The following is a 57,044-nucleotide window of genomic DNA, read 5'->3' on the forward strand; positions in this document are numbered from 1 at the left end:
TCTGCTGCAACGCCAGGGCGTCCCCCTGGACGACGACATCGCCCAGGGGCTGCTGCTCATCGTCTCCGAGCTGGCGACCAACGCCGTCAAGCACGCCGCGCTGCTCTCCCCGGAGCTCGCCGTCGAGGTCGCCGTCGGCGCCGAATGGATCAGGGTGTCCGTCGAGGACAACCACCCCTACCGGCCCACCGCGCTGGAGACGGACTACGCGCAGACCGGCGGGCGCGGGCTGCTCCTGGTCCGTGAGATCACCCGGGAAGCGGGCGGGACCTGCGACGTGGAGCACACCGCGGGCGGCGGAAAGGTCATCTGGGCGGCGCTGCCGCTCAGCACCCGCCTGTGACCCCTCCGCGCCGAGGGGCCGCCGCTACCAGCCCGCAGCCGGTCCGGTCAGCTCACGGATCGCGGGACGGGCAGCGTCCAGCACGGTCATGAACCAGGCGGAGAAGGGCGCCCGGGCATGTCGCTCGGTGAGCTCGGCGGCCGTGACGAAAGCCGTCTCGCCCACTTCCTCGGGATCCGGCCGCAACCGCTCCTGGGCCATGCCCACGAAGAGGTGGTTGAACTCCTGCTCGACCAGCCCCGAAGCGGGATCCGGGTGGTTGTACCGCACCGTGCCCGCCTCGGCCAGCAGCGAGGGCGAGACCCCCAGCTCCTCGTACGTCCGGCGGGCGGCGGCGGCGAAGGGCGCCTCGCCCGGATACGGGTGACCGCAGCAGGTGTTGGACCAGACACCGGGGGAGTGATACTTGCCGAGTGCGCGGCGCTGGAGCAGCAGCCGGCCCTGCTCGTCGAAGAGGAACACGGAGAACGCCCGATGCAGTTGGCCCGGTGCCTGATGGGCGGCGAGCTTCTCCGCAGTGCCGATGGTGGTGCCGTTCTCGTCGACCAGTTCGAGCATGATCGCTTCTGCTGCGCCGTTCGACGAGCTGTTCGCCGCGGTGGCTGGTGTGGTCGGCATACCCATCCTTCACTATGGACGCGGCCCCGTGCGCCGGTCCCGTCGAGTCTGCTCAAGTCTGCCGTACAAAAGCGGCTTGTCGGCACTTCGGGTCCTGGCATGTCCGGCCGCACCGCACCACCGGGCGCCATGGATCCCGACGGCGCGTCAGACCCCGAAAGCCTGCGGATACTCGATCGTGCCCCGGGGAACGGGCACCGAATCATCGAGGACCAGGGCCATCATCGCCTCGTCCGGGACCTCGAAACCGGGCCGGATTCCATACCGCGACGCGGGCACGAATCCGAACTTCGGGTAGTACCCCGGATGACCGAGCACCAGGACCAGCGGCTCCCCGCGCCGGCGCGCGGCATCGAGGACGGCCCGTACGACGGCCTGCCCGGCGCCGCGGCGCTGGTGCACGGGAGCGGTGGCCACCGGGGCCAGTGCGAGTGCCGGGGCGTCCCCGACCAGGCAGCGGGTCAGCAGGGCGCAGGCGGCGAGGGACCCGTCGGGCGCCTCGGCGACGTACGAGAGGCCGGGCAGCCAGGCCGACGGGTCCTCGCGCAGGGCGTCGACCAGATCGGCTTCCGCCTCCGTGGGGAACGCGGCGGCGTTGACCGCGTGCACGGCGCGGGTGTCGGCAGCCGTCTCAGGACGGGTGGTCCAGCGGACGACGGAGTGCGAATGCCCCGGATCGCGTTCGTGCGGGGGAGGGGCGGGCGAGTCGTTCAGGGAGTGAGCGTCGTCGGTCAACGTGAGCAGCCCTTGAGTGTTTCGTACATCGCTTCGAAAACCCTTCGAAAACCCTACACCGCGGTCCGGTCCGGCCGAGCTTCAGTGGCAGAGCCTCGCCTCGTGCTCGGCGTGGCCGCTGGGTTCCAGCTGGAAGGTGCAGTGCTCGACGTCGAAGTGGTCCCCGAGACAGCCCTGCAGTTCATGGAGGAGTTTCTCGTGCCCGATCGAGTCGAGGAACTCCTGATGCACCACCACATGGGCGGAGAGTACCGGCATCCCCGAGGTGATCGTCCAGGCGTGCAGATCATGGACGTCCAGCACCCCGGGCAGGGCCGTGATGTGGTCGCGCACCTCGCCCATGTCGACCCCCGGCGGCGCCGACTCCAGCAGCACGTTCAACGTCTCGCGGAGCAGCTTCACCGTGCGCGGCACGATCATCAGCCCGATGACAAGCGAGGCGACCGGGTCCGCGGCCTGCCAGCCCGTCGCCAGGATGATGCCCGCCGAGACCAGCACGGTGACCGAGCCCAGAGCGTCCGCCAGCACCTCCAGATACGCGCCGCGCACGTTGAGGCTGTCCTTCTGCCCGCGCACCAGCAGCGACAGCGACACCATGTTCGCGACCAGACCGACCAGGGCGAAGGCGATCGTCAGCCCGCCCCGGGTCTCGGCCGGGGTGATGAAGCGCTCCACCGCCTCGAAGAGCAGATAACCGCCCACCCCGAGCAGCAGGACACAGTTGGCCAGTGCGGCGAGGATCTCCGCGCGCGCGTAGCCGAAGGTCCGGTTCGGCCCGGCCGGTCGGTTGGCGAAATGGATCGCCAGCAGTGCCATGCCCAGCCCCAGGGCGTCGGTCGCCATGTGGGCCGCATCGGCGATCAGCGCGAGGGAGCCCGACAGCACACCTCCGACGACCTCCATGACCGCCACGGCGAGCGTGATGCCCAGCGCGATCCTCAGCCGCCCCCTGTACGCGGCGGCTGCCGTGCCGGTGGGCGCGGGCCCTCCGTGCACATGTCCGTGATCGTGCCCTGCCCCCATGGGGACGCCTCCCGGTCGTCTGCGGTCCGGACGCGAACGGCCCGGACACTGCCAGTGAACTACGGGTGGGGGGTATCGAGCAACACGGCACTGAACACCGTTGTCAACTGCTCTGACCTGCGGAAATGCTTGCAGGTCAGAGCGGCAGGGCCGCCCGTCACGGCCCTTGGAGCCGTTCGTTCGGATCACGCCGGGCCTGCGGGGCCGGCGTGCTCCGGGAGAGCGCCCCTACGGCGCGGACGTGCCGGGGTGCTGCAGCTGCCAGCCCTGCCACGCCGACTCGACCATCTCGCGCACCCCGCGCCCGGCTGTCCACCCCAGCTCGCCCGCCATCCGCTCGCACGAGGCGACCGCCTTCGCGGCGTCCCCGGCCCGACGCGGTTCGATCTCAGGCTTCAGATCGTGTCCGGTGATCTCCGCCACCAGATCGGCGAGCTCGCGCACCGAGACGCCCTCACCGCGGCCGATGTTCACGGTCAGGTCCCCGGGGGCGTCCTGCGCGGCCAGCTCCCGGGCGACGGCCAGGTGCGCGTCGGCCAGATCGGCCACGTGGATGTAGTCGCGGACGCAGGTGCCATCGGGCGTGGCGTAGTCGTCCCCGAAGATCCGCGGCGCCTCACCGCGGGTCAGCCGGTCGAAGAACATCGGAATCACGTTGAAGACACCCGTGTCCGACAGATGCGGTTCGGCGGCTCCCGCCACGTTGAAATAGCGCAGACAACCGGTGGACAGCCCGTGGGCCCGCCCGGCCGCCCGCACCAGCCACTCCCCGGCGAGCTTGGTCTCGCCGTACGGATTGATCGGGAGGCAGGGCGCGGCCTCGGTGATCAGCTCCACCTCCGGTACGCCGTAGACCGCGGCCGACGAGGAGAAGAGGAAGCGCCGCACCCCGGCGGCCACGACGGCCTCCAGGAGGACGTTCAGCCCGCCGACGTTCTCCCGGTAGTACAGGAGCGGCTCCTCGACGGATTCGCCGACCTGCTTCTTCGCTGCGAGATGCACCACACCGCTCACCTCGTGCTCCGCGAGCACCCGGTCCAGCAGCGCGCGGTCGGCCGCCGAGCCCCGGACCAGCGGGACGTCGTCCGGCAGCCGGCCGGGCTTTCCCGTCGAGAGGTCGTCGAGCACGACCACCCGCTCCCCGGCTCCCCTCATCGCCCGCGCCACGTGTGCCCCGATGTATCCGGCTCCGCCTGTGATCAGCCATGTCATGCGGGTCAGGTTAGAGGGTCCGGCTGTGGGGACACCGCCTCGCGCCCGTGACGGCGGACCCGTGTTTTGTCAGGCGAGGTGGCCATCGACGATGATGATCGCGGACGGAGCCGGATGATGCCGGTCCGGCCGGAACGGAGCACAAACGGGCAGTGAACTCCCGCTTCCGTTCATCCGATAGCCTCTGCCGACATGCCGCCGGCCGCATCAAGGCCGCACTGTCGCGCGCCGACCCGTGTCAGCACCAAGGAGTGAGTTCGTCTGTCGACCGCCATTCTCACAGGTGCTCCGGTACCCGGATCCTCGCTCCACGACGATCTGAGGTCACTGGGCTTCGACGTACAGACCGCCGCCGATGTCACCGAGGCGGCCCGGTTGCTGTCCGCGGTGCCGTCCGAGAGCCGCGTCGCCCTCGTCGACCCCCGCTTCGTCGGTCATGTTCACGCCCTACGGCTCGGACTGACCGATCCCCGCTTTCCCGCCGCCGCCGTGCCCGGAGCGCTCACCGCGCAGCCCGAGGCGCGCTCCGCCCTGGTCCGTGCCCTGCGCACCACCACCGAGGCGGTCGGCGCCGGGGTCCCCGCGGGCCCGCCCGGCAGCACCGTCGCGGTCACCGACCGCACCGTGCCCGGCCGGCTCGCCGCCACGATGGACGCCGAGGGCACCGCGGTCCAGCGCCCGGACCTCGGCTCGCTCGTCGCCGCCGTGCCGACGGACGAGGCCGCACGCGCCACCGCGCAGTCCGGTGTCGCCGCCGTCGACGAGGAGGCGGTACGGCTGCGCAGCGCGGTGAAGGCCCGCGACGGCTTCTTCACCACGTACTGCATCAGCCCGTACTCGCGCTACATCGCCCGCTGGTGCGCGCGCCGCGGGTTCACCCCGAACCAGGTAACCACCGCGTCCCTGCTGACCGCGCTGGTCGCGGCGGGCTGTGCCGCCACCGGCACCCGCGGCGGATACGTCGCGGCCGGGCTGCTGCTCCTCTTCTCCTTCGTGCTGGACTGCACCGACGGGCAGCTGGCCCGCTACTCGCTGCAGTACTCGACGATGGGAGCCTGGCTCGACGCCACCTTCGACCGGGCCAAGGAGTACGCCTACTACGCGGGCCTCGCCCTCGGCGCCGCCCGTGGCGGTGACGACGTCTGGGCGCTGGCCCTGGGCGCGATGGTGCTCCAGTCCTGCCGCCACGTCATCGACTTCTCGTTCAACGAGGCCAACCACGACGCGGTCGCGAACTCCAGTCCCACCGCCGCCCTGTCCGACAAGCTCGACAGCGTCGGCTGGACGGTCTGGGTACGCCGCATGATCGTGCTCCCCATCGGTGAGCGGTGGGCGATGATCGCCGTACTGACCGCTCTGACCACCCCGCGGATCGTCTTCTACGCGCTGCTCGTCGGCTGCGCCTTCGCGGCCTGCTACACCACCGCCGGCCGGCTGCTCCGCTCCCTGACCCGCAAGGCCAGCCGCACCGACCGGGCCGCCCAGGCCCTCGCCGACCTCGCCGACTCCGGCCCGGTCGCCGAGCTCGTGGCGGCCCGCGGCCCCCGGATCCCCGGTGCCTGGGGCGCCCCGGTCACAGCGGTCGTCGGTGCCGGTGCGCTGATCGCCGCCGCGCTGCAGCAGCCCTTCGGCAGCCGGCAGATGATCGCTGCGGCGGCGTTCTACGCGATCTGCTCCGGCATAGCCGTGGCCCGCCCCCTCAAGGGCGCACTCGACTGGCTCGTACCCCCCGTCTTCCGGGCGGCGGAGTACTGCACGATCCTCGTCCTGGCCGCGCGCAGCGACGTCGACGGTGCGCTTCCCGCAGCCTTCGGCCTCGTTTCGGCGGTCGCCTACCATCACTACGACACGGTGTACCGCATCCGAGGCGGCACCGGCGCCCCGCCCCGGTGGCTGGTCCGCACGATCGGCGGGCACGAGGGCCGGACCCTGGTGGTGGCCGTACTCGCCGCCGTACTCACGGGGGCCTCCGACTTCACCGTGGCCCTCACCGTCCTCGCGGTGGCCGTCGCACTGGTCGTGCTCGTGGAATCCATCCGTTTCTGGGTGTCCTCCGGGGCGCCCGCCGTTCACGACGAAGGAGAACCCGCATGATCGGCCTCGTACTGGCAGCCGGCGCAGGACGGCGTCTGCGCCCCTACACCGACACGCTCCCCAAGGCCCTCGTGCCGGTGGACGGCGAGAAGACGGTCCTGGACCTCACGCTGGCCAACTTCGCCGAGATCGGACTCACCGAGGTCGCGATCGTGGTCGGGTACCGCAAGGAGGCGGTCTACGACCGCAAGGAGGAGCTGGAGGCGAAGTACGGCCTCGAGCTCACCCTCGTCGACAACGACAAGGCCGAGGAGTGGAACAACGCCTACTCCCTGTGGTGCGCGCGTGAGGTGCTCAAGCGCGGTGTGATCCTCGCCAACGGCGACACCGTCCACCCCGTCTCCGTCGAGCGGACCCTGCTGGACGCGCGCGGCAAGGGCCAGAAGATCATCCTGGCCCTCGACACGGTCAAGAGCCTCGCCGACGAGGAGATGAAGGTCATCACCGCCGGTGACAAGGGCGTGCAGCGCATCACGAAGCTGATGGACCCGGCCACCGCCACCGGCGAGTACATCGGCGTCACGCTCATCGAGGCCGAGGCCGCCGAGGAGCTCGCCGACGCGCTCAAGGCGACGTTCGAACGCGACCCGGACCTGTACTACGAGGACGGCTACCAGGAGCTCGTCAACCGCGGCTTCACGGTCGACGTGGCCCCCATCGGCGACGTCACGTGGGTCGAGATCGACAACCACGACGACCTCGCGAAGGGCAGGGAGATCGCGTGCCGGTACTGACCCGACTCATCCCCTCCCCGGTCTTCGTCGACATCAGCCGGGGCGCCATGGACGACCTGGCCGGTCTCCTCGTCGACCAGCGGATCTCCGCATCCGGCAAGCTCGCGATCGCCTGCAGCGGCGGCTCCGGACAGGCCCTGCGCGAGAAGCTCGCCCCGGCCCTGCCGGGCGCCGACTGGTACTGCGTCGCGGGCGGTGACATCGATGCCGCGGTGAAGCTGGCCGACGACATCAAGGGCAAGCGCTACGACGCCGTGGTCGGCCTCGGTGGCGGCAAGATCATCGACGTGGCGAAGTACGCCGCGGCCCGGGTCGGCCTGCCGCTGGTCTCGGTCGCCACGAACCTCGCCCACGACGGTCTCTGCTCGCCCGTCGCCACCCTGGACAACGACAACGGCCGCGGCTCCTACGGTGTCCCGATGCCGATCGCCATGGTCATCGACCTCTCGGTGATCCGTCAGGCCCCGGACCGCTTCGTACGGTCCGGCGTCGGCGACGCGATCTCCAACATCTCCGCGATCGCCGACTGGGAGCTCTCGCACCAGGTCAACAACGAGCAGATCGACGGACTGGCCGCCGCCATGGCCCGTACCGCCGGCGAGGCCGTCCTGCGGCACCCCGGCACCGTCGCCGACGACGAGTTCCTCACCGTCCTGGCGGAGTCGCTGGTGCTCTCGGGCATCGCCATCTCGATCAGCGGCGACACCCGCCCCTCGTCCGGCGCCTGCCACGAGATCAGCCACGCCTTCGACCTGCTCTTTCCCAAGCGAGCCGCGAGCCACGGCGAGCAGGTCGGCCTCGGCGCCGCCTTCGCCATGTACCTGCGCGGCGCCCGGGAGGAGTCCGGGCTCTTCGCCGACGTGCTCCGACGGCACGGGCTGCCGGTCCTGCCCGAGGAGATCGGCTTCACCGTCGACGAGTTCGTGCAGGCCGTCGACTACGCCCCGCAGACCCGCCCGGGACGCTTCACGGTCCTGGAGCACCTCAACCTGTCCACCGACCAGATCAGGGACGCGTACGCCGACTATGCCAAGACCATCAGTAGCTGAACTCCGCCCTGTCGTTCACCCCCCGGGCGTCAAGGACCGGCGCAGCGGTGAACACTGGGCGGGCCGGATATACATGCGCGAGGTCTCGCTGCGTGTGGACCGGTACCTGGTGAACACCAAGGTCACGCCCAACCAGCTGACCTACCTGATGACCGTCGCCGGTGTGCTCGCCGCTCCGGCCCTGCTCGTCCCGGGCATTCCCGGTGCCCTGCTCGGTGTCCTCATGGTCCAGCTCTACCTGCTGCTGGACTGTGTCGACGGCGAGCTCGCCCGCTGGAAGAAGCAGTTCTCGCTGGGCGGGGTCTATCTGGACCGGGTCGGCGCCTATCTCTGTGACGCCGCCGTGCTGGTCGGCTTCGGTCTGCGCGCCGCGGACCTGTGGGGCACCGGCCGGATCGACTGGCTGTGGGCCTTCCTGGGCACGCTCGCCGCGCTCGGCGCCATCCTGATCAAGGCCGAGACCGACCTGGTCGGGGTCGCACGCCACCAGGGCGGCCTGCCGCCGGTCAAGGAGTCCGCCTCCGAGCCGCGCTCCTCCGGCATGGCGTTCGCCCGCCGGGCCGCGGGCGCGCTCAAGTTCCACCGGCTGATCCTGTGCGTCGAGGCGTCGCTGGTCATTCTGGTCGCGGCGGTCCTGGACGCGGTCCGGGACGACCTCTTCTTCAGCCGGCTCGCGGTCGCGGTGCTGGCCGGCATCGCCCTGCTGCAGACCCTCCTCCACCTCGTGTCGGTCCTGGCATCGAGCAGGCTGAAGTGAGCTCCCCCATGAAACTCGGCGCGGTCATCATTACGATGGGCAACCGCCCGGCCGAACTGCGCGCCCTCCTCGATTCGGTCGCCGGGCAGGACGGCGACCGGATCGAGGTGGTCGTCGTCGGCAACGGTTCACCCGTCCCCGAGGTCCCCGCAGGCGTACGGACCGTCGAGCTGCCCGAGAACCTGGGCATCCCCGGCGGCCGCAACGTGGGCATCGAGGCCTTCGGCCCCTCCGGCGCCGACGTCGACGCGCTGCTCTTCCTCGACGACGACGGGCATCTGCCGCTCACCGACACCGCCGAACTGTGCCGGCAGGCGTTCGAGGCCGATCCGAGGCTCGGCATCATCAGCTTCCGGATCGCCGACCCGGACACCGGGGAGACCCAGCGCCGCCACGTACCGCGGCTGCGCGCCGCCGACCCGATGCGCTCCTCGCGGGTGACGACCTTCCTCGGCGGTGCCAACGCCGTACGCACGAGGGTCATCGCCGAGGTCGGCCCGCTGCCGGGCGACTTCTTCTACGCGCACGAGGAGACCGACCTCGCCTGGCGGGCCCTGGACGCCGGCTGGCAGATCGACTACCGCGCGGACATGGTGCTCAACCACCCCACGACCGCCCCGTCGCGGCACGCCGTCTACCACCGCATGGTGGCCCGCAACCGGGTCTGGCTGGCCCGGCGCAACCTCCCCGCGCCCCTGGTCCCCGTGTATCTCGGGGTGTGGCTGCTGCTGACCCTGCTCCGCAAGCCCTCGGGCCCGGCGCTGAAGGCTTGGTTCGGCGGCTTCCGGGAAGGCTGGTCGACACCCTGCGGCCCGCGGCGTCCGATGAAGTGGCGTACGGTGTGGCGGCTGACCAGACTCGGCCGGCCTCCAGTGATCTGAGACGTTTCGCCTCTGGGAGCATGAGGCGTAAATTTTCTAGTCGGGACCTGTCCGCCCTGAGCCGCGCCCGCGACTGGCTGCGCGTTTTGAATACGAGAGTTTCATCTGGTGAGTGACACAACCCATGACGGTGCTGTTGCGTTGAGCACCCCGCCATCGGCCGATGACGGCCTGAGCCCAGCCGATCTGGCCACGAAGTACGGTCTGACGGTCAGCGGTGCACGGCCCGGGCTCTTCGAGTACGTGCGCCAGCTCCGCGGACGACGCCACTTCATCATGGCGTTCTCCCGGGCCAAGCTGACCGCCCAGTACAGCCAGGCCAAGCTGGGACAGCTGTGGCAGGTGGCCACCCCGCTCCTGAACGCCGCGGTGTACTTCGTCATCTTCGGCCTGATCCTCGGTACGAAGAAGGGGATGGAACCGGAGGTCTTCATCCCCTTCCTGGTCACCGGGGTCTTCGTCTTCACCTTCACCCAGAGCTCGGTGATGGCGGGGGTCCGCGCGATCTCCGGCAACCTCGGTCTGGTGCGGGCGCTGCACTTCCCGCGCGCCTCGCTGCCCATCTCGTTCTCACTCCAGCAGCTCCAGCAGCTGCTGTACTCGATGATCGTGCTGGTCGCGGTGACGGTGGGATTCGGCAGTTACCCGCGACTGTCCTGGCTGCTGGTGATTCCCGCGCTGGTCCTGCAGTTCTTCTTCAACACGGGGCTGGCGCTGATCATGGCGAGGCTCGGGGCCAAGACGCCCGACCTGGCCCAGCTCATGCCGTTCGTCATGCGGACCTGGATGTACGCCTCCGGCGTGATGTTCTCCATCCCGGTGATGCTCGCCGACAAGCCGGCCTGGATCGCCGATGTGCTGCAGTACAACCCGGCGGCCATCTACATGGACCTGATCCGCTTCGCGATGATCGACGGTTACGGCTCCGAGAACCTGCCGGCGCACGTCTGGGCGGTGGGTCTCGCCTGGGCGATCCTGGTGGGCGTGGCGGGCTTTGTGTACTTCTGGAAGGCAGAGGAGCGGTACGGCCGTGGCTGAGGACAACACCGCGGGGCGCGTCCCCACCGTGATCGCCGACGATGTGCACATCGTGTACCGCGTCAACGGCGGTGGCGGTGGCAAGGGCGGCGCCACCGCGGCACTGAGCCGGATACTGCGCCGTGGCAAGGGGGAGGAGCGCGGGGTCCGCAAGGTGCACGCCGTACGCGGCGTCTCCTTCACCTCCTACCGTGGCGAGGCCATCGGCCTCATCGGTACGAACGGCTCCGGCAAGTCCACCCTGCTGCGGGCCATCGCCGGGCTCCTGCCGACCGAGCAGGGCAAGGTGTACACGGATGGTCAGCCCTCGCTGCTCGGGGTGAACGCCGCGCTGATGAGCGACCTGACGGGCGAGCGCAACGTCGTGCTCGGCGGGCTCGCCATGGGGATGAGCCGCGAGGAGATCCGCGAGCGGTACCAGGACATCGTCGACTTCTCCGGCATCAACGAGAAGGGCGACTTCATCACCCTGCCGATGCGGACGTACTCCTCCGGCATGGCCGCCCGGCTGCGCTTCTCCATCGCGGCCGCCAAGAACCACGACGTCCTCATGATCGACGAGGCGCTGGCGACGGGTGACCGCAAGTTCCAGATCCGCTCCGAGCAGCGCATCCGGGAGCTCCGCAAGGAGGCCGGCACCGTCTTCCTGGTCAGTCACAGCAACAAGTCGATCAGGGACACCTGCGACCGGGTGCTGTGGCTGGAAAAGGGCGAACTGCTGATGGACGGTCCGACCGACGAGGTCCTCAAGGCGTACGAGCGCGAGACGGGCAAGTAGGGCGTAGCCGACGTCGCGTACTGCAGCGGCCTTTGCCGGAGCGTTCCGGCAAAGGCCGCTGTGCTGCTTCCGGATTGTGGGCCGGGCTCCGGACGTCCACGGCTCGTCGTACGGTGCCCGGCGCGATCTCCTCCCGCCGGATGACGTCAATTTCCTTGCGCGAGGGGAAAGTTGACAGGGCGAAGCGCGCATGTGCTGTGGGCCCCGCACCCCGGCGCATGGATGAGCGTTGTGCAACGTAAGCTGTACCGGTGCTGATTCGTTGCAAGTGGGGCGATACCGCCTGTGGGGACGGCTCGTAGTCGTCCTCCGCACTCGGGAGAGCGGGCGGCGTGTCCGGAATGGGATGTTTTGGGTCAGCAGTGTAGAACGGGAGATGTGACGGCTATGACGGACGATCTCCAGCTCCGAGGTGCTCACGCCGTCCTCGCGCAGGGCGGTACGCAGTGACCCGTACCCCGCAGGCGCGGCTTGATTCCGCCGTACCCGGAACCCTTGACAAGGCTGCCGACGAGAACTTTCCGGTGGCCCCCTTCTTCCTGCCGCGTGCCTGGCGCGACGACCTGATGGCCGTCTACGGCTTCGCCCGGCTCGTCGACGACATCGGCGACGGCGACCTCGCCCCCGGCGGCGCCGACGCACGGCACCTCGGTCTGGACCCGGCGCAGGGCGAGGACCGGCTCGCGATGCTCGACGCGCTCGAGACGGATCTGCGCCGGATCTTCGCCACCACCGGCGAGACCCCGCACCATCCGCTCCTGCAGGCACTGCGCCCTACCGTGCGGCGCCGCGCGCTCACCCCCGAACCCTTCCTCGGTCTCGTCGAGGCCAACCGGCAGGACCAGAAGATCCGCCGCTACGGGACGTACGAGGAGCTCCTCGCCTACTGCGAGCTCTCCGCCAACCCCGTCGGCCGCCTGGTCCTCCAGCTCACCGGCACCGCCAGTCCCGAACGCGTCCGCCGCTCCGACGCCGTCTGCACCGCGCTGCAGATCGTCGAGCATCTTCAGGACGTCACCGAGGACCTCGGGCGTGACCGGATCTATCTGCCGGCCGACGACATGGCGCGGTTCCACGTCACCGAATCCGACCTGGCGGCACCCTCCGGGAGCGCATCGGTGCGGGCGCTGATCGCGTACGAAGCCGAACGCGCCGGGGATCTGCTGAATGAAGGCACCCCCCTGGTGGGTAGCGTCCACGGCAGGCTCAAGCTGCTTCTCGCCGGATTCGTGGGAGGGGGGCGCGCCGCCCTCACCGCGATCGCGGCCGCCGGGTTCGATGTACTGCCCGGACCCCCCAAACCCACCAAGCCCAGCCTGCTGCGCGAGGTGGGAGTTGTTTTGCGAAGAGCGCGTAGAGAGGGGTGAGCCGGACCGTGGAGGGACAGACGACGTACATGTCGGCACCGGTACAGGCCGCATACAGTTACTGCGAGGCGGTCACCGGACAGCAGGCGCGTAACTTCGCGTACGGCATCAGGCTGCTGCCCGTCGAGAAGCGGCAGGCCATGTCGGCCCTGTACGCCTTCTCCCGACGGGTCGACGACATCGGTGACGGCGAGCTGGAACCGGAGACCAAACGCGTCCGCCTGGAGAGCACCCGCGCGGTGCTGGACCGGATCCGCGGCGGAGCGGTCGACGAGGACGACACCGACCCGGTGGCCGTCGCGCTCGCCGACGCCGCCCGCCGGTTCCCGCTGCCGCTCGAAGGGCTCGACGAGCTCATCGACGGGGTGCTGATGGACGTGCGCGGCGCGACCTACGAGACGTGGGACGACCTGAAGGTCTACTGCAGGTGCGTCGCGGGCGCCATCGGCCGCCTCAGCCTGGGCGTCTTCGGTACGGAACCCGGCGCCCCGGGCAGTGAGCGCGCGGCCGAGTACGCGGACACGCTCGGCCTGGCACTCCAGCTGACGAACATCCTGCGCGACGTACGCGAGGACGCGGGCAACGGCCGGACCTATCTGCCTGCCGACGACCTCGCCAAATTCGGCTGCTCCGCCGGCTTCCACCGGGCCACCCCGCCGCCCGGCTCCGACTTCGCCGGGCTGGTCCACTTCGAGGTCCGGCGCGCCCGGGCACTGTTCGCCGAGGGCTACCGGCTGCTGCCGATGCTCGACCGGCGCAGCGGGGCCTGCGTGGCAGCCATGGCCGGCATCTACCGCCGGCTCCTCGACCGGATCGAGCGCGACCCCGAGGCGGTGCTGCGCGGCCGGGTCTCGCTCCCGGGCCACGAGAAGGCGTATGTGGCGGTGCGCGGCCTGTCGGGCCTCGACGCGCGCCACATCTCGCGCCGCACGACCAGGGGGCGTGTCTGAATGCATCACACGGGCATCTCGCGCACCATGTGCATCATGGACGATCACTCCGCACGGCAGGCAACCCCCTGCCGCGCGGTTGCGTCCCTGACTGAAAAGACCTGGCGAGAGGGGGACGCATGACGGACGACGCCCTGCGTTCCTCGCGCGCGGTCGTGATCGGCGGCGGTCTCGCCGGCATGTCGGCGGCCCTGCGCCTGGCCGATGCCGGGCTTGACGTGACCCTGCTCGAAGGACGGCCCCGGCTCGGCGGTCTCGCCTTCTCCTTCCGGCGAGGCGAACTGACGGTCGACAACGGCCAGCACGTCTACCTGCGCTGCTGCACCGCCTACCGCTGGTTCCTGGACCGGGTCGACGGCGCCCGGCTGGCACCGCTGCAAAACCGTTTGGACGTGCCCGTTCTCGACGTCGGGCGGCTCGCGGGGCCCCGGCTCGGACGGCTGCGCCGCAACGGCCTCCCGGTGCCGCTCCACCTGGCAGCCGGGCTCGCCGCCTATCCGCACCTCTCGCTCGCCGAGCGCGCCAGCGTCGGGCGCGCCGCGCTGGCGCTCGGCCGTCTGGACCCGGACGACCCCGCGCTCGACGACGTCGACTTCGGCAGCTGGCTCGCCCGGCACGGTCAGTCGCCCCGCACCGTCGAGGCCCTGTGGGACCTGGTGGGCGTGGCCACGCTCAACGCCACCGCGCCGAACTCCTCGCTCGCGCTCGCCGCCAAGGTCTTCAAGACCGGACTGCTCTCCGAGCCCGGCGCCGCCGACATCGGCTGGGCCTCCGTGCCGCTCGGGGACGTCCACGACACGCTCAGCCGCAAGGCCCTGGACTCCGCAGGCGTCCGTACCGAGCTGCGGACGAAGGCCGGAGCGCTCACCCGCACCGACGACGGACGCTGGGTCGTCGACACCGGGGCCGAACGGATCGAGGCGGACACCGTCGTGCTGGCCGTGCCGCAGCGCGAGGCCCATGACCTGCTGCCCGAGGGTGCGCTCGACGCACCGGAGCGGCTGCTGGAGATCGGCACCTCCCCGATCCTCAACGTGCACGTGGTCTACGACCGCAAGGTGCTCAGGCAGCCGTTCTTCGCCGCACTCGGCTCGCCGGTCCAGTGGGTCTTCGACCGGACCGAGGCCTCCGGCCTCACCGGTCCCGGCCAGTACCTCGCGGTCTCCCAGTCCGCCGCCGACGAGGAGATCGACCTGCCCGTCGCCGAGCTCCGCGCGCGCTACCTGCCCGAGCTGGAGCGGCTCCTGCCCGCCGCCCGCGGGGCCGGGATCCGGGACTTCTTCGTCACCCGGGAGCGGACGGCGACCTTCGCGCCCGCGCCCGGCGTCGGCCGGCTGCGGCCGGGCACGCGGACCCGCGCCCCCGGCCTCTTCCTGGCCGGTGCATGGACCGCGACCGGCTGGCCCGCCACGATGGAGGGCGCCGTCCGTAGCGGTGCCGGCGCCGCGGACGCCGCACTCCTGGCGCTCGGCCGCCCCCACGAACATCCGCTGCAGGAGGCGGCATGAGCAGTACCACCGGAACAAGAGGAGAGTCAGTGACCCCGGCGAATCCGGCTTCCGACACCGTGGCGGACACCACGGACGTCACCGCGCTTCTGGAGCGCGGACGGGCCCTTTCCGCGCCGGTGCTCCGGGCCGCCGTTGACCGGCTCGCACCGCCCATGGACACCGTGGCCGCCTATCACTTCGGCTGGATCGATGCCCAGGGCAGGCCCTCCGACGGCGACGGCGGCAAGGCCGTCCGCCCGGCGCTGGCCCTGCTGTCCGCCGAAGCGGCCGGCGCCGCGGCCGAGGCCGGCATCCCCGGCGCCGTGGCCGTCGAGCTCGTACACAACTTCTCGCTGCTGCACGACGACCTGATGGACGGCGACGAGCAGCGGCGCCACCGCGACACGGTGTGGAAGGTGCACGGCCCCGCCCAGGCGATCCTGGTCGGCGACGCGCTCTTCGCCCTCGCCAACGAGATCCTGCTGGAGCTCGGCACCGTCGAGGCGGGCCGCGCGGCCCGGCGGCTGACCACAGCCACCCGCAAGCTCATCGACGGGCAGGCCCAGGACATCTCCTACGAGCACCGCGAGCGGGTCACCGTCGAGGAGTGCCTGGAGATGGAGGGCAACAAGACGGGCGCCCTGCTCGCCTGCGCCTGCTCCATCGGCGCGGTGCTCGGCGGCGCCGACGACCGGACCGCCGACGTCCTGGAGGCGTACGGCTACCACCTCGGCCTCGCCTTCCAGGCGGTCGACGACCTGCTCGGGATCTGGGGCGACCCGGAGTCCACCGGCAAGCAGACCTGGAGCGATCTGCGTCAGCGCAAGAAGTCCCTGCCGGTCGTCGCCGCGCTCGCCGCCGGCGGACCGGCCTCGGAGCGCCTGGGCGAACTGCTCGCCGCCGACGCGAAGAGCAGCGACTTCGACAGCTTCTCCGAAGAGGAGTTCGCCGCCCGTGCGGCGCTCATCGAGGAGGCGGGCGGCCGCGAGTGGACCGCTCAGGAGGCCCGTCGTCAGCATGCGGTCGCCATCGAGGCGCTGCATGGTGTGGACATGCCCGAATCCGTGCGGGCGCAGCTCACGGCGCTCGCGGACTTCGTCGTCGTACGAAAGAGATGATGACCATCACCTCAATATGACTCGCAGTCGCCGGCCGGTGCCCGTCACGGGCGCCGGCCGACGGAGACCCCAGCACAGCAGAGGACCAACTGCACGAAGGGGAAGCCATGACAGCGACGACCGACGGAAGCACCGGGGCTGTGGATCCCCGCGCAGCCTCGGCCAGTAATCCGACCACCGAATCGACGATCGCCGCGGACGACGTACTGGCCGCCGCGCGGCGGGCCATGGAGCGCTCGGTCGAGCACCTCCTCGGCAGGCAGGACGAGCAGGGCTGGTGGAAGGGCGACCTCGCCACCAACGTCACCATGGACGCCGAGGACCTCCTGCTCCGGCAGTTCCTCGGCATTCAGGACGCCGCCACGGTCCAGGCGGCCGGCCGCTTCATCCGCGGCGAGCAGCTCGGCGACGGCACCTGGGCCACCTTCCACGGTGGCCCCGGGGACCTCTCCGCCACCATCGAGGCGTACGTGGCACTGCGTCTGGCCGGGGACCGGCCGGACGAACCGCACATGGCCCGGGCCGCGGGGTGGGTGAGGGAGCGGGGCGGGATCGCGGCGAGCCGGGTGTTCACCCGGATCTGGCTGGCCCTCTTCGGCTGGTGGAAATGGGACGACCTGCCGGAGCTCCCACCCGAGCTGATGTTCTTCCCCAAGTGGGTCCCGCTCAACATCTACGACTTCGGCTGCTGGGCCCGCCAGACCATCGTGCCGCTCACCGTCGTCTCCGCGAAGCGGCCGGTACGGCCGGCACCCTTCGCCCTGGACGAGCTGCACACCGATCCGGACGAACCGAACCCGCCGCGCCGCCCCGCTCCGGTCGCGAGCTGGGACGGCGTCTTCCAGCGCCTCGACAAGGCGCTGCACCTCTATCACCGGATCGCCCCGCGCAGACTGCGCCGGATCGCCATGAACGCGGCCGCCCGCTGGATCATCGAACGCCAGGAGAACGACGGCTGCTGGGGCGGTATCCAGCCGCCCGCCGTGTACTCCGTCATCGCCCTGCACCTGCTCGGCTACGACCTCGACCACCCGGTCATGCGGGCCGGACTCGAGTCCCTCGACCGCTTCGCGGTCTGGCGCGAGGACGGCGCGCGCATGATCGAGGCCTGCCAGTCCCCGGTCTGGGACACCTGCCTCGCCACCATCGCGCTCGCCGACGCCGGCGTGGGCGCCGACCACCCGGCGCTGGTGAAGGCGGCGGACTGGATGCTCGGCGAGGAGATCGCGCGACCCGGAGACTGGTCGGTACGAAGGCCCCAACTGGCACCAGGGGGTTGGGCGTTCGAGTTCCACAACGACAACTACCCCGATATCGACGACACCGCCGAGGTGGTCCTCGCGCTGCGCCGGGTCCGGCACCCGGACCAGGCGAAGGTCGAGGCCGCCATCGAGCGCGGCGTGCGCTGGAACGTCGGCATGCAGTCCCGCAACGGCGCCTGGGGGGCATTCGACGCCGACAACACCAGCGCGTTCCCCAACCGGCTGCCGTTCTGCGACTTCGGCGAGGTCATCGACCCACCGTCCGCCGACGTCACCGGGCACGTGGTGGAGATGCTCGCCATCGAGGGCCACTCCGGACATCCCGCGACCCGGCGGGGAATCGAGTGGCTGCTCGCCGAACAGGACGCGGCCGGCGGCTGGTTCGGCCGCTGGGGCGTCAACTACGTCTACGGGACCGGCTCGGTGGTGCCCGCCCTGGTCGCCGCCGGACTGCCCGCCTCGCACCCCTCCATCCGCCGCGCGGTCGGCTGGCTGGAATCCGTCCAGAACGACGACGGCGGCTGGGGCGAGGACCTGCGCTCGTACAACGAGGACAAGTGGATCGGCCACGGAGCCTCGACGGCATCCCAGACCGCGTGGGCCCTGCTGGCGCTCCTCGCAGCCGAACGGCGGGACACCGTGGCCGTCTCACGCGGCATCGCCTGGCTGGCACAGACCCAGCAGGCCGACGGCTCCTGGGACGAGCCGTACTTCACCGGGACCGGCTTCCCCTGGGACTTCTCCATCAACTACCACCTATACCGGCAGGTCTTCCCGCTGACCGCACTCGGACGGTACGTGCACGGCGACCCGTTCGCGGGCCGCACGGCGGTCCGCGAGGGGATCTGATGGGCGATGCCCCGGGGCCGGCCGGCCCCGCCCCGCTGCTCATCGCCTGCGCGCTGGGCATCGAGCAGCTGGCCCTGCGCACCGGCAGGGCCGGGGCAGGCCCCGCCCCGGGGCCCGTGACCGTACTCCGTACGGGGATGGGACCGAAGGCGGCCGAAACGGCCGTGGCGAGGGCGCTCGGCGAGGGCCGGGCGCTGGGCGCCGCGGTCATCGCCTCGGGGTTCTGCGCCGGGCTCGCCCCCGGCATGCACCCCGGCGACCTGGTGGTGGCCGACGAGACCCGGACAGCCGGGCAGTCGGACACCTGCACCGGCACGGAACTGCTCGCCGACGCACTCGCCAGGGCCGTACCCGGACGCACCGTCCACACCGGTCCGCTGACCGGCTCCGACCATGTCGTACGAGGGCATGAACGGGCCGGGCTGCGGGCCACCGGAGCAATCGCGGTGGACATGGAGTCCGCCGCGACCCTGCGCATCGCCCTGCGCTCCGGGCCACGCCCGGTTGCGGCCGTACGGGTGGTCGTGGACGCTCCGGAGCATGAGCTCGTCCGCATCGGCACGGTCCGCGGTGGAATATCGGCTTTCCGCGTTCTCCGTGCCGTCCTGCCGGCTTTCTATGAATGGCACCGATCTTTGCTGCTCCCCAGGAGGTGAGCTAGATGGCCATGCCGCTCCGTCAGTCCATCAAGGTTGCGACGTACCTCATTGAACAGAAGCTCCGAAAGCGGGAGAAGTTCCCGCTGATTGTCGAGCTGGAGCCGTTGTTCGCCTGCAACCTCGCCTGCGAGGGCTGCGGGAAGATCCAGCACCCGGCCGGAGTCCTCAAGCAGCGCATGCCGGTGGCCCAGGCCGTCGGCGCCGTGCTCGAGTCGGGCGCCCCGATGGTCTCCATCGCCGGCGGTGAGCCGCTGATGCATCCGCAGATCGACGAGATCGTCCGGCAGCTGGTGGCGAAGAAGAAGTACGTCTTCCTCTGCACCAACGCGATGCTGATGCGCAAGAAGCTCGAGAAGTTCACCCCCTCGCCCTACTTCGCGTTCGCCGTCCACATCGACGGCCTGCGCGAGCGCCACGACGAATCGGTCGCCAAGGAAGGGGTGTTCGACGAGGCGGTCGTGGCCATGAAGGAGGCCAAGCGGCGCGGCTTCCGCGTCACGACCAACTCCACGTTCTTCAACACCGACACACCCCAGACCATCATCGAGGTCCTCAACTTCCTCAACGACGACCTGAAGGTCGACGAGATGATGATCTCGCCCGCCTACGCCTACGAGAAGGCACCCGACCAGGAGCACTTCCTGGGCGTCGAACAGACCCGTGAGCTGTTCAAGAAGGCCTTCGCGGGCGGCAACCGGGGCAGGTGGCGCCTGAACCACTCGCCGCTCTTCCTGGACTTCCTGGAGGGCAAGGCGGACTTCCCGTGCACGGCCTGGGCCATTCCGAACTACTCCCTGTTCGGCTGGCAGCGGCCCTGCTACCTGATGAGCGACGGGTACGTGCCCACGTACAGGCAGCTCATCGAGGAGACGGACTGGGACAAGTACGGCCGCGGCAAGGACCCGCGCTGCGCCAACTGCATGGCGCACTGCGGGTACGAGCCCACCGCTGTCCTCGCCACCATGGGGTCGCTGAAGGAATCCCTGCGCGCGGCACGGGAGACCGTCGGCGGTAACCGGTGACGTGACGACCGGGGAGAGCCGGGCGCACCGGCTCTCCCCGCTCCGCCGCCCCGGCCGCTCCCGGTGAGCCGCCCTGACGGCGCATCCGGGCGGGCCGGCGGCCGTCGGCGGGAACGCGCACGGGGGTCCCAGCCGTCATCGTGAGCCGACAACAGGACCAGAGAGGGGGCCCGGACATGACGCTGCTGCAGTCCATCCGGGGGCCGCACGATCTCAAGGCACTGAACGAACCCCAGCTCGGCGAACTCGCCGAGGACATCAGGAAGTTCCTCGTCCAGGCGGTGGCCAGGACCGGTGGTCATCTCGGCCCCAACCTCGGGGTCGTGGAACTCTCCATCGCACTGCACCGGGTCTTCGACTCACCGGTGGACCGCATTCTGTGGGACACCGGCCATCAGAGCTACGTGCACAAGCTCCTCACCGGGCGGCAGGACTTCTCCAAGCTGCGCGGCAAGGGCGGTCTCTCCGGCTACCCCTCGCGTGCCGAGTCCGAGCACGACGTCATCGAGAACTCGCACGCCTCCACCGTGCTCGGCTGGGCCGACGGCCTGGCCAAGGCCAACGAGCTCCTCGGCCGCCCCCACCACGTCGTCGCGGTCATCGGCGACGGGGCGCTCACCGGCGGCATGGCCTGGGAGGCGCTGAACAACATCGCCGCTGCCGGGGACCGCCCGCTGATCATCGTCGTGAACGACAACGAGCGCTCCTACGCCCCGACGATCGGAGGCCTCGCCGACCACCTCGCCACCCTGCGCACCACCGACGGATACGAGCGCTTCCTCTCCTGGGGCAAGGGCGTCCTGCAGCAGACCCCCGTCATCGGGCAGCCGCTGTACGAGTCGCTGCACGGTGCCAAGAAGGGGTTCAAGGACACCTTCGCACCGCAGGGCATGTTCGAGGACCTCGGCCTGAAGTACGTCGGCCCGGTCGACGGCCACGACACGGCCGCGGTCGAGTCCGCCCTCCACCGCGCGAAGCGGTTCCACGGCCCGGTGCTCGTGCACTGCCTCACCGAGAAGGGCCGCGGCTACCCTCCCGCGCTCCAGGACGAGGCCGACCGCTTCCACGCCGTCGGCGCGATGGACCCGCTGACCTGCGCACCGCTCGCTCCCGCGGCCGGCCGGTCCTGGACCGCCGCGTTCGGGGACGAGATCGCGGCGATCGGCGCGGAGCGGCCGGACGTCGTCGCGATCACCGCGGCGATGCTCCACCCCGTCGGGCTGACGAAGTTCGCCGAGGCGTTCCCCGACCGGGTCTGGGACGTGGGGATCGCCGAGCAGCACGCGACGGTGTCGGCGGCCGGACTGGCGACCGGGGGACTGCACCCCGTCGTGGCCGTGTACGCGACCTTCCTCAACCGGGCCTTCGACCAGCTGCTGATGGACGTCGCCCTGCACAGGTGCGGTGTGACGTTCGTACTGGACCGGGCCGGGGTCACCGGGCCGGACGGGGCCTCCCACAACGGCATGTGGGACATGTCCGTCCTCCAGGTCGTGCCGGGTCTGCGGATCGCCGCGCCGCGCGACGCGGAGCGGCTGCGCGCCGAACTGCGCGAAGCGGTCGACGTCGACGACGCACCGACCGTGATCCGGTTCCCGAAGGAGTCGGTGGGGGAGGAGGTCCCCGCGATCGGCACCATCGGCGGCATGGACGTCCTGCACCGCGCGGAGGACGCGGATGTGCTCCTGGTCGCGGTCGGCGTCATGGCCCCCGTCTGCCTCCAGGCCGCCGATCTGCTCACGGGCCGACACATCCGCTGCACCGTGGTCGACCCCCGCTGGGTCAAGCCGGTCGACGAGCACCTCGCGCCGCTCGCCGCGGAGCACCGGCTCGTCGCCGTCGTCGAGGACAACAGCCGTGCCGCAGGCGTCGGCTGGGCCGTGGGGCAGGCGTTGCGGGACGCCGGTGTCGACGTACCGCTGCGGACGTTCGGCATTCCCGATCAGTTCCTCCCCCACGGGAAGCGGGCCGAGGTCCTGGCCGACATCGGACTCACACCGGTCGAGATCGCGGGCCGGATCAGCGCCGCGCTGGCCACCCGGGACGCGGCCACGGGCAAGGGGCCGGGCGCCCCGGGAGACGGGCACAAGGAGAGCGGGGCATGAACGACGACGGGCCCAAGGGCTTCGATCTGGCACGGCTCCTCGCGGAGCGCGGCGCCGAACGCTACGAGCTGCACACCAAGTACCTCAACCACCAGCTGCCGCGCATGCTGCACACCATCGGCTTCGACAAGGTCTACGAACGGGCCGAGGGCGCGCACTTCTGGGACGCGGAGGGCAACGACTACCTGGACATGCTCGCCGGTTTCGGGGTGATGGGACTCGGTCGGCACCACCCCGTCGTACGCAACGCGCTCCACGACGTCCTGGACGCCTCGCTCGCCGACCTGACCCGCTTCGACTGTCAGCCGCTGCCGGGCCTGCTGGCCGAGAAGCTGCTCACGCACAGCCCGCACCTGGACCGGGTCTTCTTCGGCAACAGCGGCACGGAGGCGGTGGAGACCGCCCTCAAGTTCGCCCGCTACGCCACCGGGAAGCCCAGGATCCTCTACTGCACGCACGCCTTCCACGGGCTGACCACCGGCTCGCTCTCGGTCAACGGCGAGGCGGGCTTCAGGGACGGCTTCGCGCCGTTGCTGCCGGACACCGCCATCGAACTCGGTGACATCGATGCCCTGCGGCGTGAGCTGAAGCGCGGCGATGTGGCGGGGCTCGTGGTCGAACCGATCCAGGGCAAAGGTGTGCACGCCTCGCCGCCCGGCTTCCTGCGGGAGGCCCAGGAACTGCTGCGCAGGCACAAGGCCCTGCTCATCGCGGACGAGGTGCAGACCGGCCTGGGCAGGACCGGGGACTTCTACGCGTACCAGCACGAGGAAGGGGTGGAACCCGATCTGGTCTGTGTCGCCAAGGCGCTCTCCGGCGGCTATGTGCCCGTGGGGGCGACCCTCGGCAAGGACTGGATCTTCAAGCGCGTCTACTCCTCGATGGACCGGGTCCTGGTCCACTCCGCGAGCTTCGGCTCCAACGCCCAGGCGATGGCGGCCGGGCTCGCGGTCCTCGCGGTGATGGAGGACGAGGAGACGGTGGCCAACGCGCGCCGCACCGGCGACCTGCTCAGGGAACGGCTGGCGGCGCTGGTCGGGCAGTACGAGCTGCTGCACGAGGTGCGGGGGCGCGGGCTGATGATCGGCATCGAGTTCGGCCGGCCGGCCTCGCTGAAGCTGCGCAGCCGCTGGACCATGCTGCAGGCGGCCCGCAAGGGACTCTTCGCGCAGATGGTGGTCGTGCCGCTGCTCCAGAAGCACCGGATCCTGACCCAGGTCTCCGGCGACCACCTCGAAGTGATCAAGCTGATTCCGCCCCTCGTGATCGACGAGGCGGACGTGGACCGCTTCGTAGCCGCCTTCACGGCCGTGATGGACGACGCGCACAGCGGAGGCGGACTGATGTGGGACTTCGGGCGGACGCTGGTGAAGCAGGCCGTCGCCAACCGCTGAGCACCGGCGCGGTCGGCTGCGCGGACACTTTTGCCTCGGAGGCAAGAAATTTGCCTCCGAGGAAAGATCCTGGCCCAATGAAGGTATGAATCCTCCAGAAGGAGGGGCGGCCGACGAGCTGCCCGGGGTCGCTCCACGCCTGCGCGATCTGCGCCGCAGCCGTGGTCTCACCCTGGAGACCGCCGCCCAGCGGGCCGGACTCTCGCCCGCCCACCTGTCACGGCTCGAAACGGGCCGGCGCCAGCCCTCCCTGCCGATGCTGCTCGGACTCGCCAGGATCTACGGTACGACGGTCTCCGAGCTGCTCGGTGAGATTCCCCCCGAACGTGACGCGATCGTCCGCGGCCGCAGGTTCGAGGGCGCCGAGGCCGACGGCTGGATGTACCAGCAGGCCGGTGGCCCCGGCCGGGCGATGCAGGCCCTGCGCGTCCGGGTCCCGCACGGCGCCCAGGGCGACCTGGTGCGCGTCCACCCCGGGGAGGAGTGGCTGTACGTCCTGGCCGGGAACCTCAGGGTGACCCTCGGGGAGACGGTCCACGACCTGGCTCCCGGTGACAGCGCGCACTTCGACTCACTCACTCCGCACCGGATCGCAGCCCTGGACCACGACGGTGCCGAGTTGCTCTTCGTTCACACCCTGCTGCAGAGCCCCGCCGCCGAGCTGTGTCTCGGCAGCGGGATCCACCGTCGCTGAGGCGCCGTCCCCGCCACCGGCCCGCCGGTCGCCAGAGAGGACCTGTCATGTCCGATTCCGAGAATTACGACCCGCTCAGCCCCGCGCGGCCCAAGAAGTACGACCCGCAGGAGAAGAAGATGCCCCGCGGGCTCGTCATCAGGCTCTTCGCCTACCTGGTGGCCGGGCACGTCGTCGCGGGCTTCCTCTACCTGCTCTTCGCCGTGGGGATGCACAACCAGTAGCCGTGGGCCCCGCCCGTCCGGTCAGACCTCGTCGAGCAGGCGCTCGCGCAGCCGCTCCCGCGTGGCAGGGGTGATCTTGAGGCCGTCGGCGAGGTAGCGGTCGGTGCTGCCCCATGTCTCGTCGATGGTGGTGAAGGCGGCGGCGATGTAGTCGGGGTGGGCGCCGAAGAGCGGATTGAGCAGCTCCATCACCTCGGGAGACATGCCGGCGGCGGAGGTGTCGCTGCGGCGGATCTTGTAGCGGCGGTGAGCGTCATTGGACTTGAGGTAGTCGGCCTCGATGGCTTCGCGCTCGACGCCGACAGCGAGCAGGGAAACCGCGATCGAGAGCCCCGCGCGGTCCTTGCCCGCGGCGCAGTGCATCAGTGCGGGCACGCTGTTCTCGGCCAGGGCGTGCAGCACCCGGCTGTGCTCGGCCGTCCGCTCCAGGATCATCCGGCGGTACGAAGCGATCATGCGGTGGGTCCCCTTGCCGCCGGCCAGGATCGACCGCAGCTCGTCCATGTCGCCGTCGCGCACCATCCGCCAGAACTCCGCGCCGTCCGCCGGGTCGCTGAGCGGGATGCTCACATTGCGTACGCCCGGCAGCTCCACGTCCAGGCCGTCCAGCTTGTGGTCGGCCACATTGCGGAAGTCGAAGACGGTGTGCAGGCCGAGACCGCTGAGGAACACGGCGTCCTCGGCCGTGGCGTGAGCCAGGTGACCACTGCGGTAAAGGCGTCCGTAGCGCACCCGGCGGCCGTCCGAGGTGGGCAGGCCGCCCACGTCGCGGAAGTTGCGGACCCCCGCCAGCACGGGCTCCGTCGACGGGGTCTGCGGCACCTGCTGCGTCACGGTCACTCCTGGAGGCTCTGCCGCCGGCGCGTGTCGCCCGCGGGTCCACTCTCGTGACGATACGACATTGATTCCTCAGGCAATCATCTTGGGCGGGCCGCCACTTCGAGGCCGCGCGTCGATCCGTGGCCGCCCGGGCGGGAGGGGCTGGATCCGCCCCGGCGCCCCGACGACGGACGGCGCGATGAGCATGACATGTCCGTATTGAGCTCTTTTATTCGAACATGCCCTGCTTGTGCGGGAGATGATCCCCCTCTCGTGAGCGGGATCATATCCGTGACGGTGTGTGGCGGCGGGGCGGCTGGGTATTCCGTGCGCCGCGCGGAAAGCCAAGATCCGTAATCCACGGAGTGTGACCGGAATTCCTCGCGGATTTTCCGGAGCGGAATCCCGTACGGAACCTGTGGCTTGTTTCCGCCGTCCCGGCTCGCTTACGTTCGCTGCAATCCGGACGGACCGCCTAATCCTGCCGCCGCCCGGAATTCGCACCCACTCACCGCGTGGCAGGAGCGGGGGAACCAGGTAAGCCGCCGACCGGGAAACCGGCCGGCTCGGGGTGAAGTCGCGCCAGTCGCGACCGGACATCTCCAGTCCGAACCCGACAGCTCACCTCGTAGGCGCCGGAGAGGAAAACCTTCATGCCCATATCGGGTAAGCACCGTCGTCCCAAGTCCAGCACCATTGCCCGTGGCGTCGTCGCCGCGAGCGCCGGCGGAGCCGTCATCGCGCTTCCGCTGCTCGGCGCCACCGGTGCCCACGCCGCGGAGCAGGCCGCTCCGGCCACCTCGAAGTCGGCCGCGGTGCACGCCGCCCCGGCCAAGCCGGTCGCGAAGAAGCAGGCCGGCACCACGACCTACTCCGTGGTCTCCGGCGACTACCTGTCGAAGATCGCTGCCGAGCACAAGCTCAAGGGTGGCTGGGAGAAGCTGTACCAGGACAACCGCAAGGTCGTCGGCGACAACCCGAGCCTGATCTTCCCGGGCATGAAGCTGACCCTCGGCGGCAAGGCCTGGGGCCACACCTCGACCACCTCCACGGGCTCCACCACCCCGTCGAAGGCTCCGTCGGCCCCGGTCAAGACCGAGACGAAGGCCTCCCCGGCCTCCGACTCCTCCTCCGACGCCTCGTCGTCCGAGGAGACCTCGGCGCCGGCCGCCCAGAGCAACGACTCCGGTTACGTCCACCCGGTCCCGGGCAACCACACCACCGCCTACCGCGCCTCCGGTGCCAACTGGTCCAGCGGCAGCCACACCGGCATCGACTTCCCCGTGTCCACCGGCACGAGCGTGAAGGCGATCACCTCCGGCACCGTCGTCACCGCCGGCTGGGGCGGCGCGTACGGCAACGAGGTCGTCATCAAGCACGCCGACGGCCACTACTCCCAGTACGGCCACATGTCCTCGCTCTCCGTCTCGGCCGGCCAGACCGTGACCGCGGGCCAGCAGGTCGGCCTGTCCGGCGCCACCGGCAACGCCACCGGCCCGCACCTCCACTTCGAGATCCGCACGGGTCCGGCGTACGGCTCGGACATCGACCCGATCGCCTACCTGGCGTCGCACGGCGTCAACGTCTGATCCGGGCAACACCGGTCCGGTGACCCGGGCCTGAGCAATGCATAGAGGGACGGTGCGCGGCGGCGCACCGTCCCTCTGCCGTTGCCCGCGCCGGGCTGCGGTGCTGAGCGGCGACCGCACTTATTCCCCCTTTACCAAAAACTGACCGGGTGGTCTATCTCACCACCCGTCAACCCCATATTACGGTCGCGTAGGTCACATTCGGCGGTGCAGGATAGGCCCTTGTGGCAGACGATTCGAACAACATCCAACAGGGCGTCATCAACCGACACGGCGTCATCGGGTCGTACGCGGCGATCGGCGACAGCTTCACCGAGGGAGTCGGTGACCCCGGCCCGGGCGGCACCTTTCTCGGCTGGGCGGACCGGTTCGCGGTACTTCTCGCGGACCAGCTCCCGGACTCCGGCGCACCGACGGGCGGCGCGGTATCCGCACACGGGAACTTCCGGTACGCCAATCTCGCCGTACGAGGTCGCCTCCTCGACCAGATCGTCGAGGAGCAGGTGCCGCGCGCCAAGCTGCTCGCCCCGGATCTGGTGAGCTTCTGTGCCGGCGGCAACGACATCATCCGGCCGGGCACCGACCCCGACGACGTGGCCGAGCGCTTCGAGCGAGCGGTCGCCGATCTGACCGGGTCGGTCGGCACCGTCATGGTCACCACCGGGTTCGACACCCGCAACGTTCCCGTGCTGCGCCACCTGCGCGGCAAGATCGCCACCTACACCGCTCATGTGCGGTCCATCGCCGACCGCTACGACTGCCCGGTCCTCGACCTGTGGTCCCTGCGCTCGGTCCAGGACCGGCGGGCCTGGGACAACGACCGGCTGCACCTCTCGGCCGAAGGACACACCAGGGTCGCGCTGCGCGCCGCCCAGGTCCTCGGCATCGACGTGCCCGCCGACCCGGACCAGGAGTGGCCGCCGCAGGCACAGCGGCGAACGCTCGAAGTACGGCGCGACGACATCCAATGGGCGCGCGAGTACCTCGTCCCGTGGATCGGCCGGCGGCTGCGCGGCGAGTCCTCGGGGGACCACGTGGCGGCCAAGCGGCCCGATCTGCTGCCGCTCTGAGGGGTCCGCTGTCCTCAGTCGCCCGGGGAACCCGGGGCGGCCGAGGACGGCGGCGACGCGGGTATGCGCTCCAGCACCCCGCCCGCGAAGACGTCGTACAGCGGCAGCGTCTCCAGATGCACATAGCCGATGTGGCAGTCGCAGACGGCGAGCGGGCAGGCCCGGGGCGTCAGTGCCGCGCGGTAACTGCCGTCGTAGAGATTGCCGAGCCCGGTGCGGACGAAGTGGCAGCGGCGCACCGTGCCCTCGCCGTCCACGGAGATCACCGACTCACCGGTCCGGCAGGGCACACCCGCCGAGCGGTGCGGATGGCGGCTGTACGGGAACAGCGGGTCGATCGCCGTCCACCGCTCCGCTTCCCCGTCCGTGTAGGTGTGACCCTCGGCGGCGTTGACCCAGAGGTAGACCTCGTCGGGAAGAGCAGCCCGCAGCCGCCGCGCCTCGCCGAGGTGTCCCTCCAGCCCGACCACGCCCACGCTGTGACGGATCCCCAGGGACACCAGCTCCCCGCACCGGCCGAGGAACCGCTCGTACGGTGTCTGACCCGGGTGGTACGTGCACCACAGCGCAATCTTGTCGCGGCCCGCGACGCCCGCCGCGGCCAGCCACTGCGTACGGCCGCTGAGGTTTGTCTGGACCGCCACCCGGCGGACGTGCGGCAGCCGGGCCAGCTCCACCACCGCCCGGCGGTACCAGGAGCGGACGAGAGCCTCGCCCCACGGGGTGAACAGCACCGAGATCCGGTCCCCGGTCTGCGCCGCCGCCCACGCCGTGAAGCGCTCCAGCGCGGCCCGGTCGGCCCGCAGCTGCTCCCGGCTGTCGCGCCGCTTGGCGAACGGACAGTACGGGCAGTCGTAATCGCACGAGGCGAGTGGACCGCGGTAGAGAATCGTCAGGTCCATGCGAGGCTCACTTCAGCTCGTACGCGGCCATCGCGGCCCGCACGGCAGGGGAGAAGAGGTCGGGTCCCAGCGCGTCGGAGTGGGCGAGCCCCTCGGCCGTCAGGCGGAGCAGGCCATCGGCCGCCGCGTCCTCGTCGAGCCAGCCCCGGGCCTCGAACCGGGCGAGCTCCTCGGGGAAGTCCTCGTCGGGGCTCGTACCGAAGCGGTCGCGGTACTCGGACAGGCGCAGCCCCTCGGCCTGCAGGACGGACTGCAGGAGATGGCGGCGGCGGGCCTCGTCGCCGTCGGTGAAACGGCCCACCTCCGCCTGCGAGAAGTCCTCGGTGGCCGTGTAGCCGTCGATGATCGTCCGCACCTCGCGCATCTCCACCGCGTAGTCGAAGGAGTAGTGCAGTCGCGAGGTGTACGAGCGGGCGCCGCAGCCGAGACCGATCATGCCGTCGGTCTGACAGGCGTGGTCGTCCGGGCCCCCGGGCCGCGGGGCATCGGCGCGGCGGAACATCCGCATCGACACCTGCTCGTAGCCGTGGGCGAGGAGATGATCGCGGCCGGCCCGGTAGAGCCGTAGCCGCTGTTCGTCCCAGGCGGCGTCCGCAGCGGCTTCGTCAGCGGCCCCGAGCCTGCCCAGGCCGGTCAGCGGACGGACATAGAGCGGGTACAGGTACAGCTCCTCCGGCCGCCACCCCAGTGCCGCGTCGAGCGAGGCGCGCCAGCTCCGTTCGGTCTGGCCGCCGATGCCGTAGATCAGGTCGATGTTGAGGACCGGGATGCGGCTGTCCCTGATCCGGCCCAGGGCCGCCTCCACAGCGGCGCGACGCTGCGGACGGACGGCCGCACGGGCCTCGGCCTCGACGAAGCTCTGCACACCGATGCTGATCCGGGTCGTCCCGCGGTCGGCGAGCACGGCCAGCCGGTCGGCGGTCGCGGTCGACGGCGAGGTCTCGACGGACAGCGGCACGGACCGGAGGTCGGCGCCCATCCGCTTCTCCGCGATGTCACACAGACGCTCCAGCTCCCCTGCGGTCAGGAACGTCGGCGTCCCCCCGCCGAACGCGGCGGCGGCGAAGCGCACCGGCTCCCCGTCGCCCAGCGCGTCCCGTACGGCGGTCGCCTGCCGGTCCATCGCGTCGAGGTAGCGGGTGGTGAGCTCGTCGGGCGCGCCGATCCGCGTGAAGAGGTTGCAGAAGCCGCAGCGGACCTCACAGAAGGGTATGTGGAGGTAGAGCGAGAGCGCGTCCTTGCTCTCACCCGCCCACAGGTCGCTCAGCCCGGGCCGCCCACCGGGGTGCTCGGAGAGCCTGGCGTACGCCGTCTTGTGCGGATAGGCGTAGACGTAGCTCTGGTACGGGCGAGTGGTGTGCCGACTGGTCATCGTGCGGTGGCCCCCGGTTCCAGGAAGAAGTGCGCGTAGGGAACGGTCCAGACGGACTCGTGACCGAGCCGGTGACCGGTGTAGCCGTCGTCGCCGTACGCCGTGCCGTGGTCGGAGCAGACGATGGCGAAGGCCCGGCGACGGCTGCTCGCGGCGGCGAAGAGACGGCCGATGTGGGCGTCCACGTACTCGAGCGCGGCCGCGTGGGTCGCGCGGGTGTCGCCCGCCTCGCGGGTCGCGCCCGGCCGGTGGAACCAGTTCGGCTGGTGCAGTGCCGACACGTTGACGAAGAGGAACAGGCGCCGGCCGGCAGGGAGCTCCCGGACCACCTGCTCGGCACGGTCCACCTGTGCCTCGAACGAGCGGGGCGAGGCCACGCCGAACTCCGGCTCCCAGTGGGCCTCCTGGAACAGCCCGGGCAGCACGGAGCCGAGCGGTGCCTGTCGGTTGAAGAACCCCACCCCGCCGATGCACACCGTGCGGTATCCCTCCCCGGCGAGCGCCGAGACCAGGTCGGGGGCATCGAACACGAAGGTGCGCTCCGCCGTGGTCTCGCTGCCGGCGAACCGGGCGGCGAACAGCCGGGGATGGGGCCCCGGGATGGCCGGTGTGGGCAGGAACCCCGCGAAGATCGCCTGGTGCGAGGCGTAGGTGAAGCTCCCCGGGGCATGCCGCTTCTCCCAGACGCCGCCCGGCAGATGCCGGGCCAGATTCGGGATGCGCCCGGCGGTGGTGAGCTCCACCGCGACGTCGTACCGCAGCGTGTCCAGGGTGACGAGCAGCAGATCGTGGCTGCCCACGACCTCGCTCATGTCGGGGCCGACGGCAGCGGAGGGGTACTCGGCGGCGCCTGCGATGGCGGAGGGTGATTCAGGGAGTCGCGCTGACACGGTGGTTCCTCGGTCGGTTCAGTACGGCGGCGACCTGCGCCGCATAGGTGTCCAGGCCCTCGGCGCCACTGCCGGGCATGCCGGTCAGCCGCGGCAGCAGATCACCGAAGGCGTTGACCTCGCCGACGGCGAAGCGCCGCCAGCCGGTGGCGGGCAGCAGATCCACGCCCACGCACAGCGTGTCCGGGAAGAGGGCGGCCGCCTTCTCGCACACGGCCAGCGCCTCGCCCCAACTGCCGCCGGCGATCTCGACGGCTGCCCGCACCTCGTCGAGATCGCCGCGCTCCCCGCCGAGGTGCAGATTGGTCATGGGGGAGCGGCTGGTGCGGACGACCGCGTGGGTCGCCCGGCCGCCGACCACCACGACCCGCAGATCCGCGACCCGGCCCCGCTGTGAGGCCTTCGGCAGCCAGCGCTCGATGTGCAGTCCGTCCGGCGCGAGTGCGTCGACGATCGCCGCGACCTCCCGCTCCGTCGTGAGCCGGCGGACCCGGAGCGAGTTGTGGAGGCGGCCGGCCGGGTCCCGTTCGACCGAGGTCGACGCCCGGATCCGGCCGGGCCCGGCCGTCTCCACGGCCATCACCCCGGAGGCCGAGGACCCGTGCGCGGGTTTCACGAACACACGCGGCATGCGGTGCTCAGCCATCAGCGCACGCACATCGGCCCAGCCCCGCACCGGAGGCGCGCCCGGTCCCGAGGTCGGTGACGCGGGAACGGGGACGCCCGCGGTGTCCAGCACACCGTGGCACAGGCGCTTGTCGAACAGCACCGCGATGTCTCCGGGGCCGTCCAGGAGGAACGCCCCGGCCGATCTCGCGGCCCGTGCCACGTCCCGTACGGCGGAGGTGAACCGTGCGTACCAGAGAGCCGAACCCTCCACCCGCGTCGGGTCGCCGGCCCCGCGCAGCAGGTGATCGACCTCCAGGTCCTCGCCGGGCGAGTCGATGCGCACGGTCTCCCCGGGCAGGAAGTCCGCGTCCCCTCCCAGCACATCGAGCCAGGACACCGTGCGCGCCCGCGGCAGCCCGGCGGCGCGCACGGCGTCCTGGAAGAGGCCGATCCGGCGGCTTCCCGGATTGCCGACGACCGCCAGGCGCGGCGCGCTACTCGCTGACGGCGGCATGTCGGGAGTCGTCGTCAGCGGGGTCCCAGCGGCCCGCCTCTTCGAGATCGGCAGGGAGACCCTCACGGGTGCCCATCTCCGGACGCGGGACCTCACCGGCTCGGTCGGACAGGGGTGGTGCGGATCCGGCGGGGCCGGACGGGTGAGCGGCCGACCGTCGGAAAGAGCCGGGGCGCCCGTGTCGCAGGGCGTTCCCATGGACAGGGCGAGCGACTCCAGTTGCGCGACGACCGGGGCCGATGCCATCGCCTCGGCAGTCTCGTCCTGGATCTCGCCGCTCTGCACCGGATCCGCGCCGTCCTCGCCCGGCGGCGACAGGATGAGGAGGGGCAGACCGTGGAAGGGCCTCGGGGTGCTCGGCACCGGTCATCGCGCCGTCACTCCGACACCGTGACGTACCGGCCCGCGGCGCCGCGGTCGCCCCACGGCTCGCACCGCTCCGACAGATCCACCCGCACCCCGTGCGGTTCCAAGGCCTCCGTGACCCTGCGCTCCATCGGCTCGGTGAGGAAGTGGTGGTGCAGATCCAGCACATCGAGATGGGTCAGCGGCTGGCCCTCCAGCAGCGCCGCCGCACCCTCGTCGCCGAGGGTGCCGCAGGACAGGTCGAGGGTGCGCAGCCGCGCCACGAGCGGGGCCGAGGCGACGGCGGCCGCGATCTCGTTCTCCACCTCGCTGTTGCGCAGACCGAGATGGTGCAGGGACGGGAAGCGCGTCCCTGAGAGGAGCGGCGCCAGATCCGCCACATCGGCGTCGCCCCCGTAGGCCGAGACGCCCAGCCAGAGGTCGAGCCGCTCCAGGGAGGGCAGTTCGCTGTCCAGCACGCCCCGCACCACGTCCACCGGAAGTCCACCGGCCTCGATGGTCAGTGCACGCAGTTTCTCGTGCTTCGTGGCCGGGAAGACGAGCTCGGAACCGCCGCGCACGCCGAACTCCACCAGCGCGGGAAAAGCGGTGAGCAGCTCGGTGACGTCGCTCTGCTCGATCCAGGAGATCTCCGCCTCCTCCGCTGTCAGATCGCCTACGAACACCGCTTCCAGCGAGGTCAGCCGCTCGGCGGCGGCGATCACCAGACCGATCGGATACGACGACTTCTCCTCGTACGACTCGCCCCACTGACCGATGATCAGCGCGCGGACGCCGGCCGGGTCCACCTCGTCGAGGAACTCGGCGAACTCCTGCTCCCAGGTGCGGTCCTCGTCCTCGTAGGGATCGATCGAAACGCGCCAGGCCGCCGCGTCGGCGGCCGGACGGGGGCTGTCGTTCGTCCCGGACCGGAAATCGACGGCCGGAAGGCCGAGGAGCTCGTGCAGGTGGTCGGCATCGGACATGGGCTGAGCTCCTGATGGCGGCGACGGATTGATGTCCGCAAGGTCTATCAAGCGCCACTGACAACGCAACGGCCGACCCCGCCCGCCGACGCGCACCGGCCGGTTGTCAGACCCCCGCCGTAGCGTTTTCGACGTGGCCGGCACAGCGGGTGCCGGTGCGGAGGGGAGACGTCTGTGTACCGGCAGGGCGACGTACTGATCATGGCGCTGGAGGAGTCCGCGGTGCCCGCGAACCTCCTGGAGGCACCGGGCGAACTGCGCGACGGGCGCGGCCGGCTGGTCCTCGCGCTCGGCGAGGTCACCGGAAATGCGCACGCGGTGCCGGGGGCCGGACGACTGATCCGGGAGGGCGGGGTGTTCGGCCCGATGCTGCTCCACCTTCCCGACGGCGGACGTGTGGTGCACGAGGAGCACGCGGTGATCTCGCTGCCGAAGGGCTGGTTCCGGGTGGTGCGCCAGCGCGAGTACGCACCGGGGGCCGTCCGCATCGTCGCGGACTGAGCAACCGCAACAGTCACCCACTCGACAGCACCAGGAACACAGGAACAGGGGACGGGCAACCGATGCAGTACGTGGACTCTTGGCGGGCCGTGGCGGCGGCTACCGGCGCGGCGGACCGGGCGGCGGCCGAGGACGGGGTGCGGCTCGCCTACCGCAAAGCGGGACTGGCCGAGCCGGCGCAGTTCGTCTGGGCCGATTCACCCAAGGCCGCCGTCGAAGCGGTGGAGAAGCTGACCGACCCGGGACGTTCCGTACGGGACGACGTACGGACCCGGCCCTGGGCGGAGGAACGGCGCCGAATGTACGACGAGTTGGGCCCGGCCGGCTGGTCCGCTCTGTGGTCCGCCACCGGCGCCCAGCTCTGGGAGACGACATCGGCACTCGCCGACCGCATACGGGCGGGTGTCGTGGCGGACCTCACCGTGAAGCCGGAGGACGAGTCGGACGTCCGGATGGTCCTGCTCGACGCCGTGCTGGGTCAGCACGACGCGGCCTGGCTCGCCGCCTTCGACGGCCGGGGCGACCGGCTCGACGGACTCGCTGCCGTCGCGAGGAACGCCGGCTGGTGGTGGCCCTACGAGCGCGCTGTGGTGCTCAGTGAGCGTCCCGGGGTACTGCACCGCGACGAGGCGGGCCGGCTGGACAGCGGCGACGGCCCCGCACTCGCCTACCGTGACGGCTTCGCCCTGTACGCCTGGCGCGGCATGCCGGTGCCCGCCGCATTCCTGGCGGAGCTCCGCGCACTGACTCCCGAGCGGATCCGGGCCGAGGACAACGCGGAGCTGCGCCGCGTGATGCTGGAGTTCTACGGGTACGACCGCTATCTCACCGAGTCCGGGGCCGAACCGGTGCACCGGGACGAGACGGGCGTTCTCTGGCGGATCCCGCTCGACGGCGACGAGGACGTGGTCATGGTGGAGGTGGTCAATTCCACTCCGGAGCCGGACGGGACGTGTCGCACGTACTGGCTGCGGGTGCCGCCGCATACCAGGACCGCGAAGGAGGGGGTCGCGTGGACATTCGGGCTCCAGGGCGAGTCCTACGCGCCTGTGCGGCAGACCTGAGACCTGACGGGCTTCCCCGGGACGGGAATCAGGGGACGGGGTCCGGAGGGGGGACAGAGGGCTCGGCGGAGCCGGGCACGGCGGGCGAGGCCCGTGAGGTGGCCGGGCCGCCGTGAAGCCGTCGCATCCGGTGGAGCAGCCGGGAACCGACCAGCTTCGCGCCGGCGGCCCCCATCGGTCATCCCGTCAGGGTCTCGTGGGCGATGCCCAGTTCGCGGGCGAGGGCCTCCTCGGTCCACTCCAGCATCGTGGCCCGGGACAGCGGACCCGCGTACGACGTCATCTGCACCGCCAGCCCGTCCAGCAACGCGGTCAGCCGCCAGGCGACGGACATCGGGTCGTCGCACTCGAACTCGCCCGCGGCCGCACCTTCTTCGATGACTTCGGCCAGCTCCGCCTTCCACTGCTGGTCGAGATCGCCCGCGACATTGCGCAGGGCCGGGTCGCGGAGCGAGGCAGCCCACCCCTCGATCCACAGCCGCCAGCCCTTGGCCTGGCCCGTCGGCGCGTACCAGCGCACGGCGGCACGCAGTCTGCGCACCGCGGTCGTGCGGCGGCTGAGGAGCTTGCGCAGGTGGGCCAGATCGGCTTCGGCAGCGTGTGCGAAGGCGGCGGCGACCAACTTCTCCTTGGTGGAGAAGTGGTAGAGCACAAGGGCGTTGCTCACACCGAGCACGGACGCCACATCGGCGATCCGTACGGCTGCGACACCCCGTACCTCGATCTGCTCGACGGCAGCGCGCAGCAACTCCTCGCGCCGCTCCGCCACACCCAACCGCACTCTTGCCACGGCGTCACCCTAACCAATGCCCGGTCCGAAGCAGGCCGGGGGCGGGGCCTCAACCGGCCCCGCCCCCTTGCCGCGGCTCCGCGAGGCTTGTGGTCAGCGGTACCAGCCGAAACGGTCGGCCATCACTGGCAGTCTGTCGGCGACGAGGGCGTGTGCCGCCGCGCGCGGAGTGCAGCCATCCGCCGAGGCACGGGCCAGCACGAGTTCGATGAGGGTGCGCATGGCGCCCCGGATGTGAGCGAAGGCTTCGTCCGCGTCCGCGTCGATGTCCCCGAACAGGGTCCACCACCACCAGGCGTTGGTACCCGAGTTGACGACGACATCGGGCAGCACCGTGATCCCGCGCGCGGCCAGAAGTGCCTCCGCTTCCGGCAGCACCGGCATGTTGGCCGCCTCGACGACCCAACGGGCGGTGATACGGGCCTGGTTCGTCAGGTCGATGGCATAGGAGACGGCCGCGGGTATCAGCACCTCCGCCTCCTGGGTCAGCCAGGCGTCGGCGGGCAGTTCCAGATCCGTGTCGCGCAGCACACCGCGGTCCACCGTTCCGTAGGCGTCGCGGGCGCCCAGGAGGGCCTCGACGTCGAGACCGGCGGGATTCGCGATCGTGCCCTTGACGTCGGCGACGGCGACCACGCGCAGGCCGGCCCGGGACAGGAACCTGGCGGTCGCCCCGCCCATGGTGCCGAGCCCCTGGAGGGAGACCCTCGCGCCCCCGTGGGCGACTCCTGCCCCGTCCAGGGCGGCGAGCGCGCACTCGGCGACCCCGCAGCCGCCGGCCAGTTCGTCCAGGCCGATGCCGTCCACCTCGACGGCGAAGGCGTCGGCCAGCCGCCGGCGCGCCCCGGCCTCGTCGTCGAGCAGCGGATAGACCGCCTGGACGGTGGAGACGAGGCCTGCCTCCGCGGCGGCGCGGTCGACAAGGTCCTGGGTGAGCCCCAGGTCCTCGCCGGTCGTCCAGACGCTTTCCACGTACGGGCGCACCGCGCGCAGATAGCGCACGAGAATGCCGTACGCCGCCGGATCGCGGGGGTCGCAGTCGATGCCGCCCTTGGCGCCGCCCAGCGGGATGTAGCGCGCCCCGGACCGGTCCGCGTCGAAGTGGAGTGCTTCCTTCATGGTCATGCCGCGGGCCAGCCCGGCCACCTCGTCCAGGGTGCAGCCCGCCCGCATGCGCAGTCCGCCGCTGGACACCCCCCGCACCAGGCGGTCGACGACGAGGTGCCCCTGGCGGCCCGTGACGTGGTCGGTCCAGGTCAGCGAGATCAGCGGGGCGGGCGGGGACACCGTCGGTGTCGTCATCGTGGGTGCTCCTCGGTCACGGCGGTGGGGGCAGGACCGGGAACGCCGGGAAATCGAGGGAGCGGGCCGCCGCCCCCTGCCGGCCTACGGCCATATACTGAATCGGCAGTCAGTATTGGGACCCGGCGGCGCACTGTCAATGCGGCCTGTGCCGCGTCGTCGGCCCGTGGCCGGAGCGTGCCTGTGGGGCTCGTGCGGGCGGCACCCGGAGGTGGCCGGATCCGGCCACATGCGGAAGAGGCGCCCACCGGATGCGGAATCCTGCGGACGGACCGGACGTTGGATTCGGCATGACGGGATTCGATGCACGGCAGCAGGCACTGCTACGGCTGGTCGCCGAGGAGAGCGGCGGCGTGCTGGTGACGCTCAGGCGGGACGGCAGGCCGCAGCTTTCCAACGTCAATCACTTCTACTACCCCGACGAGCGCATCATCCGTGTATCGGTCACCGAAGGTCGGGCGAAGACCAGGAACGTCTCGCGGGACCCGCGGGCCGGCTACCACGTGACCAGCCAGGACCGCTGGGCCTGGACGGTCGTGGACGGCACGGCCGAGCTCACTCCGGTGGCCGCCGATCCCGACGACGCCACCGTGGAGGAACTGATCACGCTCTACCGGGACGTCCAGGGAGAGCATCCCGACTGGGACGACTACCGCAAAGCCATGGTCAGGGACCGGCGGATCGTCCTGAGGCTCCACGTCGAGCACGTGTACGGGCAGCCGCGTGGCTGAACGGGCCCATCCGGAGTGCCATCCCGTTGGGTGCTCCGCTCTCGCACAGTCATCACCCCTGTCCATAATGAGACGATACCGACTCCCTCAGGAGATCTTGTGACCGGCGCTGACTCCAAGCTTCCGCTCCGCACCAGGCTGCGTGCGCTGCGCCCCGCAGCCTTCGGGGCCGATCCGGGCGGCGCCCGGATGGAGCGCATCCGCCGTTCCCCCAACTTCGCCGACGGGGTCTTCCAGAACCCGGTGGGGGCCAGGATCAGACCCTCCGGGTCGGCTCTCGAGTTCGCGAAGGTCTACTTCCGCAAGGAGGAGCGGGTCCTCAGGACGCCGACCGGGACCGTCCCCGTGCATGCCACGACCCTGGCCGACCTTGCCGAGCCGCCCGCCTCCGGCCTGCGGCTCACCTGGATGGGGCATTCCAGCGTGCTCGCCGAGATCGACGGACGGCGTGTGCTGTTCGACCCGGTCTGGGGTGAGCGCTGTTCTCCGTTCGCCTTCGCCGGGCCCAAGCGCGTGCATCCCGCGCCGGTGCCGCTCGGCGCCCTCGGGCCGGTCGACGTCGTGGTGATCTCGCACGACCACTACGACCACCTCGACCTGCCGACGATCCGTTCCCTCGCCGGCACCGCCACGGTCTTCGCCGTACCGCTCGGGGTCGGTGCTCACCTGGAGCGCTGGGGCGTACCCCTGGACCGGATCCACGAGCTCGACTGGAACGAGTCCACGACCGTCGCAGGCATCAGCCTGACCGCCACGCCCGCCCGGCACTTCTGCGGCCGTGGTCTGCGCAACCAGCAGCACACCCTCTGGGCGTCCTGGGCCGTCGCCGGGCCCGAGCACCGGATCTACCACAGCGGTGACACCGGCTACTTCCCCGGCTTCAAGGAGATCGGCGCCGAGCACGGCCCGTTCGACGCCACCATGATCCAGATCGGGGCGTACAGCCAGTACTGGCCGAAGGACCAGACGGACAGCAGGCCGGAGCCCGGCGCATGGCCGGACATCCACATGAGCCCCGACGAGGGCGTGCAGGCCCATCTCGACCTTCAGGGCGACGACCCGTCGGCCGGCATCATGCTGCCGATCCACTGGGGAACGTTCAACCTCGCCCTTCATCCATGGGCCGAACCCGCCGAGTGGTCCATGCGTGCCACGCAGTTCGCCGGCGTGACGATGGGGGCGCCGCGACCGGGCCAGCCGTTCGAACCCGCCCATACGCCGGCCGTCGAACCGTGGTGGCGCGGCGTGGCCGCCGAACCGGCACCGGGATGGGGCAACTGGCCCCCCGTTCACGTACAGCTTCCCGGCGGAGCCAAGGCCACGGCCACCCCCGACCGCGACCGGGCCCCCCAGGCGTGAGCGGTCGCGCCGGCCGCCGCCCCGGGCGGCCGGCGCCATGGGAGCAGGATGGGCTCATGCGGTGGCGGCCCGTGCGGTGACGTGGCGGCGGGGGCGGCCGGTGCGGTGACGTCCGAACGGGGTGGGGAGGCGGTCGAACGGCGGTACGCTGCGGCCCGAGGAGCTCACTTCCCGGGGGAGCGGCCATGCTGCGGGTGCACTTCACGTCCGAGGACCTGGCAAGAGTCAGGGTGGCCCCCGGCCCGGACTTCCTCTGGGAGATCAGCAACAGCGTGCAGACCCTGCAACGGCGCGACGGCGAAAGGGTGTTCGGCACCTGGCGCCGCTGGGTGCGGCCGCGGCTCTCCGCCAGTCCCCGGCTGCTCTCCTCGCTCCTGCCCCCGCGCGGCTACTCACCCGACTTCCTCACTCCCACGTCCGGCGACCGCGCCACCCTGCAGGCAGCTCTCGACACCTTGATGAGTACGCCGCGGCCGCGCCTGCGGACCGACCTGACCCACCTGGCGGGCTCCTTCCAACTGCCGGGCTGGGTGGGATCGCTGGCCGGAGGCGACACCGATACGCTCCGGCGGCTGGGCGGAGCCCTGGGCACGTATCAGCGTGAAGCGCTCGCTCCGTACTGGCGGCGCGTCCACGCCCACATCGACGCCGATCGCGCCGTCCGGCTGCACAGCCTGCTCGACGGGGGGACCGAGGGCCTGCTGACCGGGCTCGGACCGCAGTTCCGCTGGCGTCCGCCCGTCCTGGAAGTGACGTACCCGGTGGATCAGCACCTTCACCTGGGCGGCCGGGGGCTCGTGCTCCAGCCGTCGTTCTTCTGCTGGCCCACGCCGATCACGCTGGCCGACGGAGATCTGCCGCCCGTTCTCGTGTATCCCATCCACCATGCCCCGGACTGGGCCGGGCCGGCCCCGGTCCCCGGGCCCCGTCCCACCAATGACACGGGCCCCCTGGGGCCGCTGCTCGGTCACACCCGTGCGGGCGTCCTGCGCGCGACCCGCACCGGCTGCTCCACCGTCGAGGCGGCCCGGCTCCTGGACGTGACCCACCCGGCCGTCAGCCAGCACCTCAACGTGCTGCGAGCGGCGGGACTGGTCGCAACGGTGCGCAGGGCCGGACGCTCCTTCCACGTCGCGACCGCCGAGGGGCGGGCCCTGCTGGCCTCCACGGAACGGCCCCCCGGGTCGACGGAGTGCGGACCCTGAGGCGCGGAGGGTGACGGCCGGGATCTGACGGTCGCTCATGTACCGCCGTAAGCCACAACTTTCGCCGCTTGTGCCCTTCGCGCGGCAACGGCGACGCTGATCCCGCTGTGCCGTACAGCCGCACGTTTCCCGAACGCGTTTCTGCCCGCAAGGCCACCCCCCACCCTCCTCAGGAGCCTTCATGCGTAAGAGACTTGTGTCCGCCGCGATCGCCGTCGCCGCCGCCGGAGCTCTCCTCCAGCCCACCCTGGCCCAGGCGTCACCCGTACCGCACACCTCGTCCGTGTCCGTGCTCGGGCACGGCTCGAAGGCCGGTACGGCCGTCGTCAGCGGACGGAACGAGCCGGGCACCCGGCTGGAGGTCGCTGCCGGACGTACGCAGAGTGCCCACTGGCTGCAGATCGACTACCAGGTCCAGGAGACCGGTTACTGGTGCGGCCCGGCGGCCACCCGCATCGCGCTCTCCGCCCGGATGGCGCCGCCGAGTCAGGGAGACCTGGCCTGGCAGCTCGGCACCACCCAGAACGGCACCGACCACATCGGCCAGGTCACGAGCGTGCTCAACTCGAACCTCGGCGGTGGCTGGTACGAGACCAAGGAGATGCCGAACGACCCGCCCACGCAGGCGCAGCGGGATCTGCTCTGGTACGACATCGTCTTCGACATCGACCGCAACTACCCGCTGGTCGCCAACATCGTGGCCCCGCCCGGCAATCAGCCGCCCGGCTACCCGTCGGACCAGACGATCTACCACTACTTCACCGTCTTCGGCTACGACGAGGTGGACCGCACCGTCCTCATAGCCGACCCCGCCTCCTTCGGCGGGAACCAGATCTACTGGATCTCCTTCGATCAACTCGCCACGCTGATCCCGCCGAAGGGCTACTCGGCATGAGCGCCCACGAGCACCGTCCCACTCGCAGAAGCGTCATCAGGGCCGCCGGCGGGCTCTCCGCCGCATTGGCACTGGGCGCCGGGAGCGTCCTCGCCACGGCAACGGCTGCCGGCGCCGCGGGTGACGGCTTCGGGCTGCGCATCGTGGACCGGAACGAGAGCGACCCCCGGATGCGGTACTTCCGGTTCGCGACCGACGCGATCGGCTGGGACCCCGCGGTGAACGTCCTGCTCCCCGACGGCTACCACACCTCAGGCCGCCGCTACCCGGTGCTCTACCTGCTGCACGGCGGCGGTACGGACCAGGACTTCATCACGTTCGACCGCGCGGGTATCCGGGCCTGGACGGCGGGCCGGCCGGTCATCGTCGTGATGCCCGACGGCGGGCACGCGGGGTGGTACTCCAACCCGGTCAGCTCCAACGCCGGGCCCCGGAACTGGGAGACCTTCCACATCGCCCAGTTGCTGCCCTGGATCGACGCGAACTTCCGTACATATGCCGAGTACGACGGCCGTGCCGTGGCCGGGTTCTCGATGGGCGGCTTCGGTGCGCTGAAGTACGCGGCCAAGTACTACGGCCATTTCGCCTCGGTGAGCGCACACTCCGGCCCGGCCAGCCTGCGCCGGGACGCCGGACTGGTCGGCCACTGGGCCAACGCCTCGTCGGCGGCCGTGGAGCTGGCCGGCGGCACGGTGTACGGCGTGCCGCTGTGGGACCAGGCCAGGGTCAGCGCCGACAATCCGGTCGAGCGGATCGAGAGCTACCGGAACAAGCGGGTCTTCCTGGTGGCGGGCACCAGCCCCGATCCGGTCAACTGGTTCGACCAGGTCAACGAGAACCAGGTGCTGGCCGGGCAGCGGGAGTTCCGCGCACTGCTCGGTGGCGCCGGCATCCCGCACGAGTGGCACGAGGAACCCGGCGGGCACGTCTTCCGCGACTACATGTTCCGGCGCGACCTCGACGGCATCATCGCCAGACTTCGCAAGGCATAGCGCTCCCGCACACGAGCAGCCCCCTCGACGGCCGTCGAGGGGGCTTGCGGCGTACGCGGGCCCGGTACTGCCTTCGTCCGCTCCGCGGTACCGCCGACGGGGTGCCGGTCCACCGGGAATGCCGTGGGTGAAATCGGTCGCTCGTGCGAGAGGTCATACCAGAGCGGGACGGATGGCGGGCAAGTTCCACAACTGCCCGTCGCACCCTCGCACGGGACGACTACCGTGTGTGCTCGGTGATCAACGGTGGGCTCATATTCTCCGAGCCTGCCCGGCCGATGACCCGAGAATGACCGACCACCGTAGGTGCCACCACATGAATGCCGATTCCTGGGGCCCCACGTACCGAGGACGCTGATGTCTCAACTTCGCGCACCCGACGCGCGACCGGAACGACGAGAGGGCGGGCGGCACGGCCGACCGGGGCCCCGTTCCCACTCGGCCGCGGCCAGGCCCCGCACTGCCAGGCCGTCCCTTGAGGCGCGCATACGCCCCCAACTCCTGCGCACCGCGGTCCTGCCGGCCGTCGCCGTCGCACTGGCAGGCGCCGCAGCCGTCATCTTCACCGCCCGAACCGGCGGCGCCCGGCCCTCCAGGGAACTCTGGACGGCGCTCGGCGCCGCGGGCGCGCTGGCGATCGCCGCGATGGTCGCCGCCTTCCTGGCCGCCAACCGGGTCGCCACCACGGTCCTCGGCCGCTGTCTGGCCCTGCGCCGGGCCAGTGCCCAGGGCCAGGCCGATCTGCAACGAGTGGTGGAACAGCTGCGCAACGGCGAACCCGTCCCCGCGCGGCGCCCCCCGCAGGCCCTGGCACCGGGCAGCGACGCCTTCGAGCTGCTCGCGCAGGAACTCGGACGCCAGCAGGAGGGCGCCGTGGCCGCCGTCGTCCAGGCGTCCCGGCTGTCCCGGTTGTCCGAGCACACCGGCGAGGACCAGAAGGTCGAGGTCTTCGTCAATCTCGCCCGCCGCCTGCAGTCGCTCGTACACCGCGAGATCCAGCTGCTCGACGAGCTGGAGCACCAGGTCGAGGACCCGGATCTGCTCAAGGGGCTCTTCCACGTCGACCACCTGGCCACGCGCATCCGCCGGCACGCCGAGAACCTCGCCGTCCTCGGCGGCGCCGTCTCCCGGCGGCAGTGGAGCAACCCGGTCACCATGACGGAGGTGCTGCGCTCGGCGATCGCCGAGGTGGAGCAGTATCCGAGGGTCAAACTCGTACCCCCGATCGACGGCACGCTCCGCGGGCACGCGGTAGCCGACGTGATCCACCTGCTCGCCGAACTGGTCGAGAACGCCACCGTGTTCTCCGCCCCGCAGACGCAGGTCCTGCTCCGCGCCCAGCGCGTCACCGCGGGTCTCGCCCTGGAGGTGGAGGACCGGGGCCTCGGCATGCCGGGCGACGAGCAGAAGCGGATGAACGCCCTGCTGGCCGACCCCGACCAGGTCAATGTCGCCCGCCTGCTCCAGGACGGCCGGATCGGCCTGTTCGTGGTGGCATCACTGGCCCGCAGACACGGCATCGCCGTACGCCTCCAGAGCAACATCTACGGCGGCACCCAGGCCGTGCTCGTCCTCCCGCAGCCCCTGCTCGGCGCCGACGAGGACGCGTCCCCCGAGGGCACCGCCGCACCGGCCCCGCCCCTCGGCCCCGTGCACCGCCCGCCGCCCCCGGAGGAGAGCCCGGGACGCCGCAGCCCGGCCCCCGGCGGACCGGCGCCCGCCCCCGAACCGGAGCGCCGGCCCTACGTACCGCAGCAGCAGCAACTGCGGCTGCAGCAGTCACCGCCGCCGCGTCAGGGCGAGGGCCCCCCGCTCCCGCTGCGCGCCGAGCGCCTCGACCGGCCCACCGCCGCCGAAGGCCTTCCGGGCAGCCGGTCCACGGACGACGCGGTCCCCGCGCTCCCCCAGGAGACCGGAGTCGTGCGCGGCACGATGGGCCGGCCCCAGCTCCCCAGGCGGGCCAACCAGGAACACCTCGTCCCGCAGCTCAGGGAGGCTCCCGCACCGCGCCCCGAGGAGGAGCCCACCCTGCACGACCCGGGTCTGGTGGCGGCCTTCCGGCGCGGCATCGACCTCGCCGAGGCCCGCGAGGAGGCAGAGGCGGAGACCGCCCCGGACCTCGACTCCGGGGCTCCCCCCGCCGCCGGGCCGGGCACCGGCGGGCCCGGGGACGTGCGGACCGGCCAGGAGCTGTCCGGACCGGCCCGGGCCCCACTGGCGCCGCTCCCGGTCCGCGGCGCCGCTCCCGTGGAGCTCCGCGGAGCCGGCTCGTACCACAGCGGTCAAGACCCAATCGAAGCGCACGTGAACACCACCAAGGAGTAGATGCACCATGGCGACCGATATGCCGTCCGGTCAGGTCTCGGACCTCGACTGGCTGCTGAGCGGGCTGGTACAGCGCGTGCCGTACACGCGCAGCGCGGTCCTGCTGTCCGCCGATGGGCTGGTGAAGTCCCTCCACGGCATGGACGCCGACAGCGCCGACCACATGGCCGCGCTGGCGGCCGGCCTGTACTCGCTCGGCCGCAGTGCCGGGGCCCGGTTCGGGGACAACGGAGAGGTCCGCCAGGTGGTGGTGGAGCTGGACTCGACGCTCCTGTTCGTCGCCACCGCGGGCTCCGGCACCTGTCTGGCCGTGCTCGCCGGGCGGAACGCCGACGCCGCCGTGCTGGGATACGAGATGACGATGCTGGTCAAGAGCGTCCGGCCCTATCTGATGACGCCGACGAGACAAGCGGCCGGGGTGCCGGGCGCCTCGGGGCTGTGACCGTGCCGGCCACGCAGGACGGGCCGTTGCTCGACGATGCGGCAGGCCGCCTCATCCGCCCCTACACCGTGAGCAACGGCCGCACCCGTCCCACGACCATGCTCGACCTGCTCTCCCTGGTGATGGCCACCGGGGCCGTCCCGCAGGCACACCTCGGCCCCGAGCACTCCGTGGCGCTCGGGCTGTGCGGCGGGCCCACATCGGTGGCCGAGATCGCCGCACATCTGCGACTCCCCGCTGTCGTGACCAAGGTCCTGCTCTCGGACCTGGTCGACTGCGGTGCCGTCACCGCGCATCCGCCCGCCTTTCATGACATGCCCACTGACCGATCCCTGCTGGAGGCAGTGCTCGATGGCTTACGACGACAGCTCTGACGGCTTCGACGGCTCCGCCCCGTACGCGGGGACCGGGGGCCCCGGACACGTCGGCTACGCGGACGCCCCGGGCGGCGGCGGGTACGCGGACCCGCCGGGTCACGCCGGACACGAGAACGGGGCCGGCACATCCGGGTACGAGGACCCCGGAAGCCCCGAAAGCTTTCCCGTCGCGCTCAAGGTGCTGGTGGCGGGCGGTTTCGGCGTCGGGAAGACGACGTTCGTCGGTGCCGTCAGCGAGATCGCGCCCCTCAGCACGGAGGAACTGCTGACGCAGGTCAGCGTGGCGACGGACAGCCTCGAAGGCATCGAGTCCAAGACCTCCACCACCGTGGCGATGGACTTCGGCCGCATCACGCTGGACGAGCAGCACGTGCTCTATCTGTTCGGCACACCCGGACAGGAGCGCTTCTGGTTCATGTGGGACGAACTCTCCCAGGGCGCGCTCGGAGCGGTCGTGATCGCCGACACCCGCAGACTGGAGGAGTGCTTCGCCGCCGTCGACTTCTTCGAACGGCGCGGGATCGGCTTCATCGTCGCGGTCAACGAGTTCGACGGTGCCTTCCGCTACGGCCCCGAAGAGGTGAGGGCGGCCCTCGACCTCGCGCCGGCGGTCCCGGTCGTCCTCTGTGACGCCCGCATCGCGAGTTCGGGTACCGGCGCTTTGGTCACCCTGGTCCAGCACCTCATCAACGCCACCGCCGAACCGGCTCCGCTGACCGGATACGGAAGCTACGGAGCCCATCCGTGACGGGCCCGCACGCCCTTGGACGGCTGCTGCTGACACCCGTCGACAGCGACGCCCAGGTCCGGACCCAGCGGCTGCGCAGCCTCGGCCTGGGCGAGCGGCCGGACGCCTCGTTCGACAACTTCGACGCCTTCGCCGACCGGGTGGCCGAAGTCACCGAGGTGCCCTTCTCGATGGTCAACTTCATCGACGGGAACCGCCAGTTCTTCGCCGGGCTGCACACCCCGGCGGGCACCTGGAAGGGCTCCGACCTGGGGGCCGTGGCGGCGGGCAGTGGCCGCAGGGGCCGCTATGTGGCCCTCGATCACGGCTTCTGCCCGCACGTCGTCGTCCGGCGCAAGGCGCTGGTCCTGGAGGACGTGTGCGACTACCCGCGCTTCGCCGGAAATCCGGTCGTCGACGACATAGGCATCCGCTCCTACCTCGGGGCGCCGCTCATCGACCGCACGGGCATCGCCCTGGGCGCCGTCTGCGCCGTCGACGTCGTGCCCCGCCCGTGGGGACGGGCGGGACTCGACACGATCAAGTCCCTGGCGCAGGAGCTCGTCGGGCACATCCACCGGCGGGAGGAGAATATTCTCGGATTCTGAGTGCCGGGCGACAGGCACGCCGTTCCGGGAACGCCGGCCGGCGCGGCCGCCGTCAGGCCTCGACCGTGCGGCCGTCCAGGAAGGTGAGCACGACCGCGTCACCGTCGACCCGCACCCCCACGGCCGTGCGCAGCGCCTCGGGGTGAATGCTGTCGCGGGACAGCACGGCGAGCGAGACATGGACACTGCGTCCACCCGCATGGGGTCCCGTGCGTAGATACGGCACCGCCGAGTGCGGGCCGTACGCGTTGGACTCGACGTCGCGCGCCACGGCGGCGCCGTCCGCGCCCCCGTCCCAGCCGTACAGCGCGACCAGTGCGCTGCTCAGGCCGTCGGCCGTGCGCGCGAGCGCCCAGTCGGGCGCCGACACGGCGAACGGGCTCCGCGTGTCCGCGACCGCGTGGCCGCCCTCGCGGACCACCGCGCCCTCGGGTGCCTCGACCCGGTGCACCCGGATTTCCCACGGACCGTGGAGCACACTCGTCGTCTCGATGCGGTACGCGCGCCCGTCACCGGGCAGCCGGGCGGCCGACCACGAGGAGGCGACGCGGTCCTGGCAGCGCAGCGGATGGATCCGGCGCCGCCGCGACGGGGTGCCGTCCGGGGCGAGCAGGGCCAGATGGCCGTCGACATTCCGTGCCAGGGCGTGCGGCGCGGATTCCGGCGCGGTGGCGGTCGAGTACGCGAGCTTCGCGTAGTGCGGATCGTCCGCGCCCGCGCCCCGGTCCGGGTCGGCGCCGGCCTCGGTGTCCGGCGCGGGTGGATTGTGGTCGCTGCCGTGGTTGACGAGACGGACGATGCCGTCGTGCCGGGTACCGTGCAGCAGCCAGCCGGGGGCCGGCAGAGCGACGTAGGTGTCGGACTCCTCCACGGGCAGGGGGAGTTCACGTGCCGTCCAGACCTCGTGGTCCGGGGGGAGCAGCAGGCCGAGGAAGCCCTTGCTCGCCCAGTACGGGGAAGCGGGTCCGGAGTAGGGCTGGGTGGACGGCAGGAAGGTGTCGTACCAGCCGAGCGTCAGCAGTCCCCTTTCATCCGGTACCCCGCGCTCGGCGAAGTGCCGCAGCGCGCCGGACGCGAGCCGTCGGGTCAGGCCGGGGGCGAGCGGCGTGCAGTCGGCCAGCGCGCCCATCCAGACGGGGGCGAGAGCGGCGAACCGGTAGGTGAGGGAGCGGCCCTGGTGGACCGGGGCGCCGTCGGCCCCGAAGAAGTACGGATAGTCCGCCAGGAACCTGCTCAGACGCTGCCGGTGGACCGCGGCCCGGCCGCCGTCGCCGCCCGGGCCGGCGATCCGGGCCCACAGCAGCGGGTACAGATGCATGGCCCAGCCGATGTAGTAGTCGAAGTTGCGGCCGTCCCCGTCGGTGTACCAGCCGTCACCGACGTACCAGTCCTCGATCCTGTCCAGTCCCTCCTCGATGTCCGAGGAGCTGTAGGGCGCTCCCACCGAGGCGAGGAACTGCTCGGACACCACCTGGAAGAGCCGCCAGTTGTTGTCCCAGGTGCGGCCGCCGACGAACCCGGAGAACCAGTCGACGACCCGCTCCTGCACCTTCGCGTCCAGACGGTCCCAGATCCACGGCCGGGTCTCGTGCAGCGCGACCGCGACCGACGCCGCCTCCACCATCTGCTGCGAACAGTCCGTCAGCCGCGGCCACGCCTCCCCGCTCGCCGGGTCCGTGCCGGCCGCGAGACCGGCCGCGTACCGCTCGGTCAGCGCGGGATCGACCGCCCCGCCCGCGCCCGCGATCCGGCAGGCGGCGAGGAGGAACGACCGGGCGAACCCCTCCAGCCCGTCGGACACGACCCCGGACCAGCTGCCGCGGCCCGGCAGCCGGTACTGGGCGAATCCAGGGGTCGCGTACGGGGTCAGCGCGTCCAGCATCCGGTCGGCGGTCGCCTCCCAGTGCGCGCGGGTCCAGCCGGTACGTGACGACAGGATCCGGTCGGTCGGCGGCAGATGCAGATGCGGGGCGACGGACATGGTGGTGCTGCTCCCAGGAATCGGTGTGGGTTACCGGACGAGTTCGGCGTGGTGGGTGTGGCCCCTGGAGCCGCCGACCGCGACGGTGAGGACGGGCCGGGGCCCCGGGGTGAGGGTCACGGTGTCGTCGGCGGCAGTCACCGACCGTGCGGAGTGGGGGAGTTCGAGCGAGACCACGGTCTGGGTCCGGCCAGGGTCGGCGACCGCGACGGACATGCGCGCGCCCCGCCGCCGCACGAGGACCGTCGCCGGACCGGACGCGGTGATCCCGGCCACCGAACCGGCTCCCCAGAAGTGCACGGCGGTCAGCCCCGTCCTGCGGTCCTCCACGGCCTGCGCGGTGGCGTCGTTCGCCACGATCCGCACCGGCCGCGAGCGCGACCACAGCGCAGTGGCCGCCGCTGACGCGCCGGGCAGCAGCACATAGGCGTAGGACGCGTCGGTGGGGGAGACGCCGTGGTCCATCCACAGCGTGGCGTAGCGACGGGTCACGGGGTCGGTGCTCCCTCCGGTGTCCGCACCGGTGTTGATCGCCCGCCAGGTGCCGGTGCGCTCTTCGCGCAGCACCCTCAGGGGGGTCGTGCCGGGGAAGACGTAGCCGCCGGTGCCGTCGAGATGCGCCCATCCCGCCCGGGGGACGGCTCCGCTCCGGCCCTGTTCCACTCCGTCCACCAGCAACCGGTTGCGGCCCTTCGGGCCGAGGTTGCGGTTCTCCACGACCGTCTCGACCGTCCGGCCGTCGCTCGCGGTGATGCCCGCGCCGAGCGCGACCACCACGTTGTCGAGGAGGAACCACGACTTCCTGGCCCGCAGGGTGGTGCCCTCGGCCCCCACCACCTCCATCGCGGCGGCGGTGTGCCTGTCGTCGAGCACCGCACCGCCCGCGACGGCGTTCGACGGCAGGTAGGTGGAGGTCCCCCCGCCTGTGCCGAGATCGCTCCGCTCGCGCGTGTCGACCGTGGTGCCGGGGAGACGGTACGGGTCGACGGTCGGCCAGAAGCCGTCGTTGAACTGCCCGAGGCCGTCTCCGTCGTAGAGGTACGTCATGCCGTCGCCGGTGTACCAGCTGTGCAGATTCTCGCCGTTGCCCGCCTCGTACGCGGAGATGCGCTTGGACGAGAGGGACAAGGAGCACGCCCAGCCGGGGCGGCGGTGCACCACGCGGTCCATGTCGGCGAAGACGAAGCTGCCCGTGGTGCGGGCCTCGGCAGGGATGCCCGGATCCTCGAGTACGGCTTTGGCCAGGGCGAGTTGGGGGAGTGTGGCCAGGGCGGCGAACGGGGTGGTGCGGTTGCGGGTCAACCAGCCCTTCGCCAGGGCCCTCCACCGGTCCGCCCGGTCGGCCGGCGCACCCGATGCCAGCAGCAGGATCGCCGCGACGGCGGCCGCGCCGTCCCGGTGGTCGCCCGCGCGCTCCCGGGACACGGCACGCCCGCGCACCGCGTCCATCATCAGCCCGTCGAAGATCACCGGGGCGAAGCTGCGCTCCACGGCGTCGTACATCACCGAGACCTCCGGGTCGGCGACCGCCCAGGGGGAGCCGGCGAGCAGCGACAGCAGCCAGGCCGCGCCTTGGAGCAGCACGGTGCCGTACGAGCCGGTGTACGCGACCACGCCGTGCTGGACGAACGAGCCGTCCTCGTAGAACCCGTCCCCCGAACGCGTCTGACGGAAAAGGCTGTTGCGTCCGGAGTCGCGCACGTCGGAGAGCGCGTCGCGGGCGGATGCCACCTTGGTGGCGTCCTTGCCCAGCAGCCCGCGCAGGGCGACGATCACGGCCTTGTCGGTGCGGTTGGCGCCGGTCTCGGACAGGGTGGGGGAGTTGGTGCGGCGGTCGGCGTCCGGGCAGAAGCGGTCGACGACCGCCAGATGGTCCGCGAGGTCGCCGTCCGTCAGCCGCCCGCGCAGCAGCACGCAGGTGTCCATCAGTGCGCGCGGAGCGCCGATCTCCCAGAACCACCAGTTTCCGCTCTCCCGGGCCGCCGGGTGGTAGGCGGTGTCGTGGACGAACCGCAGTGCGGAGACGAGGGCGTCAGCCGCCTCCGCACTGCCCGACAGCGAGGTGCCGGGGGTGGCCCATGCCGTCGCGAGCGTGCGCAGCCGTGTGTAGCTCTGCCCGAAGTTGCCCGGAGCGGTGACGGGCGCAAGATCGGTCCACAGCGCCGTGCGCCCCGCGCCGCGGTCCAGGGTGTCCCAGAGCCCCTTCGCCGTGCTGTCCAGGCCCGCGACGCCGGCGGCGAAGCCGGGGTCCGCGGGATCGAACCCGCCCCCGGTCAGGAGGGCTTCGGCGCGGGTCAGCAACCCGTCGAAGTCCTCGTCCGCACTCCGCGACGGGCGTGGTGGCTCAGTGGCCCGCGCCGGGCCCGCGACCAGGGCTGCGGACACCGCGGCGCCGCCCGCCGACAGCAGGGTCCTTCTGCTCAACTGCATGGTGGCTCCTGCCTCGTGCTCCGGTCAGTCGCTGAGGGTGCTCGGGTCGACGGGCGGCTGCGGCAGGTCGAGAGCCGCCAGTTCGGCCCTGCCGACGGCGTCGATCGGGAACGCCCAGGTGTTCACGAAGAAGTCGGTGAGGTCGTAGCCCGCGACGCGGCTGGAGTAGGTACTCAGCGCGCGGTACCTCTTGGCGTCCTCCGTGTAGTCCGACTGCGGGTTCTCCTCGCGCACCAGTCGGTGCATCCGGGGCCAGAAGTCGTCTCCGAAGGCGAGTTCGAGCTGGCGCAGCGGCACGAGCTTCTCGTAGGCGCCGAAGGACTTCTCGTACGTCAGCCCGGCCGTGCCGAACTTCGCTCGTGAGGTCTGGAAGGCGGTGAGGCCGGTCACCGGATCGACGGTGAGCAGGTTGGACGGCTGCTCCAGGGTGCGCTGGGCGGCCAGCGAGTAGATGTTGACCGTGACCTCGGTCAGGCCACCCGGCTTGTACGCCATCTGCTGGTGGAGGTGGCCGAGTTCGTGGTAGAGCCCCCAGCCGCGTGTGCGCAGTCCCTCCACGGTGGTGGCCCGGTCGAGATAGGCCCTCGGGAAGCCGTTGTAGCCATGCGTGGCGTAGGCCCCGACGCCTGTGGGCACCTTGCTGACCTCGGTGAAGTGGTACGGCCCCGCCTTGCGCCGGTGCACCGGCTTCGAGCCGTCCAGCCCGCTGATCCGGGCGTGCGAGTCGATGATCGTCTCGACCAGCCGGAGCAGTGCGGCATGGTCCTCGCCGCGGTACAGCAACGCGCCCTCGCGGGTCAGCGTCACGATGGTGTTCGGGCCGTGCAGCTCCACCCAGGGCGAGGCGGTGAGGGTGTCGAGCCGGTGCTGGTACGCGGCCTCCGTGGTGCTGCCCAGGGTGAAGACCGGCATGGGGACGGTGCCGGAGCGGAACAGTACGCCCGCTCGCTCGCCCTGCCCGGTGAGCGTCAGGTAGACCGGGCCGCCGTGCGGGTCGCTCACGGTGTTGGCGCCCGCGGTGAGCGGGTAGCTGCGGGGCGCGGTGACCTCCCCGTAGTAGTCCCAGGCGCCGATCCACAGGGTGGGTACCAGGCCGTCGTACGGCTGCACGGTGAGGGAGAGCGGCGCGTCGGCGGGGGCGTACAGACCGGTCGGCTGGAACTCCGAGCCGCGCAGGGCCTGTGCCAGCCTCAGCCGCTCGGCCTCGGCGGCCGGCCGGGCGGTGACGGTCAGCGAGACCGGGCGGACGCCGGGGCCGCGGCCGGTGGCGGCCTGTGCGGAGACGGCACCGGCGCCGAGCGCGGCCACCGCCCCCGCACCGACGGCGAGGACGGCGCGGCGGCCGACCGAAGGGGAAAGGGGGCCGGAGGAGCTGAACTTACGCATGCGGAACTCTCCCTGCAGAAACGAAAGAGGGGCGGAAGCGTGCGGAACGGGGAAGGGCGTTCCGTCAGCATGTAAGCGGTTGCTGTCGAGCCGCAAGGGGAGTCGCGAAGTTACTGTGATTTTCTATGGCCAACTGCGGACAGGCGGGAAGTAACCGGTCACATACGGCCGGGCCTGCCGGCTCGGGGTGCTACGGAATCGCGTACCACGATGTGGGTGCCGAGGCGCAGGACACCCGTCGTGGGCTCGCGCCAGTCGTCCTCGTCCCCGCCCGAGACGGCGAGCCGCACGGCCTGGCGGCCCATCTCCTCCAGAGGTACGTGGACGGTGGTCAGCCGGGGACGCAGCTCCTGGGCGACGGGGATGTCGTCGTATCCCACCAGCGAGATGTCCTCCGGCACCCGGACCCCGGCCTCCTCCAGTGCCTGTGCGGCACCTGCGGCGACCACGTCGTTGGCTGCGAACACGGCGGTGAACTCCGGCCCGTCCCGCAGAAGTTCTGCCATCCGCCGATAGCCGAAGTTACGGCTGAAGGCGCCGGGCTGGGACAGGTCCGGGTCGATGGCGACGCCCCGCAGCTCCAGGGCGCGCCGGTGGCCGGCCAGCCGGTCGCGGGTGGTGGAGAGCTTGGGCGGGCCGCCCAGGTAGAGGATCCGCTCGTGGCCCTGCATCAGCAGATGGTCGGTGATGGCGAAGGCGCCGCCCTCGTTGTCGTACTCGACGGCCGCGGTGGGCGCGGCCTCGCCCAGGGGCGGCCGTCCGCACAGCACCAGCTTGGATCCGCCCGCGTCCAGCTCGCGGGCCCGGCGGGCCAGCTCGGAGGTGTAGCCACGGTCGGCGATCGACCCGCCGACCACCACCACCGCGTCCGCCCTGCGCTCGTGCATCAGGTCGATGAAGGCCAGCTCGCGCTGGGGGTCGCCCTGGGTGCAGCAGACCAGGCAGAGCCGCCCCCCGCGGGCCGCCTCGCGCTCCACACCGCGTGCGATGTAGGCGTAGAAGGGGTCGATGACCTCGTTGACGATGATGCCGACGGTGCGGTTGGAGACGCCGGCCAGGGCGCGGGCGTGCGCGTTGACCACGTAGCCGAGCTCGCGCATGGCCGACTCGACCCGTTCCCGGGTGGCCTCCGCGACGGGGTAGTTGCGGTTCAGGACGCGGGAGACGGTGGCCGTCGAGACGCCTGCGCGCCGTGCGACGTCGGTGACCGTGGCCCGCCGCTGTCCGTCCGCGGCCGTGCTCTGCCGGCGCATCCGGCTCACCCCCTGGTGGCTGTTGTGTGACGCCGAGCCTAGAGCCTGCCGGGGGACGGTGTTCATGCGATCCTCCCCAGGTCGGCCCGGTGCACCGGATGGGCGAAGGGCTCCCCCCGCGCGTACCGCGCCAGCTCGTCGACGGCGAGCGCCCCGAGGCGGCCCACCTCGTTGCCCTGGGCGCCCGCGAGATGGGGGGTGAGGAAGACGTTGGGCAGGTCCCACAGCGGGTGGCCGGCGGGCAGGGGCTCGGGTGCCGTGACATCCAGGACCGCGTCGAGCCGCCCGCTGACCAGATGGCCGGTCAGCGCCTCGGTGTCCACCAGGGTGCCCCGTGCCGTGTTGACGAGCAGGGTGCCGGGCCGCATCAGGCCGATCCGGCGCGCGTCGATGATCCCCCGTGTCTCGGGGGTGTCCGGGGCGTGGACGCTCACCACGTCACTGGTCGCCACGAGGGTGTCCAGGTCCGTGCGGGTCACTCCGAGGAGCTCGGCCTCGGCGGCGCTGACGTACGGGTCGTAGAGCAGCACCTCCGCGTCCAGGACCCGCAGCAGCTCGATCACCCGGCGGCCGATCCGGGACGCGCCCACCACCCCGACGGTCAGCCCGTGCGTGCCGAGCCAGTGCTGCCGGTCCAGGTCGGCCCCGGTGCGGTGGGTGCGGCGCGAACGGTAGAGCCCCGCCAGCGGGAACACCCGCTTCGCGCCCATGATGATCGCCGCCAGGGTGAACTCCGCCACCGGAACCGCGTTGGCCGCGGCGGCCGAGGAGACGACGACCCCGCGGTCGAAAGCGGCCGGGGACAGAAACGTTTTCACCGTGCCGGCCGCATGGATCACGGCCCGAAGCCGCGGTGTCCGGTCCAGCAGGCCGGCATCCACCGGCGGGCACCCCCACCCGGTGAGCAGTACCTCCGCGGTGGCCAGTGCCCGCTCGGCGTCGGGAGAGTCGAACTCGCTGATCAGGGAGGGTTCGAGGAGTTCGGCAGTCTCCTCCAGACGCGCCCGTACAGGAGGCGGGAAGACGTCGTCCAGCAGCCCTGGGCTCATGACCAGGACCGTGCGCGGGCGCCTCTCGGGCGGGGCCGCAGCATCGGTACCGGAACGAGCCGGCGCCTCTTCGGTGGTTCGCACCCTGCCTCCGGACAGTAATCGCGTTCTATGGAATGACCGGCACGCTAAGGAGTTCGGCGGGTGACCGTCAAGCTTCGATGTCGGTCAACTGCCCTGTTTAGACAGGTATCAAGTGCTTCACGAGGGTGGATTTCCTTGTGTGGAGCATCGCGAAACAAAGACGTTCGCCCGGATCTCTTGACGCTTGGGTTAACCGCTTACTAACTTGCGGCCGCAGAAGGCTCACCATGCGCCACCCAGCCGAACAGGACGCACCATGGCTGACACAGCACCCCCGCTGCCGCGGGAAAAGCGGCGAAAGCGGGTCGAAGAACCCGCCGACGGGGCCCTCGCCGCCCCACACCGGCTGACGCTCGGACAGCGGATCAAGCGCGACAGGGTGATGCTGCTTCTCACCCTGCCCGGCCTGCTCTACTTCGTCGTCTTCCACTACGTCCCGCTGCTCGGGTACGTGGTGGCGTTCCAGGACTACCAGCCGTACCTCGGCTACATGCACAGCGTCTGGGTGGGCTTCGCCAACTTCTCCGCGGCGTTCTCCGAACCAGCCTTCTGGAGCGCGACGTTCAACACGCTGGAGATCGCCCTCGTCCAGCTGGTGTTCTTCTTCCCGGTCCCCATCGCGCTGGCCCTGCTCCTCAACAGCATTGCCAGCGACCGGATCCGGCGCTTCGTGCAGAGCGTCGTCTACCTGCCGCACTTCATCGGCTGGGTCATCATCGTCTCGATCTTCCAGCAGATCCTGGGCGGCGCCGGCGTGCTGCCCGACGCACTCGGCAGCATGGGGCTGCCGCGCTACGACATGATGAGCGACCCCGATGCCTTCCCCTGGCTGCTGACCCTCCAGGTCGCCTGGAAGGATGCCGGCTGGGGAACGATCATCATCCTCGCCGCGCTGCTCAACATCGACCGGCAGCAGTACGAGGCCGCCGCGATCGACGGCGCCGGGCCCCGGCGCCGACTGTGGCACGTGACGCTGCCGGGCATCGCCCCCGTACTCATCCTGCTGCTGATCCTCAACCTCGGACAGATCCTCTCCGTCGGCTTCGAGCAGATCCTGCTCCAGCGTGACGCGGTCGGCCCGGACGCCGGTGAAGTCCTCGACACCTACGTCTACTACCACGGCATCAAGGACAACGACTGGGGCGTCGCCGCCGCCGTCGGACTCGTCAAGGCGGTCATCGGAACCGCCCTCGTGCTGGGCGCGAACAAGTTCGCCCACCGGCTCGGCCACGAAGGGGTGTACCGCGGTGCTGACCGCTGAGAAGACGCGCGCCAAGACCCGGAGCACCGCCTCGGCGCCCCGCCCCGCTCCCGTACACAGGTCCGACGGGCGGCCCCCGTGGATGGAACGCCCGACGCGCCTGGGCCAGACGGCAAAGGCGGTCGCCGTCGTGGTCGTCGTCCTCGCCGTGGCCTACCCGCTCGTCGGAGTCATCGGTACGAGCTTCGCCTCGCAGACCGACATCATCAAGAGCTCCGGCCTCGTCCTGTGGCCGGACCACCCCACCCTGGACGCCTACCGCACGATCTTCACCGGGGGCGTCGTCACCCGGGCCCTGTTCGTCTCCCTCGGGATCACCGTGTTCGGCACCCTGGCCAGCCTGCTCGTCACCGTGGGCATGGCCTACGGCCTGTCCCGCCGAGAGGTCACCGGGGCCCGCTTCATCCTGATGACCGCCCTGTTCACGATGCTGTTCAACGCGGGCATCATCCCGAACTTCCTGCTGGTCAAGGGACTCGGTCTGTACGACACCTACGCGGCGCTCGTCATGCCCACCCTGGTCAGCGCCTTCAACCTGGTCGTCCTGCGGTCCTTCTTCATGAACCTGCCGGAGGAGCTGTACGACGCGGCGAAGGTCGACGGCGCCGGCGACCTCCGCATCCTGGTGCGCATCGTCCTGCCGCTCTCCAAGGCCGTACTCGCCGTCATCAGCCTCTTCTACGCGGTGACCTACTGGAACGCCTTCTTCAACTCGCTCCTGTACCTCAACGACTCCGAAAAATGGCCGCTGCCCATGGTGCTGCGCACCTACGTCCTCCAGGGACAGAGC

The 57,044-nt window shown here is 71.2% G+C and carries 52 protein-coding genes and 1 riboswitch (2 of these 53 cut by a window edge); of the genes, 35 read left to right on the forward strand and 17 right to left on the reverse strand.

Annotated elements, in window-relative coordinates:
• Positions 1-343, forward strand: the 3' portion of a protein-coding gene (locus ABZ434_RS13690; protein ID WP_359135139.1) for an ATP-binding protein. It extends 113 nt beyond the left edge of the window; only the last 343 of its 456 coding nucleotides appear in the window; its start codon lies beyond the left edge, outside the window; it ends in the stop codon at positions 341-343.
• Positions 344-367: 24 nt separating this feature from the next.
• Here ABZ434_RS13690 and idi read toward each other — a convergent pair whose 3' ends face one another.
• The 4 genes from idi to galE form a co-directional block, all read right to left on the reverse strand.
• Positions 368-961: an isopentenyl-diphosphate Delta-isomerase gene (gene idi / locus ABZ434_RS13695; protein ID WP_359135141.1), complete on the reverse strand. Its 594-nt coding sequence runs from the start codon at positions 959-961 to the stop codon at positions 368-370.
• 147 nt (positions 962-1,108) lie between these two features.
• The gene (locus ABZ434_RS13700; protein ID WP_359135142.1) at positions 1,109-1,696 is read right to left on the reverse strand and encodes an N-acetyltransferase; all 588 of its coding nucleotides are present in this window, start codon (positions 1,694-1,696) and stop codon (positions 1,109-1,111) included.
• Positions 1,697-1,777: 81 nt separating this feature from the next.
• Positions 1,778-2,719: a cation diffusion facilitator family transporter gene (locus ABZ434_RS13705; RefSeq protein ID WP_359135144.1), complete on the reverse strand. Its 942-nt coding sequence runs from the start codon at positions 2,717-2,719 to the stop codon at positions 1,778-1,780.
• 228 nt (positions 2,720-2,947) lie between these two features.
• Entirely contained in the window at positions 2,948-3,931 is a 984-nt protein-coding gene (galE, locus tag ABZ434_RS13710) for a UDP-glucose 4-epimerase GalE (protein ID WP_359135146.1), read from the reverse strand.
• Positions 3,932-4,192: 261 nt separating this feature from the next.
• Between galE and ABZ434_RS13715 the strand changes: the two genes are divergently transcribed.
• The 18 genes from ABZ434_RS13715 (at position 4,193) to ABZ434_RS13800 (ending at position 24,396) form a co-directional block, all read left to right on the forward strand.
• A complete protein-coding gene (locus ABZ434_RS13715; protein WP_359135281.1) occupies positions 4,193-6,025 on the forward strand; it encodes a DUF5941 domain-containing protein in 1,833 nt (610 codons plus the stop codon).
• Complete coding sequence (locus ABZ434_RS13720) at positions 6,022-6,759, forward strand: phosphocholine cytidylyltransferase family protein (protein WP_359135148.1); 738 nt, start codon at positions 6,022-6,024, stop codon at positions 6,757-6,759. The genes ABZ434_RS13715 and ABZ434_RS13720 overlap by 4 nt, the downstream gene beginning before the upstream one ends.
• Positions 6,747-7,808: an iron-containing alcohol dehydrogenase family protein gene (locus tag ABZ434_RS13725; RefSeq protein ID WP_359135150.1), complete on the forward strand. Its 1,062-nt coding sequence runs from the start codon at positions 6,747-6,749 to the stop codon at positions 7,806-7,808. The genes ABZ434_RS13720 and ABZ434_RS13725 overlap by 13 nt, the downstream gene beginning before the upstream one ends.
• On the forward strand, positions 7,786-8,565 hold the full coding sequence (locus ABZ434_RS13730; RefSeq protein WP_148016970.1) for a CDP-alcohol phosphatidyltransferase family protein: 780 nt from the start codon (positions 7,786-7,788) through the stop codon (positions 8,563-8,565). Before ABZ434_RS13725 ends, ABZ434_RS13730 begins: the two co-directional genes overlap by 23 nt.
• Before the next feature lie 8 nt (positions 8,566-8,573).
• Positions 8,574-9,446, forward strand: coding sequence for a glycosyltransferase family 2 protein (locus ABZ434_RS13735; RefSeq protein WP_359135152.1), 873 nt, complete (start codon positions 8,574-8,576; stop codon positions 9,444-9,446).
• Between the two features lie 108 nt (positions 9,447-9,554).
• On the forward strand, positions 9,555-10,484 hold the full coding sequence (locus tag ABZ434_RS13740) for an ABC transporter permease (RefSeq protein WP_359135154.1): 930 nt from the start codon (positions 9,555-9,557) through the stop codon (positions 10,482-10,484).
• Entirely contained in the window at positions 10,477-11,262 is a 786-nt protein-coding gene (locus ABZ434_RS13745; protein ID WP_359135155.1) for an ABC transporter ATP-binding protein, read from the forward strand. Before ABZ434_RS13740 ends, ABZ434_RS13745 begins: the two co-directional genes overlap by 8 nt.
• A 446-nt stretch (positions 11,263-11,708) precedes the next feature.
• Positions 11,709-12,629 carry a squalene synthase HpnC gene (gene hpnC, locus ABZ434_RS13750; RefSeq protein WP_359135157.1) on the forward strand — a complete coding sequence of 307 codons (921 nt, stop codon included), beginning with the start codon at positions 11,709-11,711 and terminating at the stop codon, positions 12,627-12,629.
• A 29-nt stretch (positions 12,630-12,658) separates the two neighbouring features.
• On the forward strand, positions 12,659-13,579 hold the full coding sequence (hpnD, locus tag ABZ434_RS13755) for a presqualene diphosphate synthase HpnD (RefSeq protein ID WP_359135159.1): 921 nt from the start codon (positions 12,659-12,661) through the stop codon (positions 13,577-13,579).
• A 119-nt stretch (positions 13,580-13,698) separates the two neighbouring features.
• Positions 13,699-15,087: a hydroxysqualene dehydroxylase HpnE gene (gene hpnE, locus ABZ434_RS13760; RefSeq protein ID WP_359135161.1), complete on the forward strand. Its 1,389-nt coding sequence runs from the start codon at positions 13,699-13,701 to the stop codon at positions 15,085-15,087.
• Positions 15,084-16,187 carry a polyprenyl synthetase family protein gene (locus tag ABZ434_RS13765; RefSeq protein ID WP_359135163.1) on the forward strand — a complete coding sequence of 368 codons (1,104 nt, stop codon included), beginning with the start codon at positions 15,084-15,086 and terminating at the stop codon, positions 16,185-16,187. The genes hpnE and ABZ434_RS13765 overlap by 4 nt, the downstream gene beginning before the upstream one ends.
• A 107-nt stretch (positions 16,188-16,294) precedes the next feature.
• A complete protein-coding gene (shc, locus tag ABZ434_RS13770) occupies positions 16,295-18,298 on the forward strand; it encodes a squalene--hopene cyclase (RefSeq protein WP_359135165.1) in 2,004 nt (667 codons plus the stop codon).
• Positions 18,298-18,954: a 1-hydroxy-2-methyl-2-butenyl 4-diphosphate reductase gene (locus ABZ434_RS13775; protein ID WP_359135167.1), complete on the forward strand. Its 657-nt coding sequence runs from the start codon at positions 18,298-18,300 to the stop codon at positions 18,952-18,954. The genes shc and ABZ434_RS13775 overlap by 1 nt, the downstream gene beginning before the upstream one ends.
• A gap of 5 nt (positions 18,955-18,959) precedes the next feature.
• Positions 18,960-19,979: an adenosyl-hopene transferase HpnH gene (gene hpnH / locus ABZ434_RS13780; RefSeq protein ID WP_359135169.1), complete on the forward strand. Its 1,020-nt coding sequence runs from the start codon at positions 18,960-18,962 to the stop codon at positions 19,977-19,979.
• Positions 19,980-20,155: 176 nt separating this feature from the next.
• On the forward strand, positions 20,156-22,084 hold the full coding sequence (gene dxs, locus ABZ434_RS13785) for a 1-deoxy-D-xylulose-5-phosphate synthase (RefSeq protein WP_359135171.1): 1,929 nt from the start codon (positions 20,156-20,158) through the stop codon (positions 22,082-22,084).
• The gene (locus tag ABZ434_RS13790; protein WP_359135173.1) at positions 22,081-23,478 is read left to right on the forward strand and encodes an aspartate aminotransferase family protein; all 1,398 of its coding nucleotides are present in this window, start codon (positions 22,081-22,083) and stop codon (positions 23,476-23,478) included. The genes dxs and ABZ434_RS13790 overlap by 4 nt, the downstream gene beginning before the upstream one ends.
• A gap of 85 nt (positions 23,479-23,563) precedes the next feature.
• On the forward strand, positions 23,564-24,172 hold the full coding sequence (locus ABZ434_RS13795; RefSeq protein ID WP_359135175.1) for an XRE family transcriptional regulator: 609 nt from the start codon (positions 23,564-23,566) through the stop codon (positions 24,170-24,172).
• 47 nt (positions 24,173-24,219) lie between these two features.
• Positions 24,220-24,396 carry a DUF6126 family protein gene (locus ABZ434_RS13800; protein ID WP_359135176.1) on the forward strand — a complete coding sequence of 59 codons (177 nt, stop codon included), beginning with the start codon at positions 24,220-24,222 and terminating at the stop codon, positions 24,394-24,396.
• Between the two features lie 21 nt (positions 24,397-24,417).
• On the opposite strand, the gene ABZ434_RS13805 is transcribed toward ABZ434_RS13800, so the two are convergent.
• The gene (locus ABZ434_RS13805; RefSeq protein WP_359135178.1) at positions 24,418-25,230 is read right to left on the reverse strand and encodes a tyrosine-protein phosphatase; all 813 of its coding nucleotides are present in this window, start codon (positions 25,228-25,230) and stop codon (positions 24,418-24,420) included.
• Between the two features lie 480 nt (positions 25,231-25,710).
• Positions 25,711-25,863, forward strand: a riboswitch (cyclic di-AMP (ydaO/yuaA leader).
• 5 nt (positions 25,864-25,868) lie between these two features.
• Between ABZ434_RS13805 and ABZ434_RS13810 the strand changes: the two genes are divergently transcribed.
• Together ABZ434_RS13810 and ABZ434_RS13815 are read left to right on the forward strand one after the other, a co-directional pair.
• Positions 25,869-26,804 (forward strand): LysM peptidoglycan-binding domain-containing M23 family metallopeptidase, encoded by a 936-nt coding sequence (locus ABZ434_RS13810; protein WP_359135180.1) that lies wholly within the window; start codon positions 25,869-25,871, stop codon positions 26,802-26,804.
• Positions 26,805-27,028: 224 nt separating this feature from the next.
• Entirely contained in the window at positions 27,029-27,874 is an 846-nt protein-coding gene (locus ABZ434_RS13815) for an SGNH/GDSL hydrolase family protein (protein WP_359135182.1), read from the forward strand.
• Between the two features lie 14 nt (positions 27,875-27,888).
• Here ABZ434_RS13815 and ABZ434_RS13820 read toward each other — a convergent pair whose 3' ends face one another.
• From ABZ434_RS13820 to ABZ434_RS13840, 5 genes are all read right to left on the reverse strand, one after another.
• A complete protein-coding gene (locus tag ABZ434_RS13820; protein ID WP_359135184.1) occupies positions 27,889-28,776 on the reverse strand; it encodes an STM4011 family radical SAM protein in 888 nt (295 codons plus the stop codon).
• A gap of 7 nt (positions 28,777-28,783) precedes the next feature.
• Positions 28,784-30,148, reverse strand: coding sequence for an STM4012 family radical SAM protein (locus ABZ434_RS13825; RefSeq protein ID WP_359135186.1), 1,365 nt, complete (start codon positions 30,146-30,148; stop codon positions 28,784-28,786).
• Positions 30,145-30,960, reverse strand: a complete 816-nt coding sequence (locus ABZ434_RS13830) for an STM4013/SEN3800 family hydrolase (RefSeq protein WP_359135283.1) — start codon at positions 30,958-30,960, stop codon at positions 30,145-30,147. The genes ABZ434_RS13825 and ABZ434_RS13830 overlap by 4 nt, the downstream gene beginning before the upstream one ends.
• Before the next feature lie 58 nt (positions 30,961-31,018).
• Positions 31,019-32,161: an STM4014 family protein gene (locus ABZ434_RS13835; protein WP_359135285.1), complete on the reverse strand. Its 1,143-nt coding sequence runs from the start codon at positions 32,159-32,161 to the stop codon at positions 31,019-31,021.
• Between the two features lie 377 nt (positions 32,162-32,538).
• Positions 32,539-33,492 carry an STM4015 family protein gene (locus tag ABZ434_RS13840; RefSeq protein WP_359135188.1) on the reverse strand — a complete coding sequence of 318 codons (954 nt, stop codon included), beginning with the start codon at positions 33,490-33,492 and terminating at the stop codon, positions 32,539-32,541.
• A gap of 174 nt (positions 33,493-33,666) precedes the next feature.
• On the opposite strand from ABZ434_RS13840, the gene ABZ434_RS13845 reads away from it, so the two are divergent.
• Positions 33,667-33,993 carry a hypothetical protein gene (locus tag ABZ434_RS13845; RefSeq protein ID WP_359135190.1) on the forward strand — a complete coding sequence of 109 codons (327 nt, stop codon included), beginning with the start codon at positions 33,667-33,669 and terminating at the stop codon, positions 33,991-33,993.
• A 62-nt stretch (positions 33,994-34,055) separates the two neighbouring features.
• On the forward strand, positions 34,056-35,057 hold the full coding sequence (locus ABZ434_RS13850) for a DUF6745 domain-containing protein (protein ID WP_359135192.1): 1,002 nt from the start codon (positions 34,056-34,058) through the stop codon (positions 35,055-35,057).
• Positions 35,058-35,235: 178 nt separating this feature from the next.
• Here ABZ434_RS13850 and ABZ434_RS13855 read toward each other — a convergent pair whose 3' ends face one another.
• Entirely contained in the window at positions 35,236-35,826 is a 591-nt protein-coding gene (locus ABZ434_RS13855) for a TetR/AcrR family transcriptional regulator (RefSeq protein ID WP_359135287.1), read from the reverse strand.
• Between the two features lie 114 nt (positions 35,827-35,940).
• The gene (locus tag ABZ434_RS13860; protein ID WP_359135194.1) at positions 35,941-37,149 is read right to left on the reverse strand and encodes a Glu/Leu/Phe/Val dehydrogenase dimerization domain-containing protein; all 1,209 of its coding nucleotides are present in this window, start codon (positions 37,147-37,149) and stop codon (positions 35,941-35,943) included.
• Positions 37,150-37,439: 290 nt separating this feature from the next.
• Here ABZ434_RS13860 and ABZ434_RS13865 point away from each other — a divergent pair, with 290 nt between their 5' ends.
• The 10 genes from ABZ434_RS13865 (at position 37,440) to ABZ434_RS13910 (ending at position 46,810) form a co-directional block, all read left to right on the forward strand.
• A complete protein-coding gene (locus ABZ434_RS13865; protein WP_359135195.1) occupies positions 37,440-37,880 on the forward strand; it encodes a PPOX class F420-dependent oxidoreductase in 441 nt (146 codons plus the stop codon).
• Between the two features lie 99 nt (positions 37,881-37,979).
• Positions 37,980-39,239 carry an MBL fold metallo-hydrolase gene (locus ABZ434_RS13870; RefSeq protein WP_359135197.1) on the forward strand — a complete coding sequence of 420 codons (1,260 nt, stop codon included), beginning with the start codon at positions 37,980-37,982 and terminating at the stop codon, positions 39,237-39,239.
• A 185-nt stretch (positions 39,240-39,424) separates the two neighbouring features.
• Entirely contained in the window at positions 39,425-40,444 is a 1,020-nt protein-coding gene (locus ABZ434_RS13875; RefSeq protein ID WP_359135199.1) for a winged helix-turn-helix domain-containing protein, read from the forward strand.
• A gap of 181 nt (positions 40,445-40,625) precedes the next feature.
• Complete coding sequence (locus ABZ434_RS13880) at positions 40,626-41,339, forward strand: C39 family peptidase (RefSeq protein ID WP_359135201.1); 714 nt, start codon at positions 40,626-40,628, stop codon at positions 41,337-41,339.
• Positions 41,336-42,331, forward strand: coding sequence for an esterase family protein (locus tag ABZ434_RS13885; protein ID WP_359135203.1), 996 nt, complete (start codon positions 41,336-41,338; stop codon positions 42,329-42,331). The genes ABZ434_RS13880 and ABZ434_RS13885 overlap by 4 nt, the downstream gene beginning before the upstream one ends.
• Before the next feature lie 357 nt (positions 42,332-42,688).
• Positions 42,689-44,656, forward strand: coding sequence for an ATP-binding protein (locus ABZ434_RS13890; RefSeq protein ID WP_359135205.1), 1,968 nt, complete (start codon positions 42,689-42,691; stop codon positions 44,654-44,656).
• 7 nt (positions 44,657-44,663) lie between these two features.
• A complete protein-coding gene (locus tag ABZ434_RS13895; RefSeq protein WP_148017000.1) occupies positions 44,664-45,098 on the forward strand; it encodes a roadblock/LC7 domain-containing protein in 435 nt (144 codons plus the stop codon).
• 2 nt (positions 45,099-45,100) lie between these two features.
• Positions 45,101-45,472, forward strand: coding sequence for a DUF742 domain-containing protein (locus ABZ434_RS13900; RefSeq protein WP_359135207.1), 372 nt, complete (start codon positions 45,101-45,103; stop codon positions 45,470-45,472).
• A complete protein-coding gene (locus tag ABZ434_RS13905; protein WP_359135209.1) occupies positions 45,450-46,223 on the forward strand; it encodes an ATP/GTP-binding protein in 774 nt (257 codons plus the stop codon). Before ABZ434_RS13900 ends, ABZ434_RS13905 begins: the two co-directional genes overlap by 23 nt.
• Positions 46,220-46,810, forward strand: a complete 591-nt coding sequence (locus ABZ434_RS13910; protein WP_359135211.1) for a GAF domain-containing protein — start codon at positions 46,220-46,222, stop codon at positions 46,808-46,810. The genes ABZ434_RS13905 and ABZ434_RS13910 overlap by 4 nt, the downstream gene beginning before the upstream one ends.
• A 52-nt stretch (positions 46,811-46,862) precedes the next feature.
• Here the strand turns inward: ABZ434_RS13910 and ABZ434_RS13915 are convergent, their stop codons facing one another.
• From ABZ434_RS13915 to ABZ434_RS13935, 5 genes are all read right to left on the reverse strand, one after another.
• The gene (locus tag ABZ434_RS13915; protein WP_359135213.1) at positions 46,863-48,791 is read right to left on the reverse strand and encodes a DUF2264 domain-containing protein; all 1,929 of its coding nucleotides are present in this window, start codon (positions 48,789-48,791) and stop codon (positions 46,863-46,865) included.
• 30 nt (positions 48,792-48,821) lie between these two features.
• A complete protein-coding gene (locus tag ABZ434_RS13920; RefSeq protein ID WP_359135215.1) occupies positions 48,822-51,221 on the reverse strand; it encodes a polysaccharide lyase 8 family protein in 2,400 nt (799 codons plus the stop codon).
• A 24-nt stretch (positions 51,222-51,245) separates the two neighbouring features.
• Complete coding sequence (locus tag ABZ434_RS13925) at positions 51,246-52,607, reverse strand: M60 family metallopeptidase (RefSeq protein ID WP_359135216.1); 1,362 nt, start codon at positions 52,605-52,607, stop codon at positions 51,246-51,248.
• A gap of 158 nt (positions 52,608-52,765) precedes the next feature.
• Positions 52,766-53,860 carry a LacI family DNA-binding transcriptional regulator gene (locus ABZ434_RS13930; RefSeq protein ID WP_359135289.1) on the reverse strand — a complete coding sequence of 365 codons (1,095 nt, stop codon included), beginning with the start codon at positions 53,858-53,860 and terminating at the stop codon, positions 52,766-52,768.
• A 62-nt stretch (positions 53,861-53,922) separates the two neighbouring features.
• The gene (locus ABZ434_RS13935; RefSeq protein WP_359135218.1) at positions 53,923-54,909 is read right to left on the reverse strand and encodes a hydroxyacid dehydrogenase; all 987 of its coding nucleotides are present in this window, start codon (positions 54,907-54,909) and stop codon (positions 53,923-53,925) included.
• Between the two features lie 340 nt (positions 54,910-55,249).
• Between ABZ434_RS13935 and ABZ434_RS13940 the strand changes: the two genes are divergently transcribed.
• A complete protein-coding gene (locus ABZ434_RS13940; protein ID WP_359135220.1) occupies positions 55,250-56,254 on the forward strand; it encodes an ABC transporter permease subunit in 1,005 nt (334 codons plus the stop codon).
• A gap of 82 nt (positions 56,255-56,336) precedes the next feature.
• Positions 56,337-57,044, forward strand: the 5' portion of a protein-coding gene (locus tag ABZ434_RS13945) for a carbohydrate ABC transporter permease (RefSeq protein WP_359135291.1). Its footprint extends 153 nt past the window's final position; 708 of the gene's 861 nt are visible here — the first part of the coding sequence; the start codon lies at positions 56,337-56,339; the stop codon falls past the right edge of the window.

This window comes from Streptomyces sp. NPDC005761, from assembly GCF_040630635.1.
Lineage (GTDB): Bacteria > Actinomycetota > Actinomycetes > Streptomycetales > Streptomycetaceae > Streptomyces.

Bases quoted from the DNA above. Each gene is read 5' to 3' on its own strand.
- ABZ434_RS13835 (WP_359135285.1), bottom strand. From the start codon at position 32,161: ATGCCGCCGTCAGCGAGTAGCGCGCCGCGCCTGGCGGTCGTCGGCAAT.
- ABZ434_RS13865 (WP_359135195.1), top strand. From the start codon at position 37,440: ATGACGGGATTCGATGCACGGCAGCAGGCACTGCTACGGCTGGTCGCC.
- hpnE (WP_359135161.1), top strand. From the start codon at position 13,699: ATGACGGACGACGCCCTGCGTTCCTCGCGCGCGGTCGTGATCGGCGGC.
- hpnH (WP_359135169.1), top strand. From the start codon at position 18,960: ATGGCCATGCCGCTCCGTCAGTCCATCAAGGTTGCGACGTACCTCATT.
- dxs (WP_359135171.1), top strand. From the start codon at position 20,156: ATGACGCTGCTGCAGTCCATCCGGGGGCCGCACGATCTCAAGGCACTG.
- ABZ434_RS13730 (WP_148016970.1), top strand. From the start codon at position 7,786: ATGCCAAGACCATCAGTAGCTGAACTCCGCCCTGTCGTTCACCCCCCG.
- ABZ434_RS13735 (WP_359135152.1), top strand. From the start codon at position 8,574: ATGAAACTCGGCGCGGTCATCATTACGATGGGCAACCGCCCGGCCGAA.
- ABZ434_RS13895 (WP_148017000.1), top strand. From the start codon at position 44,664: ATGGCGACCGATATGCCGTCCGGTCAGGTCTCGGACCTCGACTGGCTG.
- ABZ434_RS13705 (WP_359135144.1), bottom strand. From the start codon at position 2,719: ATGGGGGCAGGGCACGATCACGGACATGTGCACGGAGGGCCCGCGCCC.
- ABZ434_RS13840 (WP_359135188.1), bottom strand. From the start codon at position 33,492: ATGTCCGATGCCGACCACCTGCACGAGCTCCTCGGCCTTCCGGCCGTC.
- ABZ434_RS13820 (WP_359135184.1), bottom strand. From the start codon at position 28,776: ATGGACCTGACGATTCTCTACCGCGGTCCACTCGCCTCGTGCGATTAC.
- ABZ434_RS13920 (WP_359135215.1), bottom strand. From the start codon at position 51,221: ATGCAGTTGAGCAGAAGGACCCTGCTGTCGGCGGGCGGCGCCGCGGTG.
- ABZ434_RS13825 (WP_359135186.1), bottom strand. From the start codon at position 30,148: ATGACCAGTCGGCACACCACTCGCCCGTACCAGAGCTACGTCTACGCC.
- ABZ434_RS13800 (WP_359135176.1), top strand. From the start codon at position 24,220: ATGTCCGATTCCGAGAATTACGACCCGCTCAGCCCCGCGCGGCCCAAG.
- ABZ434_RS13810 (WP_359135180.1), top strand. From the start codon at position 25,869: ATGCCCATATCGGGTAAGCACCGTCGTCCCAAGTCCAGCACCATTGCC.
- ABZ434_RS13885 (WP_359135203.1), top strand. From the start codon at position 41,336: ATGAGCGCCCACGAGCACCGTCCCACTCGCAGAAGCGTCATCAGGGCC.
- ABZ434_RS13875 (WP_359135199.1), top strand. From the start codon at position 39,425: ATGCTGCGGGTGCACTTCACGTCCGAGGACCTGGCAAGAGTCAGGGTG.
- ABZ434_RS13935 (WP_359135218.1), bottom strand. From the start codon at position 54,909: ATGAGCCCAGGGCTGCTGGACGACGTCTTCCCGCCTCCTGTACGGGCG.
- ABZ434_RS13880 (WP_359135201.1), top strand. From the start codon at position 40,626: ATGCGTAAGAGACTTGTGTCCGCCGCGATCGCCGTCGCCGCCGCCGGA.
- hpnD (WP_359135159.1), top strand. From the start codon at position 12,659: ATGTCGGCACCGGTACAGGCCGCATACAGTTACTGCGAGGCGGTCACC.
- ABZ434_RS13775 (WP_359135167.1), top strand. From the start codon at position 18,298: ATGGGCGATGCCCCGGGGCCGGCCGGCCCCGCCCCGCTGCTCATCGCC.
- ABZ434_RS13890 (WP_359135205.1), top strand. From the start codon at position 42,689: ATGTCTCAACTTCGCGCACCCGACGCGCGACCGGAACGACGAGAGGGC.
- ABZ434_RS13915 (WP_359135213.1), bottom strand. From the start codon at position 48,791: ATGTCCGTCGCCCCGCATCTGCATCTGCCGCCGACCGACCGGATCCTG.
- ABZ434_RS13720 (WP_359135148.1), top strand. From the start codon at position 6,022: ATGATCGGCCTCGTACTGGCAGCCGGCGCAGGACGGCGTCTGCGCCCC.
- ABZ434_RS13830 (WP_359135283.1), bottom strand. From the start codon at position 30,960: ATGAGCGAGGTCGTGGGCAGCCACGATCTGCTGCTCGTCACCCTGGAC.
- ABZ434_RS13765 (WP_359135163.1), top strand. From the start codon at position 15,084: ATGAGCAGTACCACCGGAACAAGAGGAGAGTCAGTGACCCCGGCGAAT.
- galE (WP_359135146.1), bottom strand. From the start codon at position 3,931: ATGACATGGCTGATCACAGGCGGAGCCGGATACATCGGGGCACACGTG.
- ABZ434_RS13930 (WP_359135289.1), bottom strand. From the start codon at position 53,860: ATGCGCCGGCAGAGCACGGCCGCGGACGGACAGCGGCGGGCCACGGTC.
- ABZ434_RS13860 (WP_359135194.1), bottom strand. From the start codon at position 37,149: ATGACGACACCGACGGTGTCCCCGCCCGCCCCGCTGATCTCGCTGACC.
- ABZ434_RS13925 (WP_359135216.1), bottom strand. From the start codon at position 52,607: ATGCGTAAGTTCAGCTCCTCCGGCCCCCTTTCCCCTTCGGTCGGCCGC.
- ABZ434_RS13905 (WP_359135209.1), top strand. From the start codon at position 45,450: ATGGCTTACGACGACAGCTCTGACGGCTTCGACGGCTCCGCCCCGTAC.
- ABZ434_RS13795 (WP_359135175.1), top strand. From the start codon at position 23,564: ATGAATCCTCCAGAAGGAGGGGCGGCCGACGAGCTGCCCGGGGTCGCT.
- shc (WP_359135165.1), top strand. From the start codon at position 16,295: ATGACAGCGACGACCGACGGAAGCACCGGGGCTGTGGATCCCCGCGCA.
- ABZ434_RS13850 (WP_359135192.1), top strand. From the start codon at position 34,056: ATGCAGTACGTGGACTCTTGGCGGGCCGTGGCGGCGGCTACCGGCGCG.
- ABZ434_RS13790 (WP_359135173.1), top strand. From the start codon at position 22,081: ATGAACGACGACGGGCCCAAGGGCTTCGATCTGGCACGGCTCCTCGCG.
- idi (WP_359135141.1), bottom strand. From the start codon at position 961: ATGCCGACCACACCAGCCACCGCGGCGAACAGCTCGTCGAACGGCGCA.
- ABZ434_RS13940 (WP_359135220.1), top strand. From the start codon at position 55,250: ATGGCTGACACAGCACCCCCGCTGCCGCGGGAAAAGCGGCGAAAGCGG.